General features: G+C 70.3%; 50 protein-coding genes. 15 read left to right on the forward strand and 35 right to left on the reverse strand.

Going from position 1 to position 56,131, the window contains the following annotated elements:
* The first annotated feature begins 590 nt into the window (after positions 1–590).
* From clpS to ACFOGJ_RS04895, 3 genes are all read left to right on the forward strand, one after another.
* The gene (gene clpS, locus ACFOGJ_RS04885) at positions 591–917 is read left to right on the forward strand and encodes an ATP-dependent Clp protease adapter ClpS (protein ID WP_379898585.1); all 327 of its coding nucleotides are present in this window, start codon (positions 591–593) and stop codon (positions 915–917) included.
* 10 nt (positions 918–927) lie between these two features.
* Complete coding sequence (gene clpA / locus ACFOGJ_RS04890; protein ID WP_379898586.1) at positions 928–3,288, forward strand: ATP-dependent Clp protease ATP-binding subunit ClpA; 2,361 nt, start codon at positions 928–930, stop codon at positions 3,286–3,288.
* Between the two features lie 107 nt (positions 3,289–3,395).
* Positions 3,396–4,205, forward strand: a complete 810-nt coding sequence (locus ACFOGJ_RS04895; RefSeq protein WP_379898587.1) for a 2-keto-4-pentenoate hydratase — start codon at positions 3,396–3,398, stop codon at positions 4,203–4,205.
* 34 nt (positions 4,206–4,239) lie between these two features.
* Here ACFOGJ_RS04895 and ACFOGJ_RS04900 read toward each other — a convergent pair whose 3' ends face one another.
* The gene (locus ACFOGJ_RS04900; protein WP_379898589.1) at positions 4,240–5,055 is read right to left on the reverse strand and encodes an alpha/beta hydrolase; all 816 of its coding nucleotides are present in this window, start codon (positions 5,053–5,055) and stop codon (positions 4,240–4,242) included.
* A gap of 26 nt (positions 5,056–5,081) precedes the next feature.
* A complete protein-coding gene (locus tag ACFOGJ_RS04905; RefSeq protein WP_379898590.1) occupies positions 5,082–6,332 on the reverse strand; it encodes a multidrug effflux MFS transporter in 1,251 nt (416 codons plus the stop codon).
* A gap of 133 nt (positions 6,333–6,465) precedes the next feature.
* Here ACFOGJ_RS04905 and ACFOGJ_RS04910 point away from each other — a divergent pair, with 133 nt between their 5' ends.
* Positions 6,466–7,065 (forward strand): TetR/AcrR family transcriptional regulator, encoded by a 600-nt coding sequence (locus ACFOGJ_RS04910; RefSeq protein WP_379898592.1) that lies wholly within the window; start codon positions 6,466–6,468, stop codon positions 7,063–7,065.
* A gap of 4 nt (positions 7,066–7,069) precedes the next feature.
* Here the strand turns inward: ACFOGJ_RS04910 and ACFOGJ_RS04915 are convergent, their stop codons facing one another.
* The 8 genes from ACFOGJ_RS04915 to ACFOGJ_RS04950 all read right to left on the reverse strand — a co-directional run bounded on the left by ACFOGJ_RS04915 (position 7,070) and on the right by ACFOGJ_RS04950 (position 13,984).
* Positions 7,070–7,960, reverse strand: a complete 891-nt coding sequence (locus ACFOGJ_RS04915) for a CopD family protein (RefSeq protein ID WP_379898593.1) — start codon at positions 7,958–7,960, stop codon at positions 7,070–7,072.
* Between the two features lie 38 nt (positions 7,961–7,998).
* Entirely contained in the window at positions 7,999–8,385 is a 387-nt protein-coding gene (locus tag ACFOGJ_RS04920; protein WP_379898594.1) for a copper resistance CopC family protein, read from the reverse strand.
* Between the two features lie 14 nt (positions 8,386–8,399).
* The gene (locus ACFOGJ_RS04925; RefSeq protein ID WP_379898595.1) at positions 8,400–9,107 is read right to left on the reverse strand and encodes a copper resistance protein B; all 708 of its coding nucleotides are present in this window, start codon (positions 9,105–9,107) and stop codon (positions 8,400–8,402) included.
* Positions 9,104–10,849: a copper resistance system multicopper oxidase gene (locus tag ACFOGJ_RS04930; protein ID WP_379898596.1), complete on the reverse strand. Its 1,746-nt coding sequence runs from the start codon at positions 10,847–10,849 to the stop codon at positions 9,104–9,106. The genes ACFOGJ_RS04925 and ACFOGJ_RS04930 overlap by 4 nt, the downstream gene beginning before the upstream one ends.
* 105 nt (positions 10,850–10,954) lie before the next feature.
* On the reverse strand, positions 10,955–11,392 hold the full coding sequence (locus tag ACFOGJ_RS04935) for a hypothetical protein (RefSeq protein WP_379898598.1): 438 nt from the start codon (positions 11,390–11,392) through the stop codon (positions 10,955–10,957).
* Between the two features lie 125 nt (positions 11,393–11,517).
* Complete coding sequence (locus tag ACFOGJ_RS04940; RefSeq protein WP_379898600.1) at positions 11,518–12,723, reverse strand: GNAT family N-acetyltransferase; 1,206 nt, start codon at positions 12,721–12,723, stop codon at positions 11,518–11,520.
* A 9-nt stretch (positions 12,724–12,732) separates the two neighbouring features.
* Positions 12,733–13,473, reverse strand: a complete 741-nt coding sequence (locus ACFOGJ_RS04945; RefSeq protein ID WP_379898601.1) for a glycerophosphodiester phosphodiesterase family protein — start codon at positions 13,471–13,473, stop codon at positions 12,733–12,735.
* 40 nt (positions 13,474–13,513) lie between these two features.
* A complete protein-coding gene (locus ACFOGJ_RS04950) occupies positions 13,514–13,984 on the reverse strand; it encodes a RidA family protein (RefSeq protein WP_379898603.1) in 471 nt (156 codons plus the stop codon).
* A 199-nt stretch (positions 13,985–14,183) separates the two neighbouring features.
* Between ACFOGJ_RS04950 and ACFOGJ_RS04955 the strand changes: the two genes are divergently transcribed.
* A complete protein-coding gene (locus ACFOGJ_RS04955) occupies positions 14,184–15,518 on the forward strand; it encodes an adenylate/guanylate cyclase domain-containing protein (protein ID WP_379898604.1) in 1,335 nt (444 codons plus the stop codon).
* Between the two features lie 43 nt (positions 15,519–15,561).
* On the opposite strand, the gene ACFOGJ_RS04960 is transcribed toward ACFOGJ_RS04955, so the two are convergent.
* Positions 15,562–16,530: a 2-hydroxyacid dehydrogenase gene (locus ACFOGJ_RS04960; RefSeq protein WP_379898605.1), complete on the reverse strand. Its 969-nt coding sequence runs from the start codon at positions 16,528–16,530 to the stop codon at positions 15,562–15,564.
* A 104-nt stretch (positions 16,531–16,634) separates the two neighbouring features.
* Between ACFOGJ_RS04960 and ACFOGJ_RS04965 the strand changes: the two genes are divergently transcribed.
* Positions 16,635–17,480 carry an EipB family protein gene (locus tag ACFOGJ_RS04965; protein ID WP_379898606.1) on the forward strand — a complete coding sequence of 282 codons (846 nt, stop codon included), beginning with the start codon at positions 16,635–16,637 and terminating at the stop codon, positions 17,478–17,480.
* A 95-nt stretch (positions 17,481–17,575) separates the two neighbouring features.
* Here ACFOGJ_RS04965 and ACFOGJ_RS04970 read toward each other — a convergent pair whose 3' ends face one another.
* The 4 genes from ACFOGJ_RS04970 to ACFOGJ_RS04985 are packed head-to-tail and all read right to left on the reverse strand — an operon-like array spanning position 17,576 to position 20,937.
* Complete coding sequence (locus ACFOGJ_RS04970; RefSeq protein WP_379898607.1) at positions 17,576–18,895, reverse strand: DNA polymerase IV; 1,320 nt, start codon at positions 18,893–18,895, stop codon at positions 17,576–17,578.
* A 32-nt stretch (positions 18,896–18,927) separates the two neighbouring features.
* Entirely contained in the window at positions 18,928–19,908 is a 981-nt protein-coding gene (locus ACFOGJ_RS04975) for an ROK family protein (protein WP_379898609.1), read from the reverse strand.
* Positions 19,889–20,602 carry a hypothetical protein gene (locus tag ACFOGJ_RS04980; protein ID WP_379898610.1) on the reverse strand — a complete coding sequence of 238 codons (714 nt, stop codon included), beginning with the start codon at positions 20,600–20,602 and terminating at the stop codon, positions 19,889–19,891. Before ACFOGJ_RS04980 ends, ACFOGJ_RS04975 begins: the two co-directional genes overlap by 20 nt.
* Entirely contained in the window at positions 20,599–20,937 is a 339-nt protein-coding gene (locus ACFOGJ_RS04985; protein ID WP_379898611.1) for a DUF3572 domain-containing protein, read from the reverse strand. The genes ACFOGJ_RS04980 and ACFOGJ_RS04985 overlap by 4 nt, the downstream gene beginning before the upstream one ends.
* 204 nt (positions 20,938–21,141) lie before the next feature.
* Between ACFOGJ_RS04985 and ACFOGJ_RS04990 the strand changes: the two genes are divergently transcribed.
* Positions 21,142–21,507: a response regulator gene (locus ACFOGJ_RS04990; protein WP_379898613.1), complete on the forward strand. Its 366-nt coding sequence runs from the start codon at positions 21,142–21,144 to the stop codon at positions 21,505–21,507.
* Positions 21,508–21,761: 254 nt separating this feature from the next.
* On the opposite strand, the gene rpmG is transcribed toward ACFOGJ_RS04990, so the two are convergent.
* The 17 genes from rpmG to ACFOGJ_RS05075 form a co-directional block, all read right to left on the reverse strand.
* Positions 21,762–21,929: a 50S ribosomal protein L33 gene (rpmG, locus tag ACFOGJ_RS04995; protein WP_379898614.1), complete on the reverse strand. Its 168-nt coding sequence runs from the start codon at positions 21,927–21,929 to the stop codon at positions 21,762–21,764.
* 146 nt (positions 21,930–22,075) lie between these two features.
* Positions 22,076–22,783, reverse strand: coding sequence for an NUDIX hydrolase (locus tag ACFOGJ_RS05000; RefSeq protein ID WP_379898615.1), 708 nt, complete (start codon positions 22,781–22,783; stop codon positions 22,076–22,078).
* Complete coding sequence (locus ACFOGJ_RS05005) at positions 22,780–23,538, reverse strand: NUDIX hydrolase (protein ID WP_379898616.1); 759 nt, start codon at positions 23,536–23,538, stop codon at positions 22,780–22,782. The genes ACFOGJ_RS05000 and ACFOGJ_RS05005 overlap by 4 nt, the downstream gene beginning before the upstream one ends.
* 66 nt (positions 23,539–23,604) lie before the next feature.
* Complete coding sequence (locus ACFOGJ_RS05010; protein WP_379898617.1) at positions 23,605–24,015, reverse strand: hypothetical protein; 411 nt, start codon at positions 24,013–24,015, stop codon at positions 23,605–23,607.
* Positions 24,016–24,101: 86 nt separating this feature from the next.
* Positions 24,102–24,566, reverse strand: a complete 465-nt coding sequence (locus ACFOGJ_RS05015; RefSeq protein ID WP_379898618.1) for a DUF983 domain-containing protein — start codon at positions 24,564–24,566, stop codon at positions 24,102–24,104.
* 2 nt (positions 24,567–24,568) lie between these two features.
* Positions 24,569–25,573 carry a magnesium transporter CorA family protein gene (locus ACFOGJ_RS05020; protein WP_379898619.1) on the reverse strand — a complete coding sequence of 335 codons (1,005 nt, stop codon included), beginning with the start codon at positions 25,571–25,573 and terminating at the stop codon, positions 24,569–24,571.
* A gap of 106 nt (positions 25,574–25,679) precedes the next feature.
* Positions 25,680–28,091 carry a ribonuclease R gene (gene rnr, locus ACFOGJ_RS05025; protein WP_379898620.1) on the reverse strand — a complete coding sequence of 804 codons (2,412 nt, stop codon included), beginning with the start codon at positions 28,089–28,091 and terminating at the stop codon, positions 25,680–25,682.
* A 12-nt stretch (positions 28,092–28,103) separates the two neighbouring features.
* Entirely contained in the window at positions 28,104–30,848 is a 2,745-nt protein-coding gene (gene topA / locus ACFOGJ_RS05030) for a type I DNA topoisomerase (protein WP_379898622.1), read from the reverse strand.
* Between the two features lie 293 nt (positions 30,849–31,141).
* Entirely contained in the window at positions 31,142–32,353 is a 1,212-nt protein-coding gene (gene dprA, locus ACFOGJ_RS05035; protein WP_379898624.1) for a DNA-processing protein DprA, read from the reverse strand.
* Positions 32,350–32,982 carry a glycerol-3-phosphate 1-O-acyltransferase PlsY gene (gene plsY / locus ACFOGJ_RS05040; RefSeq protein WP_379898625.1) on the reverse strand — a complete coding sequence of 211 codons (633 nt, stop codon included), beginning with the start codon at positions 32,980–32,982 and terminating at the stop codon, positions 32,350–32,352. The genes dprA and plsY overlap by 4 nt, the downstream gene beginning before the upstream one ends.
* A 30-nt stretch (positions 32,983–33,012) precedes the next feature.
* Entirely contained in the window at positions 33,013–34,362 is a 1,350-nt protein-coding gene (gene pyrC, locus ACFOGJ_RS05045) for a dihydroorotase (RefSeq protein ID WP_379898626.1), read from the reverse strand.
* Positions 34,363–34,657: 295 nt separating this feature from the next.
* Positions 34,658–35,578 (reverse strand): aspartate carbamoyltransferase catalytic subunit, encoded by a 921-nt coding sequence (locus ACFOGJ_RS05050; RefSeq protein ID WP_379898911.1) that lies wholly within the window; start codon positions 35,576–35,578, stop codon positions 34,658–34,660.
* Positions 35,579–35,773: 195 nt separating this feature from the next.
* A complete protein-coding gene (locus ACFOGJ_RS05055) occupies positions 35,774–36,898 on the reverse strand; it encodes an acyl-CoA dehydrogenase family protein (protein ID WP_379898627.1) in 1,125 nt (374 codons plus the stop codon).
* Positions 36,899–36,914: 16 nt separating this feature from the next.
* Positions 36,915–38,114: an acyl-CoA dehydrogenase family protein gene (locus ACFOGJ_RS05060; RefSeq protein ID WP_379898628.1), complete on the reverse strand. Its 1,200-nt coding sequence runs from the start codon at positions 38,112–38,114 to the stop codon at positions 36,915–36,917.
* Between the two features lie 240 nt (positions 38,115–38,354).
* Complete coding sequence (locus tag ACFOGJ_RS05065) at positions 38,355–39,296, reverse strand: AEC family transporter (protein WP_379898629.1); 942 nt, start codon at positions 39,294–39,296, stop codon at positions 38,355–38,357.
* 6 nt (positions 39,297–39,302) lie between these two features.
* Entirely contained in the window at positions 39,303–40,724 is a 1,422-nt protein-coding gene (locus tag ACFOGJ_RS05070) for a 2OG-Fe(II) oxygenase family protein (protein ID WP_379898631.1), read from the reverse strand.
* Between the two features lie 15 nt (positions 40,725–40,739).
* Complete coding sequence (locus ACFOGJ_RS05075; protein ID WP_379898632.1) at positions 40,740–41,438, reverse strand: tetratricopeptide repeat protein; 699 nt, start codon at positions 41,436–41,438, stop codon at positions 40,740–40,742.
* Positions 41,439–41,583: 145 nt separating this feature from the next.
* Here ACFOGJ_RS05075 and ACFOGJ_RS05080 point away from each other — a divergent pair, with 145 nt between their 5' ends.
* The 3 genes from ACFOGJ_RS05080 to parC are packed head-to-tail and all read left to right on the forward strand — an operon-like array spanning position 41,584 to position 45,510.
* The gene (locus tag ACFOGJ_RS05080; RefSeq protein ID WP_379898634.1) at positions 41,584–42,426 is read left to right on the forward strand and encodes an SDR family NAD(P)-dependent oxidoreductase; all 843 of its coding nucleotides are present in this window, start codon (positions 41,584–41,586) and stop codon (positions 42,424–42,426) included.
* Between the two features lie 33 nt (positions 42,427–42,459).
* Positions 42,460–43,263: a DNA repair protein RecO gene (gene recO, locus ACFOGJ_RS05085; protein WP_379898635.1), complete on the forward strand. Its 804-nt coding sequence runs from the start codon at positions 42,460–42,462 to the stop codon at positions 43,261–43,263.
* 6 nt (positions 43,264–43,269) lie between these two features.
* Entirely contained in the window at positions 43,270–45,510 is a 2,241-nt protein-coding gene (gene parC / locus ACFOGJ_RS05090) for a DNA topoisomerase IV subunit A (RefSeq protein WP_379898636.1), read from the forward strand.
* Between the two features lie 153 nt (positions 45,511–45,663).
* On the opposite strand, the gene ACFOGJ_RS05095 is transcribed toward parC, so the two are convergent.
* Positions 45,664–46,203 (reverse strand): hypothetical protein, encoded by a 540-nt coding sequence (locus ACFOGJ_RS05095; RefSeq protein WP_379898637.1) that lies wholly within the window; start codon positions 46,201–46,203, stop codon positions 45,664–45,666.
* Positions 46,204–46,610: 407 nt separating this feature from the next.
* On the opposite strand from ACFOGJ_RS05095, the gene ACFOGJ_RS05100 reads away from it, so the two are divergent.
* Both ACFOGJ_RS05100 and ACFOGJ_RS05105 read left to right on the forward strand, forming a co-directional pair.
* Complete coding sequence (locus ACFOGJ_RS05100) at positions 46,611–47,228, forward strand: TRAP transporter small permease subunit (RefSeq protein ID WP_379898639.1); 618 nt, start codon at positions 46,611–46,613, stop codon at positions 47,226–47,228.
* Positions 47,229–47,243: 15 nt separating this feature from the next.
* Entirely contained in the window at positions 47,244–48,962 is a 1,719-nt protein-coding gene (locus ACFOGJ_RS05105) for a TRAP transporter large permease (protein WP_379898640.1), read from the forward strand.
* Positions 48,963–49,202: 240 nt separating this feature from the next.
* Here the strand turns inward: ACFOGJ_RS05105 and ACFOGJ_RS05110 are convergent, their stop codons facing one another.
* On the reverse strand, positions 49,203–50,309 hold the full coding sequence (locus ACFOGJ_RS05110) for a TRAP transporter substrate-binding protein (RefSeq protein ID WP_379898641.1): 1,107 nt from the start codon (positions 50,307–50,309) through the stop codon (positions 49,203–49,205).
* A gap of 274 nt (positions 50,310–50,583) precedes the next feature.
* Between ACFOGJ_RS05110 and ACFOGJ_RS05115 the strand changes: the two genes are divergently transcribed.
* Complete coding sequence (locus tag ACFOGJ_RS05115) at positions 50,584–51,729, forward strand: acyl-CoA dehydrogenase family protein (RefSeq protein WP_379898642.1); 1,146 nt, start codon at positions 50,584–50,586, stop codon at positions 51,727–51,729.
* A gap of 30 nt (positions 51,730–51,759) precedes the next feature.
* On the opposite strand, the gene ACFOGJ_RS05120 is transcribed toward ACFOGJ_RS05115, so the two are convergent.
* Positions 51,760–52,479, reverse strand: coding sequence for a FadR/GntR family transcriptional regulator (locus ACFOGJ_RS05120; protein ID WP_379898643.1), 720 nt, complete (start codon positions 52,477–52,479; stop codon positions 51,760–51,762).
* Positions 52,480–52,655: 176 nt separating this feature from the next.
* On the opposite strand from ACFOGJ_RS05120, the gene ACFOGJ_RS05125 reads away from it, so the two are divergent.
* Positions 52,656–54,935, forward strand: coding sequence for an acyl-CoA dehydrogenase family protein (locus ACFOGJ_RS05125; RefSeq protein ID WP_379898644.1), 2,280 nt, complete (start codon positions 52,656–52,658; stop codon positions 54,933–54,935).
* The gene (locus ACFOGJ_RS05130) at positions 54,932–56,131 is read left to right on the forward strand and encodes a CaiB/BaiF CoA transferase family protein (RefSeq protein WP_379898645.1); all 1,200 of its coding nucleotides are present in this window, start codon (positions 54,932–54,934) and stop codon (positions 56,129–56,131) included. Before ACFOGJ_RS05125 ends, ACFOGJ_RS05130 begins: the two co-directional genes overlap by 4 nt.

Genomic DNA, 56,131 nt, shown 5'->3' on the forward strand with positions numbered 1-56,131 from the left:
AGATGGGAATGCCCAGACTCGCATGACCTCAATCCCTCGAACCGCCCGGTGCGGACCCGCATGCCGGGTGGTGTGGCAGGGGCGCGATCCGCAAGGATCGCCCCCTATGCCGATTTTGGGGCCGCCGGCCCGGCCGGAGAGGGCGGGCGCAGGGCGGCGGATATCCGCCGATTGCCGCGGCGGGCGCCGTCGGGTGATGGCCGTTCCGGCCGGTCCGCGGGACTGCGGAAAGCGAAGCGGCGGTTGCAGACGGAGATCCGTTATCCGGGGGGAGGGGATGGACAAGCCCCCCCGCTGCGACGACATTAGGGAGGCAGGGCTGTCGAGGGGTCGCTTTCCCCGATGCGTCATAGGCGCCGCTGTCCTTCGCAGGTGCGGTTCGCGGCTGCACATGCCGGTCCGGTGCGGCCGGCGGCAGCCCGGCGGACGGCATCCGGCGAAGGTGGCAGCCGGCGAAGGTGGCAGCCGGCAGGCGACTGGCGCAGCCGGACGCGGAAGCGGCTTCCGGCCGGCGGCCCGACGGATGCAGATGGTCTGCCAGCCGGCGGCGGCAGGTGAGGGCAGGGACGAGAAGAGCAGCACGGTAGGGAATGAGCGACGAACGCAAGCCTGGCGACGGTGCGCCGAACACCGGTGTGGTCACACGGACCAAGCCGAAGACGCAGAAGCCACCGATGTACAAGGTCTTGATGTTGAATGACGATTACACGCCGATGGAGTTCGTGGTCTACGTGCTCGAGCGCTTCTTCCAGAAAAGCAAGGAAGAGGCGACCCGCATCATGCTTCATGTCCACCAGAAAGGCGTCGGCGTCTGCGGCGTCTACACCTACGAAATCGCCGAGACGAAGGTCACCCAGGTGATGGACTTCGCCCGGCAGAACCAGCATCCGCTGCAATGCACCATGGAAAAGGCGTGAGGGACCCGAGTTGCCCACATTCTCCCGCGATCTCGAAGAAACACTGCACCGCGCGCTGAACCTGGCGACCCAGCGTCGCCAGGAATTCGCCACCCTGGAGCATCTGCTGCTCTCGCTGACCGAGGACAGCGACGCCGTGGCGGTGCTGCGGGCGTGCAATGTCGAGATCGAGAAGCTGAAGACGCGCCTGATCGCGTTCCTGGATGACGAACTGAGCGTGCTCGTCGCCCAGGATGCCGAGGACGCCAAGCCCACCCTGTCGTTCCAGCGCGCCGTGCAGCGGGCGCTGTTCAACGTCCAGTCCTCCGGCCGGGAGGAGGTCTCGGGCGCCAACGTCCTTGTCGCGATCTTCTCCGAACGCGAGAGCAATGCCGTCTATTTCCTGCAGGAGCAGGACATGACCCGGCTGGACGCTGTCAGCTATATCAGCCACGGCATCGCCAAGGCCCCGGGGCGCAGCGAGCGCCGGGCCGTTCGCGGCGCCGCCGGCCAGGAGCAGGACCGACCCGGCAATGGCAGTTCGCCGGAGGAGGGCGAGGGCGGCCAGGAGAAGTCGCAGGAGGCGCTGGACGCCTATTGCATCAACCTCAACGAGAAGGCCAAGGCCGGCAAGATCGACCCGCTGATCGGCCGCCAGGCGGAGATCGAGCGCACGATCCAGATCCTCTGCCGCCGCACCAAGAACAACCCGCTCTATGTCGGCGATCCCGGCGTCGGCAAGACCGCCATCGCCGAGGGGCTGGCCCGCCGGATCATCAATTCCGAGGTGCCGGACGTCCTGCTGAACGCCGTGATCTATGCGCTGGACATGGGCGCGCTGCTGGCCGGCACCCGCTATCGCGGCGATTTCGAGGAACGGCTGAAGCAGGTGATGGCGGAACTGGAGGCGATCCCCGACGCGGTGCTGTTCATCGACGAGATGCACACCGTGATCGGCGCCGGCGCCACCTCCGGCGGCGCGATGGATGCCTCCAACCTGCTGAAGCCGGCACTGGCCAGCGGCACCCTGCGCTGCATCGGCTCCACCACTTACAAGGAATACCGCTCCTACATCGAGAAGGACCGCGCGCTGCTGCGCCGGTTCCAGAAGATCGACGTGAAGGAGCCGACGGTCGAGGACGCGGTGAAGATCCTCAAGGGCCTGAAGCCCTATTACGAGAAGCATCACCACATCCGCTATACCGACGATGCGATCCGCACCGCGGTGGAGCTGTCCTCGCGCTACATCAACGACCGGAAGCTGCCGGACAAGGCGATCGACGTGATCGACGAGGTCGGTGCGGCCGAGCTGCTGAAGCCGCCGAGCCGCCGCCGCAAGACCATCGGCGTCCGCGAGGTCGAGGATATCGTGGCGAAGATCGCCCGGATCCCACCCAAGAGCGTCAGCCGCGACGACAAGAAGTCGCTGAAGGACCTGGAAGGCAACCTGATGCGGGTGGTCTATGGCCAGGACGAGGCGATCAAGGCGCTGGCTTCGGCGATCAAGCTGGCACGTGCCGGCCTGCGGGAGCCGGAGAAGCCGATCGGCTGCTACCTGTTCTCCGGTCCGACCGGCGTCGGCAAGACCGAGGTGGCGCGCCAGCTGGCCGACATCATGGGCCTGCAGCTGACCCGCTTCGACATGTCGGAATACATGGAACGCCACACGGTCAGCCGCCTGATCGGCGCGCCGCCCGGCTATGTCGGTTTCGACCAGGGCGGCCTGCTGACCGACGCGGTCGACCAGAACCCGCATTGCGTGGTGCTGCTGGACGAGATCGAGAAGGCGCATCCCGACCTGTTCAACATCCTGCTGCAGGTGATGGACCACGGGAAGCTGACCGACAACAACGGCAAGAGCGTCGACTTCCGCAACGTCGTGCTGATCATGACGACCAATGCCGGTGCGTCGGAAATGTCGAAGCAGGCGATCGGCTTCGGCCGCGGCCAGAAGGAAGGCGAGGACGAGGAGGCGATCCGCCGCCTGTTCACGCCGGAATTCCGCAACCGGCTGGACGCCACCATCGCCTTCCGGCCGCTGGACCAGAAGGTCGTGCGCCGGGTCGTCGACAAGTTCGTCGCCCAGCTGGAGGCGCAGCTGTCGGACCGCAACGTCACCTTCTCGCTGACCGACGGGGCGACCGAATGGCTGGCGCGGGAAGGCTATGACGAACTGTTCGGCGCCCGCCCGCTGGCCCGCGTGGTGCAGGAGCATATCAAGAAGCCGCTGGCCGACGAGCTGCTGTTCGGGCGCCTGTCGAATGGCGGCCATGTGAAGGTCTTCATCCGCGGCAAGAAGCTCGACTTCGAGATCACCTCGGATGCCGGCGGCAAGAAGCGCACCCCGCCCAAGGATGGCGGTGCGAAGAAGACCGAGAAGGTCGACAGCTGAAGCCATCCTGCCGCCCGAACGGGGCGGCAGGCACAACGACGAAGGGGCGGACGAGGGCGCTTGTCCGCCCCTTTTCCGATTCTGCGGGAGCCAGGGGAGGAACGCCGATGGATCCGGTGGCGGAGGAAGTGCTGGGGCTGCTCGGCAGCGGGCGTCAGACGGAGCCGTTCAGCACGCGCGACCCGGCCTTTGACCTGACGCGTGCCTACCGTGCCGCGGCGGCGCTGCGTCAGGCGAGGATGGCTGCAGGGGAGCGGCCGGTAGGGCGCAAGATCGGCTTCACCAATTGCACCATCTGGGACGAGTACGGCGTGCACGCACCGATCTGGGGCGATGTGCTCGCCGGCACCCTGCGCGACCTGGCAGACCTGCCGGGCGAGATCCCGACCTTCGACCTGACCGGCCTGGCGGAGCCCCGCATCGAGCCGGAGATCGCCTTCGGGCTGGCAACACCGCCGGCGCCGGGGGTGGACGATGCCGCCCTGCTGGATTGCATCGACTGGATCGCCCACGGGGTGGAGATCGTACAGTCGATCTTTCCCGGCTGGCGCTTCGCCGCCGCCGACACGGTCGCGGCCGGCGGGCTGCATGGCGCGCTGCTGCTGGGGCCGCGCCATCCCGTGGGGCCGCGCCGCGACGCCTGGCTGCGGGAGCTGCCCGTCTTCGACATCGCGCTGTCCTGCGACGGCGCCGTCGCGGATCGCGGCACCGCCCGCAACGTGCTGGAAGGGCCGCTCTCCGCCCTGCGCCACCTGGCCGGGCTGCTGGCCGCAGATCCCGGCCAGCCGCCCCTGGCGGCGGGCGAGGTGGTGACCACCGGCACTCTGACCCGCGCGCTGCCTGTGGCGCGGGGCCAGACCTGGCGAACGGAACTGTCGGGCATCGACCTGCCGGGGCTGGCACTGCGCTTCCGCTGACCGCCAGACCGAGAAAGGAGGGCCGGGGGCGGTTTCAGGCCGCTTCGGCCATGCCTGGCAGGAAGCCGGCGATGGCGGTCAGCAGGCGCGGATCCTCCAGGATCGACATATGGCCGCTGCCGGGCAGCGGCAGCAATGCGGCCTGCGGCCATGCCGCGGCGAGGGCGGCGCTGTCGGCAAAGGGCACCACCGGGTCCGCCGGGTCGTGCAGCAGCAGTGCCGGATGGCGCAGCCCGGCCCGGACCGCATGCAGTTCCATGATGTCGGTGTGCGGCCCGGTGATCCGCTGAAGCAGCTCCGGGAAGCGTGCCGCCTCTGCCTCCGACAGGCCGACCGCGCCGACGAAGCGCTCCGCTGCCCGCAGCAGGGAGACCGGCCCGGCGACATGGATGCTGCGCGCGACCGTGAAGCCGCCGGCGAAGGCATGGATGCCGCCGGCCGAACCGACGGAATGGCCGATGAAGCTATCGACCGACTGGGGAGCCAGGTCCGGCAGGCCGGCCGCCAGTGCGCTGCCGATCGCCGCCACGGCCCGGCCGAAGGCGACGGGGTCGGCCCGCCGGCCCGCCGAGGCGCCATGTGCCGGCATGTCCGCGGCGATCACCTGGTAGCCGGCCGCCGTCAATGCCGGCACCAGGGCGTGGAACTGTGCCGCGGCCCCCTCCCAGCCATGCACCAGCAGGATGCGGGGACCCTGTCCCCAGGCCCAGAGCGCCAGCGCCTGGCCCTCATGCGCGAGGGTGTGGCGCTGCGCGGTTGCCATCAGGCCGGCCGCGGCGGGCAGGTCCGGCAGGCGCCGCGGCGTGGTGAACCAGGCGAAGGCGGTCTCCGCATCGATCGTCTTGCTCATCGTCGCACTCCCTGTCGTCGGTTGGTTCAGCTGCCGGCCGCGACCGGCGCCGGCGCCGCCAGGGCCCGGCACAGCAGCAGGGCGGCAAGGCCGGCGAGCGCCAGGATCCCCATCGTCAGCGGCAGGGTCAGGGGAAAGGCACCGGGCAGGGCGGTCAGCAGCAGGGTGCCCAGGGTGCCGCCCGCCATCTGCAGGAAGCCAAGCATGGCCGACGCGGCGCCGGCGACCTGCGGGAAGGGCTGCAGGGCGGTGGCGGTGCCGACCGGGTTCACGATGCCGAGCCCGGCGAGGAACAGGATCTGCGGCGCCAGGAAGCCTGCCAGGGTGATTTCGCCGGCCTGGAACAACAGGGCCATCGCGGCGGCGCCGGCTGCCATCATCGCCATGCCGAGCGACAGGGTGCCGGTGGCGCCCAGGCGCCGGGCGATCCGCGGTCCCGCTGCGCCGCCGGCGAAAACGGCGAACACCGTGCCGGCCGTCAGCAGGCCGAAACCCAGCGGCGTGAAGCCCAGCACATCGATGATCAGCTGCGGCGAGGCGGAGAAATAGGCGAACAAGGCAGCCAGCGCGAAGCCGGTGGCCAGCGCCGGCCCGAGGAACAGCGGATTGGCCAGCAGCGACATATAGGTGCGTCCGACCCGGCCGACCGCAATGCTGGCGGTTGGGGTGCGGTTGGTCTCGCCGATCCAGCGCAGGGTCAGCAGCAGGCAGACGGTGCCGAAGGCGGCGACGAACCAGAAATTGCCGCGCCAGCCCCAGACCGTCTCGATCAGCCCGCCCACCAGGGGCGAAAAGCCGGGCGCGCTGGCCATCAGGGTGGCGATCACCGCCATCGCCCGGGTCAGTGCCGCGCCCTCGAACAGGTCACGTGCGACGGCCCGCACCAGCACCACGCCCGTACAGGCACCGATCGCCTGCAGCACCCGCCACAGCAGCAGCATCTCGACGCTTGCCGCCAGCGCGCAGGCGATGCTTGTCGCGACATAGAGCGCCAGCCCGGCGAGCAGCACCGGCCGCCGCCCGTAGCGGTCGGAGAGCGGCCCGACGACAAGCTGGCTGATGGCCAGCCCGGCCAGGAAGACGGTCAGGGTGAGCCGGATGTCGGCGGCACCGACCTGCAGGTCCGCGGCCAGTCCGGGAAGCGAGGGCAGATAGAGGTTGGTCGCCAGCAGGCCCAGGGTCGACAGAGCGGTGAGCAGCGCCAGCAGGCGGCTGCGCCGGGTGCGGATGTTGGGCAGGAGCAGGCCTGCAGCGGATCCCATGCGGCTTTCGGACATCGCTCGATCTCTCCCGGGTGCCGGTTGTTTGGATGATGTTCGACATCTATATAGATTATGGGTATCATCCAAATCAAGGGTGGCGCCGAACTTTTCCGAACCGGCGGCCGCCATTCCCGAAGGTGGAGGACGGATGCGGCAGTCGAAGGAAGAGGCGGCGCGGACCCGTGCGCGGATCGTGAAGACCGCGTCGCGCGCCTATCGGCGGCGGGGACTGGACGGTGTCGGCCTGGCGGAGGTTATGGCGGAGGCCGGGCTGACCCATGGCGGCTTCTACAAGCATTTCCCGTCGAAGGACGCCCTGGCGGCGGAGGCGGTGGCCTTTGCGCTGGAGGAGACCCGCGGCACCCTGCAGGCGGCGATCGCCGCGGCGCCGCCCGGCGGCGGCCTGACCGCGCTGGTGGAGACCTACCTGACCCCGGCCCATCGCGACCGGCCGGAGCGCGGCTGTGCGCTGGCCGCGCTGGGCACCGCGGCGGCGCATGGCGCGCCTGCGGTCAGGGCGGAACTGGCGAAGGGCTATCGCCGGCTGGCGGACCTGGCGGCGGTGCAGATGGCCGGCGGCGATGCAGAGGCGAGACAGGCGCGGGGACGGGCCCTGGCCTCTGCCATGGTGGGCGCGTTGATGCTGGCGCGGGCGGAGCCGGATCCGGCACGGGCCGATGCGGTGCTGGCGGAGAACCGCGCCGCCCTGATCGCGGCGTTCGGCGGCGGGACGCCCGCCATCGACTGACCGGTCAATGGCCGAGGGTCGCCGGCGCGGCCTCCAGGGTCACGAGCGCTGCGGTCGCCAGGAGGATCAGGGCGACGAGCCCGATCTCCGCCAGGATCGAGAGGCGCAGGCGCCGGGCGGCGCCGGGAGCCTCCGCGCGCAGCGCCGGCACATGGCGCCAGCGATTGCCGGCAGCCAGGCCAAGCAGGGCCGCCACCAGTGCGAGCTTGGCCAGAAGGATGCGGCCATAGCCGGTGGCGAACAGCGCCTGCACGCTGCCGACAAGCTCGATTGCCATGGCGAGGCCCGCCATCAGCAGCAGTCCCACCGCCATCGTGGCGACCTGTCCGAAACGCTGCATCACGGCCGCGGCGTTGCGCGGCGGCAGGCTGCCGGCCAGCCGAAAGAGAGGCCAGAGCGCACCGATCCAGAACGCGGCGGCGGCGAGATGCAGGCCCAGCAGCGGCGCCAGGAGCGACATGCCCGGCGTCGTCGCGTGCCCGCTGACCGTGAACGACAGGATGATCGCCGCCAGGCCGCAGACCGCGGCGAGTCCGGCGGTTGGCCGCCATCGCGGCCGGCGCAGGAGCGCGGGTGCGCAGGTCAGGCCCAGGCCCAGGATCCGCAGTCCCGCGCTCTCCCCCACCGGCCCGGCCAGGACGAACCGCCACATCGCCCATTCGCCCAGGGTGGCGGGATCGCCACCGCCCAGGAACAGGACCCGCGCGGCAAGGGCCAGCAGCACCAGCGCCAGGCCGGCCGCTGCGAGCCGCGGGCCGTCGGCGACCTCCAGCGACCATTCCCGCCGCGGCAGGCCGTGCATGGCCAGGCGGAAGAGGACCGTTCCCGCCGCGGCCAGGCAGGTGCCGTAGACCCCGGCGGTGAGCAGGATCAGGATCCATGTCCAGATATCCAATGCGGTCCCCCCTGCTGCGGCCCTGCGGTGCCCTGGGGCTACTTCACCGTAAAGCCGATGCTGCCGGACATGGGATGTCCGTCAGCCGACTGCGCCCGCCATTGCAGCCGGTAGTCGCCGGGCGGCAGGGCGTCGAAGGTGACTTCGGACTGCGCTGCCGGGCGCATCGCGCTTTCCCGGTGCGTCTCGACCTCCCGGCCGGCAGCGCCTGCGAGGCTGACATCCGTCACCAGGACGGTCTCCGAAAAGCTGAGGCGCGCCGATGTCGGCGCGGCAGAAAGCTTTGCGCCATCCGCCGGGTCGGAGGATGTCAGCCGGGCATGGGCAAATGCCGGCGCGGTGGCAAAGAGGCCGATTGCTGCTGCAAGCATCGTCGCAAGGAGCGGCCGCGACCGGCGCCGCATTGCGTGTACGCGTTTGGTCATGATTGTCCCTTTTCCTAGAACCAGAAGCGGATGCCGACCAGGGCATAGGCCGAGCCTGGATCCTCGCCTTCTGCCTCGGCCAGTTCCGACGTGCGGCCGAGCTTGCGTTCCCAGCCGATGCCCAGATAGGGCGCCACTTCGCGGCTGAGGTGGTAGCGCAGCCGAAGCCCGGTCTCCAGCTGGGTCAGGCCACTGCCCAGATGCAATGCAGGTACGTCCTGGACGGCCGCATCCAGCTCCAGCTTGGGTTGCAGCACCAGGTCCAGGGTGATCGGCAGGTCGTATTCCAGCTCCAGCCGGGCGGAGAGGTCGCCCCGATCGCTGGCAAAGCCCGCCAGGTCGATCTCCAGCCCATAGGGCAGTTCGCCGGCCAGGCCGAGGACGGCGAGGCTGCGGCCCGGCTCCGGCCGGAAGTCCTGGCGAAGCCCGGCCTGGATATCCAGGAACGGCGTCAGCAGCCGCGAATAGAGGAGCTGCACCTCCGCCTTCTCGAAGGCGCCGTCGCTGCCGCGCTCGCCCTCGGTCTTGACGAGCGCCTTGTCGAAGTCGCCGCCGTACCAGGCAAAGGCTTCCCAGGCGACGGCATTGCCGCCGCCCTGTCGGAATTCCAGCTGCTCGACCTGCAGGTGGAACAGGGGCGGCAGTCCTTCCGCGGCCTGTGCCATACCGGCCGCACCGGCCTGGACGGCCGCGAGGACCGCGATCGCGGCAAGATATCTCATCCGCGGCGCTCCCCCTGCAGGGCCGCTGCCCTGCGTTCCACGATGAAGCGGGTCATCATGCCCGACGCCATGTGGTAGAGCAGGTGGCAGTGCAGCGGCCATTCGCCCGGCTCGTCGGCGGTGAGCAGCGCGGAGGCGCTGCGCCCAGGTGGCACGATGATCACGTGCTTCAGCGGCCGGTCCGCATCGCGGCCGTTCTCCAGCTCCATGAACATGCCGTGCAGGTGCATGGGATGCGCCATCATCGTCTCGTTGACGAAGCGCAGCCGCACGCGCTCGCCATAGGCGACACGCACCGGCATGCCATGGTCGAACTTCTCGCCGTTCAGGGTCCAGATGTAGCGGTCCATCATGCCGGTAAGGCGAAGCGTGATCTCCTGCTTCGGTTTGGGCGCGGCCGGCCGCGGTGCCAGGGCGGCGAGGTCGGCATAGTCCAGGATGCGGCTGCCCGGCGGCGCGCCCCTGTGGTCCCAGCCGACCGGTTCGGCGTCACCGGCACTGGCCGCGGCGGGACCGTGGCCCATCGCCGCATGATCCATCTTCGAATGGTCCATCTTCGAATGATCCACCGCCGGCGGCGTGGTCTTCGTGCCATGGTCCATCCCGGCATGGTTCATCGCGCCGTGATCCATCCCGCCATGGCCCATGGCACCGTGGCCCATGTCGCTCATCGACAGCAGGGCTCGTGGCCGCGGCGGTGGCACGGCGGCCGACAGGCCGGGTGCGACGGCCAGTGTGGCGCGGGCCTGCCCGGACCGGTCCAGCGGTTCCGCCAGCAGGGTATAGGCCTCCCGCTCGCCGGGCCGGACGATGACGTCGTAGGTCTCGCCGACGCCGAAGCGGAACTCGTCCACCTCGACCGGCCGCACGTTCTGGCCGTCCGCTGCGACCACCGTCATCGGCAGTCCCGGGATCCGCACGTCGAAGAAGCTCATCGCCGAGGCGTTGATGAGGCGCAGCCGGACCCGCTCGCCCGGTGCGAACAGGCCGGTCCAGTTGTCGGCCGGTCCGTGGCCGTTCACCAGGAAGGTATAGCCGGTGACGTCGGCCAGGTCGGTCGGGTCCATCTGCATCTGGCCCCAGTCGAGCCGGTCCGACAGGGCCGCGCCGAAGCCCTTGCGGTCGGCCTCCTCCAGAAAGCCCAGCAGGGTGCGCTTGCCCCTGTTGTAGTAGCCGGGTTCCTTCTTGAGGTTGGCGAGCACCGTCATCGGGTCCTCCGCCGTGTGGTCGGACAGCAGGACCACATGGTCGCGGTCCGCCAGGACCGGGTCGGCGCCGCGGGGCGCGATCACGATCGCCCCGTACATGCCGCTCTGCTCCTGCATGGCGGAATGCGAATGGTACCAGTAGGTGCCGGCCTGCCGCAGACGGAAGCGATAGGTCCAGGTCTCGCCCGGGGGGATCGCGACGAAGCCGTTGAAGCCCGGCGCGCCGTCCATCAGCGGCTCGATCAGCAGGCCATGCCAGTGGATCGAGGTCGGTTCGGCCAGGCGGTTGGTGGCGTGGACGACGATCTCCTCGCCCTCGCGCCAGTGCAGGGTGGGGGCGGGCAGGCTGCCGCCGATCAGGGTCGCGCGGCTGGCGCGGCCGTCGATGGTGACGCGGCTTTCGGTGATGGCGAGATCGAGGGTCGTGGCGGCGGCGAACGTGCGGCGTCCCGGCATGATCGAGACGATGCCGGCGGCACCGGCAAGGGAAAGGAACTGCCGCCGGTCGGGCCGGCAGGCTGGAAAGGAGGGCATGGATCGACTCCCGGGTCGAGAGGCCCGGCAACGCCGGGCGGAAGGACTCACCTGCGACCGGTTCTTGCCGCGCGGGGGCGGCATGACCGGCCGATGGATCGGGAGTCAGGTTCTGGGGGGGCGGTCCGGTGGCGGCAGCGAAGACCCGCTCAGGCCGAACAGGGTCACGGTTCCCGGACGGGAGCGATGGATCCGCGTATCGGCCATCGCTGACGGCAGAGTGCCGGCGTGACAGGCCGTGCCGCAGCAATCTCCCCCGCTCTCTTGGCTGCCATGGCCGTGGTTGTCATGGCCACCGAGGGCGTCACAGGCCATGGCATGACCGGTCCCGGCCGCAGCGGAACCGATGGCCGTTGCCCCGGGATGTCCTGCCGCATGCGGCGCGGCAGCGTGGCCGTGCGAGCCGTGGCCATGGACGGCGGCCGTGTGTGGCGACGGGACGGGGGCGGCGTCCGCAGGCGCGGCGGCGGCGGCGAGCAGAAGCAGGCCGGCGATCGCCGCCAGCAGCCCCCAGCCCAGTCGTCCCGTCGCCAGCGTGATCATGCCGATCTCGAATGCCTTGTCCCGGATGGTTGCGTCCCGTCAGCGGGGAGAACAAGGATGGGCAACAGCCGGGGGATACGCAAGCTGCCGCCGGGCCTTGCCGGAAAAGTGATCCGCCGCCCGCCCTATTCCGGCTCTTCCTCCGGCGGCGGCGCGGCGTCGGGGTCGATGCGGAACGGCGAATGCTGCGACAGCCAGGCGATCTCCTGGTCGACATGGCGGCGCTCCTGGTTCAGGAACTCCGCCACTGCCTGCCGGAAGCCCGGATCGGCGATCCAGTGGGTGGAATAGGTGGTCTTCGGCAGGTAGCCGCGCGCCAGCTTGTGCTCGCCCTGGGCGCCGGCCTCGACCCGCGCCAGGCCGCGCTCGATCGCGAAGTCGATCGCCTGGTAGTAGCAGCATTCGAAATGCAGGAAGCGGTGATGCTCGATGCAGCCCCAGTTGCGGCCATAGAGCGCGGTGCCGCCGATCAGGTTCAGCGCGCCGGCGATCCAGCGCCCCTCGCGCCGGGCCATCACCAGCATTACCCGGTCCGCCATCGTCTCGTGCAGCTGCTGGAAGAAGGCGCGGTTCAGGTAGGGGCGGCCCCATTTGCGGCCGCCGGTATCCATGTAGAAGGCGTAGAAGGCGTCCCAGTGTTCGGGTTCCAGGTCGCCGCCGGTCAGCCGCAGCACCTCGATCCCGTCGGCCAGCGCCTCCCGCCGCTCCTTGCGGATCGCCTTGCGCTTGCGTGACGAGAGGTCGGCCAGGAAGGCGTCGAAATCCGCATAGCCGCGATTCTCCCAGTGGAACTGCTCGCCGGTGCGCTGCAGGAAGCCGGCCTCGGCCATCAGCTCCCATTCCCGCCGCTCCGGGAAGGTGACATGGACCGACGAGACCTCCAGCTGCCGCCCTGCCTCCATCAGGCCCAGGGACAGCAGATTGACGGTCTCCGCATAGGGCTGGTCGGGCCGCACCAGCAGCCGCGGCCCCGTCGCCGGGGTGAACGGCACGCAGACCTGCAGCTTCGGATAATAGTCGCCGCCGGCGCGCTCATAGGCATGGGCCCAGCTGTGGTCGAAGACATACTCGCCGAAGCTGTTGCCCTTCAGATAGGCCGGCACGACGGCCAGCAGGCTGCCGTCGGCGTCCTGCAGCAGCAGGTGGTGCGGCGCCCAGCCGGCGCGCGGCGCGGTGCAGCCGGACACCTCGAGCGCGGCCAGGAAGGCATGGCTCAGGAACGGGTTGTCGCTGCCGGCGCAGGCATCCCAGTCCGCCGCCGCGATCTCGCGGATGTCGGTGCACAGGCGGATCGTCTTCGCCGGTGCGTCCCTGTCCCGCTCCTGCGCCATGCCGCCGCCTCAGGCCGTCTCTTCGAAGATGATGGTGTCGGCCGCCTCCGCCGCGCGGGCGCGCTCCGCATCGCTGCGGACGGTCCAGGTCAGCACCGGCAGACCGACATGTCGGTAGCCGGTGCTGAGGTCCGACGGCAGGTCGCGGATGTCGTAGGCCAGGAAGTGCGGCCGGCCGACCCGCATCCGCAGCATCTCCATCAGCGCGTCCAGCCGGTTGCCGCTGAAACCTTCCGGATAGCGCGCGCGGTCCATCGCCACCTGGCCGCGGATCCGCTCCGGCCAGGCCTCCGCGAACCAGGTCACGACCCCGGGATGGAAGCTCATCACCGCGGCTTTCGGGGAGCTGTCCCCGAGCACCGCGCCGACCGCTTCCGCGGTGGCCCTGTATTCCGGCCCTTCCGCCTTGACCTCCACCAACAGCGGCGCGTCCGGGCCGATCGCCGCCAGCACCGCCGCCAGGGTCGGGATCCGTTCCGCGCCGTCGGCCAGGGTGACCTCCGACAGGGCATCGGCCGGCAGCTCCGTCACCTTTTCCGGACGTCCGGCAAGCCGCTTCAGGTCCGCATCGTGGAACACCATCGGCACACCATCCGCGGACAGCTGCACGTCCAGTTCGATGCCGAAGCCGGACTGGCGGGCGGCGGCGAAGGCGGCCAGCGAATTTTCCGGCCGTTCCGGGCCGGGCCTGTGCAGGCCGCGATGCGCGAAGGGCTGCGCGGTGAGCCAGTCCGGCGGGTTCAGTATCATTGTCCTTTGTCCCGCCGCCGGGGGCGCCGAAGGGGGCGCATCAGTCGCGCAGCGCGAAAATGGCCTCGACCTCCACCGCGCAGCCCAGCGGCAGCGATCCCGCGCCGACGGCGAAGCGGGCATGCCGGCCGGCATCGCCGAACACCTCGACCATCAGGTCGGAGGCGCCGTTGATCACCTTCGGATGGTCGGTGAAGTCGGGCAGGGCGTTGACGAATCCGCCGAGCTTCAGGACCTGCTTCACGCGGTCCAGGTCGCCGCCGCAGGCGGCGCGGGCCTGGGCGATGATGTTGATGGCACAGGTGCGTGCGGCGGCCTGGCCCTCCTCCAGCGGCAGGTCCTGGCCGACCTTGCCGGTATAGGCGACACGGCCGTCGCGCAGCGGCACCTGGCCGGAGATGTAGAGGATGTTGCCGCACAGGGTGTAGGGGACATAGTTCGCGGCCGGCGCCGGAGCGTCGGGAAGCTCGATACCGAGGTCCTTCAGGCGTGCGTCGATCTTTCCGGCCATCTTCGTCTCCTGCTGTGTTGGGTGCATCGGCCGGCAGGCCCGCGGCACGGGGCCGCCCGCCGCGGGGGAGCCTTGCAGAACCGTGCCTCCGGCGCAATTTGAACTGTAGCCGCGCCCGGCGCAGGTCAACCGCAGGCGGTCCCGTCCGCGCGGCCTCCGGCGCCGGCCTGGCCGAAACCGACAGGTCCGTGACAGCGACATGCCAGAGAACACAGCCCGTTCCCCGACAGCTGCCGCATCCGCAGAACGGCAGGCCGCGCCCGCTGCACCCCGGCGCGCGGACCTGGCGGTCGACCCGCTGCCGCTCCTGGCCCGGCTGCATGCGGCGGGGCTGGAGGGCGCGCGCTTCGGCGACCTGCTGCGCGACCTGGGCGCGCGGCTGCGACAGGCCGGCATCCCCGTCGGTCGCGGCCATCTGTCGGTCTCGACCCTGCATCCCCTGTTCCAGGCGGTCGGCAGCACCTGGTACCGGGAAACGGGCACCGCCGACGAGGAGGTCTATGCCGGCGGCGCGGACAGCGCCCGGCTGTGGCGGGAAAGCCCCTTCAGCCACATGATCGAGAACGACCAGCCGGCGCTGCGGCGACGTCTGGCCGGCGACGGTGCGGTGACCGACTTCGAGATGCTGCGCTGGCTGGCGGGCAAGGGGTTCACCGACTGGTACGGCCGGGTCTACGGCTTCGGCTGGGTCGCCGACAGGGACCTGCTCGACGTGCCGGAGATGGGCGTCATCTTCTCCTGGTCCGCCGACGACCCGGCCGGCTTCAGCGATGCCGACATCGCCCTGCTGGAGACCGTCGGCCATGGCCTGGCCGTCAGCGTCAAGGCGCTGGCGGTGACCGAGATGGGGCAGGGACTGCTGGGCACCTATCTGGGGCGGGATGCCGCCGCCCATGTGATGCAGGGCGCGGTGCGGCGCGGCTCCACGGAACGGGTCGACGCGGTGATCATGTACGCGGACCTGCGCGGTTTCACCGAGCTGTCGGAGCGGCTGCCGGCGGAACAGGTCGTCGAACTGCTGAACCTCTATTTCGACGCCATGGGCGAACCGGTGGAATGGCATGGCGGCCAGATCCTGAAGTTCCTCGGCGACGGCTTCATTGCCACCTTCGCCCTGGAGGGAGAGGAGGCCCCGGACGGCCGGCATGAAGCTGCGGTGGGGCAGAAGGCGCTCGATGCGGCCGCGGCGGCGCTGCGCCGGGTGGCGCGGCTGAACCGCGACCGGCAGGCGACCGGCCTGCCGGTCATGGCGCTGGACGTCGTCCTGCATGCCGGGCGGGTGCAGTACGGCAATGTCGGCACGCAGCAGCGGCTCGACTTCACGGTGATCGGGCCGGCAGTGAACCAGGCGTCGCGGCTGGAGCAGGTCTGCAAGGACATGGACCGAAACCTGGTCGCCAGCCGTGCCTTCCGCGACCTGGCGGGGGCGGAGAAATTCGACTCGCTGGGCACCGTGACCCTGCGCGGCATCGCAGCGCCCCAGGAGGTCTTCGCGCCCCGGATTCCGGAGCGGGGGACGGCCCCGCCCGCCTGATGCCTCAGCGCTGGGTTACCGGGGCAGGGTCACCGGGGCAGGGTCACCGGGGCGGGGTCACCGGGTTGGGCACCGGCCGGCCCGCGAAGAAGGCCTCCAGATTGTCCAGCGCGGTCATGCCCATCGCTTCCCGGGTCTCCGTCGTCGCGCTGCCCAGATGCGGCAGCAGGAAGACGTTTTCCAGTTCGCGATAGCCGGGATGGATGTTCGGTTCGCCGGCGAACACGTCCAGGCCGGCGGCGAACAGCTTCCCGCTGCGCAGGGCGGCCAGCAGCGCCTCGTCGTCGACCAGGTCGCCGCGGGCGGTGTTCACCACCACCGCGCCCGGCGGCAGCAGCGCGATGCGTTCGGCATTCAGCAGGCCGCGGGTTTCCGGCGTGGCGGGCGCGTGCAGCGACAGGAAGTCGCTGACCTTCAGCAGGCTCTCGACATCGGCGTGAAAGGTCGCGCCCTGCGCCAGGTCCGGCGGCAGTTCAGAGCGGTTGTGGTAGTGGATGGTCATGCCGAAGGCGCGGGCGCGGGCCGCCGTCGCGCGGCCGATCCGGCCCATGCCCAGGATGCCCAGGCGCTTCCCCGACAGCTGCACGCCGCACAGCATGTCCAGGGCCCAGGCGCGCCAGCGGTCCTGCCGCACCATGTCGCTGCCCTCCGTCGCGCGGCGGGCGGCAGCCAGCATCAGCAGCATGGCGATTTCCGCCGTCGCGTCGGTCAGGACGTCCGGTGTGTTGGTCACCACGATGCCGCGCGCGGCCGCTGCGGCGATGTCGATATGCTCGAAGCCCACCGAATAGGTGGCGACGATCTTCACCTCGTCCGGCAGCCGGGCGATCGCATCCGCCGGCAGCCGCTCCGTCGGGCAGATCAGCAGCCCGTGGCGGCCGCCGGCGCGTTCCAGCACGCCGTCGGTGCCGAACAGGCGGTCCTCCGGGTTCAGCGCCGCGTCGAACAGGCTCTCGGTGCGGCGGGTCACCGCCGGCGGCATCCGGCGGGTGACCAGGATTCTGGGCTTCATTTGCCTTTTCCCCCGGGAAGTCGTGTAGGTTAACGCCAGCCGGCGCCCGCGACCGGGCCCGGTGGCAGGCGATACTGCCGGTTCGGACCTCTGGATGCCATCCCATGCGCGTACCTGTTTCCGTATTTCCGCCCCGTGCCCCGACCGCCGCAGGCGCGGCCCTTGTTCTGGGCCTGGCCGTCGCGGCCGGTCCCGCCGTCGCGGCCTCGCCGGGCATGGCCTCTATCGGCGAGCTTCAGCCGCACCGGGCGGTCTACGACATGGAGCTGGCGCAGACTGCGGATTCCAGCTTCAGCCAGGGCTTCGGCCGCATCGTCATCGAGATGTCGGACGCCTGCGACGGCTTCATCGTCAGCCAGCGCCAGCGCATCGAGCTGATCACCCGGGACGGCACCAGCTTCCCCAGCGACGTGAACGGCTCCACCTGGGAGGCAAAGGATGGCGGCCTCTACCGCTTCAGCGTGGAGCGGCTGGAGGGCATGAACGGCCCTGGGCGGCAGGTCGGCCGCGCCACCCTGGAGGATGGGGGAACCGGCATCGCCAGCTACCGCATGCCGGAGGATATGGAGGAGGTGGAACTGCCGAGGGGCACCATGTTCCCGACCACCCATCTGGCAGCCACCCTGGACGCGGCAAAGGCCGGCAAGCCGGTCTTCTCCGCGCCCCTGTTCGACGGCTATGAGCCGAAGGTCTACGAGGTCAGCGCGGCCATCAGCCCGGCCAGGGCGGAACCGGCCGATGCGGACTATCCCTTCGCCGACCAGAAGGCCTGGACCGTGCGCTTCGCCTTCTACGACCATGGCAGCACCGAATCGGTGCCGAGCTATGAGATCGACCTGCACCTCTACGCCAATGGCGTGGCGAGCGAGGTCCGCTTCGACTATGGCGATTTCCGGCTGGAGGGGCGGCTGTCGAACTACGAGCCGCTGCCGCGCGCCCAGTGTGACTGAGACGACCGCCAGTGTGACTGAGACGACCGCCAGTGTGACTGAGACGACCGACTGAGACGGACCGGGCGGAGCGTCGACGGGACCGGCAGCGGCTGTCAGCGCCAACCTCCGCCTCCGCCGTCCTTCGGACGGGGCGGCCTGCGCGGATCGCCCAGCGCCAGGCCGCGATCCACCGCATCGCGGCCGAACCGCTCGCGCAGGCTGGACATCGCATCCTCCAGCCGGGCCCGTCCCGCCGTCGCCGCGCTGTCGAGCGGGGAGAGCAGGTCGACCTCCGGCGGCGTGTCGCCGTCCTGCAGGTTGGCGACGCCGATGCCGATCAGGCGGTAGCTGCGGCCGTCGCAGAGCGGCGTCAGCATGGCCCGCCCCGCCTCGTGGATCGCATGGGCCAGGCCGGTTGCCGCGGGCAGGGTGTGGCTGCGGGTCAGGTTCTGGAAATCCGCCGTCTTCAGCTTCAGGACGACGGTGCGGCCGCTGACCCGCTTGCGCCGGCAGGCCTCCGCCACCCGCTCCGACAACCGCCACAGGCGGGCGTCCAGCACCTCGAAGGCCGCGATGTCGGTGTCGAAGGTGGTCTCCGCGGAGATCGACTTGCGCTCGCGGTCCGGCTGCACGGTGCGGTCGTCCTGGCCGCGGGCGAAGCGCACCAGCCGCTGCGCGATGCTGCCATAGCGCTTCACCATGCGGGCCTCGTCGCGATGGGCCAGCTGGCCGATCCGGGTGATGCCGTCGGCCCGCAGCCGCGCCTGCAGCTTCGCGCCGACGCCCCAGATGTCGCCGACCGGGCGGTCCGCCAGGAAGGCCTGGGCCTCCGCCCGGCCGATCACGGCGAAACCGCGCGGCTTGTCGATCTCCGAGGCCAGCTTGGCCAGGAACTTGTTGTAGCTGAGGCCGACGGAGACGGTGATGCCGATCTCGTTCTCGATCGACAGGCAGAGATCGGCGAGCTGTCGCGCCGGCGGCGCGCCGTGCAGGCGCCCGGTGCCGTTCAGGTCCAGGAACGCCTCGTCCAGCGACAGCGGCTCCACCATCGGCGTCAGCGCTTCGAAACGGTCGCGCACCAGGCGGGAGACGGCGCTGTACTTCTCCATGTCGGGGCGCAGCACGACCGCGTCGGGGCAGAGGGCCAGCGCCTTGAACATCGGCATCGCCGAACGCACCCCCTGCAGGCGGGCGACATAGCAGGCGGTGGAGACGACGCCGCGCCGGCCGCCGCCGATGATCACCGGCCGGTCGCGCAGTTCCGGGCGGTCGCGCTTCTCCACCGCGGCATAGAAGGCGTCGCAGTCGATATGGGCGATGCCCAGGCGGTAGAGTTCCGGATGGGCCAGCAGCCGCGGCGAGCCGCAATGGCCGCAGCGGCCCTGGCCGGTCGCGGGCAGCTCGCTCAGGCAGTCGCGGCAGAAACCCGGCATGGGCCCCTCCCTGCGGTGGGCGGCCGCGCCGGTCAGGCGCCGGCGGACGGCGCCAGGCCGTCCGGCGCCCAGAGCCAGGCGGCACCGCGCACGCCGGAACTGTCGCCATGCAGGGCCGGCTTCAGGCGGGTGACGATGGTGTCGGAGAAGATATGGGGCGCCCAGAGCCGCGGGACATGGTCGTACAGCCGGCCGATCCGCGACAGGCCGCCGCCCAGCACGATCACCTCCGGGTCCAGGATGTTGACCACGCCGGCCAGCGCCTTGGCCAGGCGGCGCTCGTAGCGCGCCATGCTGGCCTCCGCCGCCGCATCGCCGGCCGCCGCCATGTCGGCGATCGCGGCGGCGTCGGGGCCCATGGCCGCCAGCCCGGCCGCCCGGGCATGGTCCGCCGCCAGGCCGGGGCCGGACAGGAAGGTCTCCACGCAGCCGCTGCGGCCGCAATAGCAGGCCGGTCCCGGCCGCTCCGCGTCGTCGGGCGCCGGCAGCGGGTTGTGGCCCCATTCGCCGGCGATGCCGTTCGGGCCGGCGATCACCCGCCGGTCGATGCAGATGCCGCCGCCGACCCCGGTGCCCAGGATCACCGCGAAGACGGTGCGGCAGCCGGCGCCTGCGCCGTCGACCGCCTCCGACTGGGCCAGGCAGTTGGCGTCGTTGGCCATGCGGACCGGACGGGCCAGGGCGGCGACCAGGTCGCGGTCCAGAGGCTGGCCGTTGAGGCAGGTGGAATTGGCGTTCTTCATACGGCCGGTGGCCGCCGACAGGGTGCCCGGCGTGCCGATCCCGACGCTGCCGCGGGCGCCCAGCTCGGCCTCCGCCGCGGCGACAATGGCGGCGACTGTCCGTACCGTCGCAGGATAGTCCCCCTGCGGGGTGGCCGTGCGGTGCCGCAGGCATTCCCGGCCGGCGGCATCCAGGGCGATCACCTCGATCTTGGTGCCGCCGAGGTCGACGCCGATGCGGAAGGGGCGGGCGGCCTCGGCGGCCTCGGCCTCAATATCCCCGGTCGGCAAAGTGGCGCTCGATGGCCTGGCGCAACTCGGACCAGCTGTCGCAGGCCAGGTCGCAATGCTCCGCCGGGCCCAGCAGCTCCGCCAGCCGGCGGTCGGCGACGAAATGCAGGCAGTGCACGCCTTCGCCTGTGGCCCGGACCGATTTGTGGTTCAGCGGAATATCGTCGATGAACACCGCCGGCGCATCGACCCGCGCCGCGATGTGATGCACCGCCGCGCCCTTCGGGCCGCGATTGGCGACCAGCGGATAATCCATGCCGGTGCGCTGCAGGGCCTCCTGCCGGGCGGCGCGCTGCGGCAGGGGGATGTTGCTCAGCACCACGATCTGCGCCCGCTCCGACAGGCCGGCCAGGGCCTCGGCCGCCCCTTCGACTGCCTCCAGCTCCGCCGCATGGGCGGCGAAGAACGCCTGCAGCAGCTCGGCCAGGTCGGGATGGTCGAGCACGCTGTCGTCGGCGCGGCGGCGGATATTGCCGAACAGGGCGAAGGAGGACCAGTCGAAGTACAGCTCCCGGCCGGCCAGATAGCCCTCCAGCCCCTTCATGAACTGGAACAACACCTCGTCTGCATCGGTGATCACCAGCGGCCGCTCCGGATCCAGCTGCAGCGCGTCGAGCTGCGACAGCACCTCCGGGTCGAAGTCCTGCCCGCTGCCGCCGCCCGGACCGGTGGCAGCGTCCGCGCTGGATGTCATGACCTGTCTCCCTGTTCCCGTCCCGTCGCCGGCCTGCCCGGTGCGCCACCGCCATGCAGCGCCCGGCTGGCGCGCGCCGGGTCCTCCGGCGCGATTCCGGCCTCCGCGCAGAAGCGCAGCAGGGTGGGTTCGTGCGCCAGCAGCCAGTCCAGAAGGCCCGCCAGGAAGGCCGGGCTGCCCAGATGGTCGCGCAGTTCGCTGCCCTGCAGGCCGGTCATGGCGAGGAAGCGGTCCCGCAGATCCGCCTCGCCCAGCACCCAGGTCAGGGCGGTGAGGGCCAGCGTTTCCGCCGCATCGACCGGCATGGTGGCGCCGTGCTGCATGGCCTGGGTCATCCTCCTGTCCGGCGGCTTTCCGCCCCGGTTCCGGACGGCTGCCGCCCGGCGGTCTTGCGGCAGATCGCACCGGTCCGACAAGGCGCCTTCCCTGAGGGGGCACGATCCGGTAAACGATTCTTGCCGATATGTACTATAGTGAAGCGCTACCGGCTGCGCCCGCCGTATCCGGGCTGCGGCACAATAATTTCAGGGCAGGACGCGATGACAAAGACCATCCTGATCGTCGAGGACAACGAGCTCAACATGAAGCTCTTCCATGACATCCTCGACGCGCAGGGCTACGCGACCTTGCAGACGAAGGACGGCATGGAGGCGCTGGACCTTGCCCGGGAACATCGCCCGGACCTGATCCTGATGGACATCCAGCTGCCGGAGGTTTCCGGGCTGGAGGTCACCAAGTGGCTGAAGGAAGACGACGACCTGCGGAAAATCCCGGTGATCGCCGTGACGGCCTTCGCCATGAAGGGGGACGAGGAGAAGATGCGCGAGGGCGGCTGCGAGGCTTATATCGCCAAGCCGATCTCGGTCAGCAACTTCATCGCCACCGTTCGCAGCTTCCTGGAATAGGGGGCAGTTTCAAGGTTCAGGACGGGTGGTCGGCAAACGCCGCTTCCCGTCGTTCCAGGGCTTGACCCTGGAACCCATTCCGCCAACGTCGAGGCACCGCACGGCACGCGGAATGGATCCTCGCCTCAAGGGCGAGGATGACGACTTGGCAGTGGCACAGTCCAGGCAAGAACTGTCCGGGCCAAGTACAGATGTACGGGCGGCAAGCCGCCCGTGGCCGCAGTTCCCCTGCGGCGGAAGGCCGATCAGCCGTCCTACTTGATCTTGTCTTCGCGGAACTCGACGTGCCGGCGCAGCTTGGGGTCGTACTTGCGCATCTTCAGCTTCTCGGTCTGCGTGCGCGGGTTCTTCTTGGTGACGTAGTAGCTGCCCGTGCCCTCGGTGCTCACGAGCTTGATCTTCAGGGTCGTCGGCTTGGCCATCGCAGGTGCTCCGGAACGGATGCGCACATCGCCTGGCCCGGAGTCCGGGCGGCGCGGGCGGGGAATGACGGAGCGCGCAAGATAGTGACGGCGCGCCGTCTGTCAACTGGTTCGGTTCGGGCCGGGTCACCGGCCCTGCGTGGCGGTCACCTGTCCTCGCGGATGAGGGGCGCGCCGCGGACATAGCCGAACAGCGGCACCCTCTCCTGCTGGTGCCATACCGCAGCCGGATCGTCGGCCAGCTGGTGTGCCAGGCGGTGCAGCATGAACTCGGTGACGTCGACCAGCGGCCGGCGCAGCGCCTCTTCCACCGCAATCCAGTCCAGGTCCTCCAGCTCGCCGGAGCCGCCCAGCTTGCCGGTTGCCGCATCGGCCGGCGCCAGGAAGAAGCGGGCGTGGAAGCGGATCGGGCTCTCCGGCGGGGTGATCGCCCGGTAGTAATAGGTGAGGGGATCGAGGTCGGGACGGTAGGCATCGCCGTCGCCCTGGCCCAGGACCAGGCCCGTCTCTTCCATCGTCTCGCGCGCGGCGGCGACCGCCAGGGCGGAGGCCCGCTTCGGACCCCGGGTGTGGCGGCCGACCGCGCTGGCCACGTCGGGGCGCAGCGGATTGAGCATCGGACGCGCGGCATCGGCGCGATCCACCCGGCCGCCGGGAAAGACGTAATAGTCGGGCACGAAACGGTGGCCGCGGGCACGGCGACCCATCAGTACCTGCCATTCGCCGCGATGCTGGCGCAGCAGGATCAGGCTGGCCGCGTCGCGCGGCCGCGCCGGCTTCGGCACGCCGCCCTCGGGACGTTCCCACAGCGGCCGCCCCTTCCGGGGCGCCTTCGGTTCGCCGCGCGCGCTCATTCCCAGCCGAACCAGTGGCAGCCGCGCACCGTCTTGAACAGCGGCACCTTGGCGTCGCGGCCGGACGGCATCCGCTCCGGCGGGGTCTCGTGCATGGCGTTCAGGACGATCTCCGTGATCCGGGGGATCTTCAACTCATGGGCGCGGGCGACCGGCATCCACCGCAGGGAACCCAGCTCGCTCGATTCCTTCAGCTCGCCCGCGGCATGTTCCGCCGCCAGCGCCAGGAAGCGGGCGTTGAATCGGCGCGGCCGGCCGGGCGGCGTCACCGCGCGGCACAGATAGCCGATGCGGTCCATGGCGGGCGCATAGCCGGCGTCGAAGAACGGCTGCCAGTCTTTCGGCAACTTGGGCTTCGCCAGTTTCGCCGTCGGCAGCGTGTCCAGCCGGCGGCCGATGATCAGGCCCGTCTCCTCGAAGGTCTCGCGGATCGCGGCCAGGGCCAGGGCCCGGGCACGGGCCGGCGTTGCAGCCCGCTCCAGCCGGGCGGCGACATCGGGGTGCAGGTCGGATGCCACCGGCACCCGCCAGTCCTCGCGGTCGACCCGTCCGCCCGGAAAGACGTAGCGGTTGGGCATGAAGGCGTGCTTGGCGGAGCGTTCCCCCAGCAGCACCTCCAGCCCGTCTTCGCCGTGCCGGTAGATGATCAGGGTGGCCGCGTCCTTCGGCCGGACGGTCGGGAAACCGTCCTGTTCGGGATCGTAGCCCGGTCCTTCGGCAACCGGGCGGCCCATATGGGGAAGCTCTCTGAACATGGCAGCGACACTGCCGCCGGGCGCGGGAGATGTCCAGCAGTGAGATCGCACGCGTCAATGAACGACCTAAGAGCGGCGCGGGCCTTCAGGCTCTGTGAACGCCCCCGTTTCATTGTCACCTGGATAGTGGCTGTCTTCACCGAACGAGAGACGGTGGTAGGCGAAATGCACCTCGTCGGTAACGGTATTTGTTATTCCCAAGGCACCAAGTCTTTCGTAGAGGTGAGAAATTTTTGATGGCTTAACTGATCCAAAATTATCATGCAGTGGAGAGAAGACAGGTAGTCGTTGGGGAATTAATGGTTCGGATGGAGTCTTTTTGACTGAAATTTCAATCTCAGCGCCAAACTTATTGCCGAGGTTTGTTGCAAAAATTTTCGTATCTAAGCTATCAACTATCGAATTGTGCGCGACGGCAGCGATAAATGCAGAACTGACCACTAGGTTCGAAAAATAGAAGCTTCGTCGTTCAAGCATGTCGGTCCCCGAAGCAACGGCACACTACATGTGGGGCCTCCAATCGCCGTTGGCAATAACTCCAGTATGTCGGACCACTCTATCCGTCAGCGCGGCGCCGGATCCCAGATGTCGAGCTGCTGCGGCGCTGCGGGATCGGCGCGGCCGTCATGGGCGAATCCGTGCATCCGGCGCGACCAGAGGAAGCCGATCAGCGCGCCTTTCACCGGGCGCAGCAGGGCCAGGGTCAGCGCCAGGGTCAGCGGCAGCCAGAAGGCGAACTGCAGCCACATCGCCGGCGCCCAGTCCTGCTCCACCCACAGCAGCAGCGGCACGATGATATGGCCGACGATCACGATCGTGACGTAGGGCGGCGCGTCGTCGGCACGATGGTCGCGCAGGTCCAGCCCGCAATGGCCGCATTCGTCCGCCACCGTAAGATAGCCGCGGAACAGCCGGCCCTGGCCGCATTCCGGGCAGCGCCCGCGCGCGCCGCGCAGCAGGGCCGGCAGCAGCGCCCGGGGCGCCGGCTCGTCGCTGCCGAAGGTCCGTGTCGTACCGGAAGCGTCCATCGTCACAACCATCCGCGATGCTTGAAATACCAGAACGGGATGATGGCGGAGAGCACCATCAGCCCCAGCGAGAAGGGATAGCCATAGGCCCAGTCCAGCTCCGGCATGAACTGATAGTTCATGCCGTAGATCGACGCGATCAGGGTCGGCGGCAGGAACACCGTCGCCGCAACCGAGAAGATCTTGATGATGTTGGTCTGCTGGATGTTGATCAGCCCCAAGGTCGCATCAAGCAGGAAATTGGACTTGTGGGCCAGAGAGTCAGCATGTTCGGTCAGCGACACGACGTCGCGGTGCAGCGACTTCGACCGCAGACGCAGGTCCTTGTTGGCTTTTTCCTCCATCAGGACCTGGTTGTAGTAGGTCAGCAGGCGGCCGAAGGACATCAGGCATTCGCGCACCAGCGCGGTCTGGTCGGTGAGGCGGCCCAGGGTCTTCAGCGCATCCTCCAGGTCGACATCCTCGTCCTCTTCCTTCTTGCGGCGCTTGCCCGCCTGCACCTTGGTGCGGGCGATGAACACCCGCTTGGACAGTTCGTCCAGCCGCAGGCCGACCCGTTCCAGCACGTCGGCGGAGCGGTTCACCACCGCCTCGATGATCGACACCATGGTCATGTCGACCCCGGCGCAGAGCCCCGGCTGGCGCATCGCCCGGATCGAGAAGGAGCGGAAGGACAGCGGGTCGGCGTAGCGCAGGGTGACCAGGGCCTTGCTGGTGCGGATGAAGGTGACGGCCGTCGTCTCCGCATCGTCGGTGTCGGAGGCGTTGATGACATTGGCCGTCAGATAGATCGCCGCGCCTTCCCGGTAGAGCCGGTTGGACAGTTCGATCTCCTGCATTTCCTCGCGGGTAGGGGCGTCGATCTCCAGCGCATGCTCCACCCGGCGTTCCTCTTCCGGGCTGGGCTCCAGCATGTCGATCCAGACGGTGCGCGGCGGCAGCACGCCGTCCTCGGGGAAGGGGAGCGGCTCCAGGACCTGGTTGGTGCGCTGATAGACTCTGATCATTCCTGCTCGCCCTGCCAGGGGATACGGGTCTGGCGTCGGATCGGGGGGTTGTAGACCTGCCGCGGGTCGATGAAAAGCCGCGCCGGCGGCGCCGTCAGCGCCTCCGTCAGCGGCCCCCGGGCCTGCCGCCCTTGCCGCCGGCGCGCTTCGGCTTCGACCCCTTGGCGGCTTTCGTGCCGGCCTTGCGGGCGGCCTTGCGAGCCGCCTTCGCGGCCTTCAGCTTGGATTTCGGGGCCTTCGATTTCAGACCCGGGGCCTTCCTGTCGTCGCCCTTGCCCGGCCGGGCGGGCCTGCCGGCGCCGCCGGCGCGGTTCTGCACCAGGCGCAGTTCGACGCTGTTGGTGACCTGGTCGACGCCCCGGATCTCCACGATCACCGGGTCGCCCAGGGTGTGGACGGTGCCGGTATCGCTGCCCACCACCTGGTGGCGCACCTCGTCGAAGCGGAAATATTCGCGACCGATGCCCGACATCGGCACCAGGCCGTCGGCGCCGCTCTCGTCCAGCTGGACGAACAGGCCGGCGCGGGTGACGCCGGAGATCCGCCCCGACACCTCGCGGCCGACCTGGCGGGCGACGAAGGCGGTGGCGAAGCGGTCCATCGCCTCGCGCTCCGCCAGCATGGCGCGGCGCTCGGTCATCGAGATATGGGCGCAGGCCTGCGCCATTCCCTCCGCGTCGACCTTCGGATAGCCACCGCGGCCCAGCCCCAGCCCGCCGATCAGCAGCCGGTGCGCCATCAGGTCGGCATAGCGCCGGATCGGCGAGGTGAAGTGGCTGTACTGCGGCAGTGCCAGGCCGAAATGGCCCGGATTCTCGATCGCGTAATAGGCCTGGGTCTGGGACCGCAGGATCAGTTCGTTCACCAGCCGCTCGGACGGGTGGCCCTTCGCCTGCTCCAGCACCCGGTTCAGCACCTTCGGCCGGATCGCCTGGCCGCGCGCCAGGTTCAGGCCCAGCCCCTGCAGGGCCTCGCGCAGGCCCTCGATCTTCATCGGATCGGGTTCTTCGTGCGCCCGGTAGACGCCGACCGGGCCATGCGCCGCCAGCGATCGCGCCGCCGCGACGTTGGCGAGGATCATGAACTCCTCGATCATCCGGTGCGCGTCGAAGCGGGCGCGCGGCTGCACCGCCTGCAGATGGCCGTCCGGGCCGATGATCACCTGCCGCTCCGGCAGTTCGATATCCAGGGCGCCGCGATCCTCCCGTGCCTGGCGCAGGGCGCGATAGGCGTCAAAGAGGTGGCGCAGCGCCGCGTCGTGCAGCGGCTGCAGGGCCGGGTCGCCGGTCCCGTCCTCCGCCGCCTGCGCCTGGGCGTAGGTGAGGGAGGCGGCGGATTTCATCAGGGCGCGGGTGATCCTGTGGCGCTGCAGGCGGCCGGCGGTGTCGATCCACAGATGCACCGCCAGGCAGGCCCGCACCTTGCCCGGCACCAGGGAGCAGAGGCCGGCGCTCAGCCGCTCCGGCAGCATCGGCACCACCCGGTCGGGGAAATAAACGGAATTGCCGCGGTTGCGTGCCTCCGCATCCAGGGCGGAGCCCGGCCGCACGAACTGCGCCACGTCGGCGATCGCGGCGATCAGGTGCCAGCCGGCCGGCGCATCCTTCGCATCCGCCGCCAGCGGCTCGCCCTTGCCGTCCAGCGGCTGCGCCCAGACCGCATCGTCATGGTCGCGGGCATCCTCCGGGTCGATGGTGACCAGCGGCAGGCCGCGCAGGTCCTCGCGCTGGCCGAGCGGCGGGGTGCGCGCCTTCTCCGCCTCGGCGATCGCCGCCTGCGGGAATTCCGTCGGGATCTCGTGCCGGGCGATGGCGACCAGGGAAAAGGCCTTCGGGTCGTGCATCTGGCCGACCCGTTCCGCGATGCTGACCGACGGCCGGCCGCGCACCGGCCGCGGGGCCGCGTCGGCAACCACCACGTCGCCATCGGCCAGGCCTTCGGGCAGGTCGCCGGCAACCGGATAGTCGCGGCGGTTCTTGCGGTCCATGGCGGTGACCTGGGGGCCGTTCGGGCCGTTGCGGAACACCGCGACGATGCGGGAGGGACCGCGCCCGATCACCTCGATCACCCGTCCGCGATAGCCGTCCTCGGGATCGAACTCGACCCGCGCCAGCACCCGGTCGCCGACCGACAGCCTGTCCTGCGCCCGCTGCGGTCGCCGGCCGCCGCGTCCGCGCGGCCGTGCCTCCGCTTCCAGCACCACGCCGGGGGCGGGGCCTTCGCTGTCCCAGCGCAGCGGCTCCGCCACCAGGTCGCCCTGCGCGTCGATGCGGGCCACCTGAAGCGGGGTGACAGCGGGCAGCCGCTCCGCGGCGTGGATCTGCCGGCGATGGCCGCGGCCGATCGCGCCCTCGGCCTCCATCTCCCGCAGCAACTCCTTCAGCGCCGCCCGGTCGTCGCCCTTCACCTTGAAATGGCGCGCGATCTCCCGCTTGCCGACCCGCGACTGTGCGCCGGCGACGAAGTCCAGGATCTGCTGCCGGCTCGGTACGCCGCCGTCGCGGCTGCGGTCAGCCATGGCGGCCCTGCATTATCCGGCCGAGCCGTCGCTGTCGGAGGCCCCGGCCGCTGCGGTCTTGCGGGCCGGCCGCTTTGCATCGGCCGCCGCTGCCTTGGCCGTCGTCTTCTTGGCTGTCGTCTTCCTTGCGGCGGTCTTCTTCGGCGCGGCCTTCTTCTTGGCCGTGCCGCCCTTCTTCCCAGCCCCGCCTTTGGCAGCCTTCGCTGCGATCAGCTCGATCGCCTGCTCCATCGTCAGGGTCTCGGGCGCGCTGTCCTTCGGCAGGGTGGCGTTGACCTTCCCATGCTTGACGTAGGGGCCGTAGCGGCCGGCCATCACCGCGATCTCGCCGCCGCCGTCGGGATGCTCGCCCAGCACCTTCAGCGGCTCGCCGCCGGCCCGGGCCGCGCCGCGCTTGCGCTTCTCCTCGATCAGGGTGATCGCCCGGTTGTCGCCGATGGTCAGCACGTCGTCGTCCTTGCCCAGGCTGGCGAAGGTCTTGCCGTGCTTCACATAGGGGCCGAACCGCCCGATCCCGGCCTGGATCATCTCGCCCTCGTACAGGCAGACGTCGCGCGGCAGGGCCAGAAGCGACAGCGCCTGTTCCAGGGTCAGGCTGTCCGGGTCGCGCCCCTTCGGCAGGGAGGCGCGCTTCGGCTTCTCGCCGTTCTCCGCCTCGCCCAGCTGGACGTACATGCCGAACGGGCCGCGCCGCAGGGTGACGGGCAGGCCGGTGACCGGATCCTCGCCCAGCAGCTTCGGGCCGTCGGCGACCGCCTCGCCCTCCTCGCCGGCGACCGACAGCGGCCGGGTGTAGCGGCAGTCCGGATAGTTGGTGCAGCCGATGAAGGCGCCCATCTTGCCGACCTTGATCCCCAGCCGGCCCTCGGCGCAGGCGGGGCAGGCCCGAGGATCCTTCCCGTCGCCACGGTCCTTGAAGAAATGCGGGCCCAGCACCCGGTCGATCGTCTCGATGATCTCGCCGCGCTTGCCCAGCAGGTTGTCGATATGGCCGACCGCGCCCTGCACCGACTGCAGCTCGCCCGCGGCCTTGCCTTCCGGCGGCGCCGCCTCGTGCAGGCTGAAATCGCGCCAGAACTCCCGCAGCACCGCCTTCCAGTCGACCCGGTCGCCGGACACATCGTCCAGCTTCTCCTCCAGCGCGGCGGTGAAGTCGTAGGCGAAATAGCGCTCGAAGAAGCTGGTCAGGAAGGCCACCACGATGCGGCCCTTGTCCTCCGGCAGGAAGCGGTTGCGGTCCATGCGCACATAGTTGCGCTCCCGCAGCACCTGCAGGATTGCCGCATAGGTCGAGGGCCGGCCGATCCCCAGTTCCTCAAGCCGCTTCACCAGGCTCGCCTCCGAGAAGCGGGGCGGCGGTTCGGTGAAATGCTGGTCGGCGCCGATCTCCTCCTCCTTCATCGGCCAGCCGGCCTCCAGCGGCGGCAGGCGCGCATCGTCGGAATCGTCGGCGGTATCGTCGCGGCCCTCCTCGTACAGCTTCAGGAAGCCGGGGAAGGTGACGATGCTGCCGGTAGCGCGGAAGACATGGGCGCGGGCGGCATCCTCGATGTTCGCGGTGGTGCGCTCCAGCTCCGCCGCCGCCATCTGGCTGGCCATCGCCCGGCGCCAGATCAGGGCGTAGAGCTTCAGCTGGTCGGCATCCAGGTAGCGGCCCATCTTGTCCGGGTGGCGGCCGAAGTCGGTGGGGCGGATCGCCTCGTGCGCCTCCTGCGCATTCTTCTGCTTCGCCTTGTAGATGCGCGGGCTGTCGGGCAGGTAGCGCTGGCCGAAGTCGCGGCCGATCACGTGCCGGGCCTGCGCCAGCGCCTCGTTCGCCATCGAGACGCCGTCGGTCCGCATGTAGGTGATCAGGCCGACGGTCTCGCCGCCCAGGTCGATGCCCTCGTACAGCCGCTGCGCCAGCCGCATCGTGCGGTCGGCGCTGAAGCCCAGCTTGCGGGAGGCTTCCTGCTGCAGGGTGGAGGTGGTGAAGGGCGCGGCCGGGTTGCGGCGCGCCGGCTTCTTGGTGACGTCGGACAGGCTGTAGGTCTGGCCGCGCAGCTTCGCCAGCGCGGCCTGGGCGGCCGCCTCGTCGGCGATGTCGAACTTGTCGAGTTTGGCGCCGTCCAGCTGTACCAGGCGCGCCGTCAGCCTCTCGCCCTCCGGCGTCGCGAAGCGGCCGTCGACGGTCCAGTATTCCTGGGCCGTGAAGGCCTCGATCTCCATTTCCCGCTCGCAGATCAGGCGCAGCGCCACTGACTGCACCCGCCCGGCGGAGCGGGCGCCGGGCAGCTTCCGCCACAGCACGGGGGACAGGGTGAAGCCCACCAGATAGTCCAGCGCCCGGCGCGCCTGCTGGGCGTTGACCAGGTTCATGTCCAGGTCGCGGGGATGGGCGATCGCGTTCAGGACGGCGTTCTTGGTGATTTCGGAAAAGGCCACCCGGCGCACCGGCAGGTCCTTCAGCACCCGCCTGTTCTCCAGCGCCTTCATCACGTGCCAGGAGATCGCCTCGCCCTCGCGATCCGGGTCGGTGGCGAGATAGAGCGTACGCGCGCCCTTCACCGCATCGGCGATTTCCTTGATCCGCTTGGCGGATTTCGCATCGACCTCGTAGTCCATGGCGAAATCCTCCTCCGGCCGGACGGAGCCGTCCTTGGCCGGGAGGTCGCGCACATGGCCGTAGGAGGCCAGGACCCGGAAATCCGGGCCCAGATACTTCTCGATGGTCTTGGCCTTTGCGGGGCTTTCGACGATGACCACGTCACGTGTCATGCAACGCCTCGTTGACGAATTCCGCGCCGGATCCCGGGGGCGGTCCCGACCGGCTTGCGGCCGCCGGCTGCGGCCGCCACGGCCGGCCCGGCGCGACAGCGACCGTTCGGCAGCGGTCCGCCGGGGATGCATTCACCACGGTACGATTCGGGTGTCGGGGGTCCGGTGTGCCTGCGGGCCGCAGACCATGGTGAATTCGCCTCCGGCTGTCAAACGGCCGGCCGGGCGGGTTTCCGGCGCACCCCATCCGACGCGGCTGCGCAGGTGTTTGCAGCAGGCGGTCTGCCTGCCGGTCACGACAGCGATACCTGGTTTCCCGGATGCCGCCGCAGCCGGCCGGACATTTCCAGATCCAGCAGCAGGCTGGCCAGCCGGCCGCTGTCGATGCCCAGTTCGCGCACCAGCAGGTCGATATGGACGGGCTGCGGCCCCAGAAGGCCGGCCAGGCGTCCCGCAAGGTCGCCCTCCGCCAGGGGGGCTGGCGGTGGGATCCTGCTGTCCGTTCCGGCCGGTTTCTGCACGGGCGCAGGCGCCGCCGCTGCGAGACGGCGTTCCGGCAGCTCGGGCGGCAGGGCAGGCGGCAGCCGGGCGAGCAGGGCGGCGCGGTCCGGCAGGCCGGTGAGCACATCGCCCGCGTCTTCCACCAGGGCCGCGCCCTGCTTCAGCAGGGCGTTGCAGCCGCGCGCCCGCGGGTCCAGCGGCGAGCCGGGCACCGCGAACAGGTCGCGGTTCTGCTCCAGTGCCATGCGCGCGGTGATCAGCGAGCCGGAGCGCAGCGCCGCCTCGACCACCACCACGCCCTGGCTGAGGCCGGAGATCAGCCGGTTGCGGCGCGGAAAGTGTCGTGCCTGCGGCTGCGTGCCCGGTGGCATCTCGCTCAGCAGCAGGCCGCCCGCCGCCCGGATGCGGTCGTAGAGGGCAGCATTCTCGCGCGGATAGGGGATGTCGACCCCGCCGGCCAGCACCGCGACGGTGCCGGTCCCCAGGGCGGCCTCGTGCGCGGCGGTGTCGATGCCACGCGCCAGGCCGGAGACGATGGTCCAGCCGGCATCGCCCAGGTCGCGGGCAAGGCCGGCAGCCATCCGCCGGCCCAGGGCGGAGGCGTTGCGCGCGCCCACCAGGGCGATTGCGGGGTCCGCCAGGCGGTTCGGTACGCCGGCCAGGTAGAGGATCGGCGGCGGGTCGGCGATCTGCCGCAGGAGGGGCGGATAGGCCGGGTCGCAACCGGGAAGGAGGCGGATCCCCGCACCCTCCGCCCGGGCGATCGCGTCCGCCGCCTGGCCGGGGGTGGGCAGGGGAACGCCGCCGGTGCCGCCCCGGCCGCGCCATTCCGGATAGGCGGCGAGCGCCGCCGCTGCGCTGCCGTAGCGATGCAGCAGCCGGCGGAAGGTCAGCGGGCCGACATCGGGCGTCAACGCCAGCCGCAGCCAGTCGACAAGCTGTCCTGCTGTGCCGGCGCCTGCCCGTGCGGCATCGTTCCGCGCGCGGGGCAGGGCCCGGCTCACCTGGAATCGTCCGCCTTTTTGCCGCCGCCGATCTTCGACTCGGCGCCCGACAGCAGGCGGCGGATATTGCCGGCATGGCGCAGATAGACGATCACGCCGATCACCACTCCCAGTTCCGCGAATTGCTGCGACGACCATAACCACAGGTAGACCGGAGCAAGCAAGGCCGCAACCAGGGCGGCCAGGGAGGAATAGCGCGACAGCGCCGCGACCGCGATCCAGGTGGCGCCGGCGGCCAGCCCCGCCGGCCAGGCCAGGCCGAAGAGGATGCCGAAATAGGTCGCCACCCCCTTGCCGCCGCGGAACTTCAGCCAGACCGGGAAGCAATGGCCCAGCAGGGCGCCCAGGGCGGCGAAGACGGTGGGGTCGGGGCCATAGGCCTTCGCGATCAGCACCGCCGCCAGGCCCTTGCCGGCGTCAAGCACCAGGGTGGCGGCGGCCAGGTCCTTGCGCCCGGTGCGCAGCACGTTGGTGGCGCCGATATTGCCGGAGCCGATCTTGCGCAGATCGCCGGCACGGAACAGGCGGGTCAGGATGATGCCGAACGGCACCGAGCCCAGCAGGTAGCCGCCGGCCAGGGCGGCAAGATAGATGTGCCAGACGAAGGACCAGCTGATCGGATCGGGCATCGCGCCGTCGCTCCTTCCGGTCCGGCCGCCTCAGCCGCCGCCGCGCACTTCGCGGCGGCGCTGGAAGACGGTCCGCCCGCCGACCACGGTGCGCACCGCATGGCCCTGCAGCGGCCGGCGGTCGAACGGCGAGTTCTTCGATTTCGAGCGCAGCTTCGCCTCGTCCACGATCCAGGGCAGGTCGGGGTCGAAGATCAGGATGTCCGCCGGCGCGCCGGGCAGCAGCCGGCCCTGCGGCAGGCGCAGGATCTCCGCCGGCCGCACGGTCATGCAGCGCAGCAGGGTCAAGAGGTCGGCATGGCCGTTGTGGTGGATCTCCAGCGCCAGCGGCAGCATCGTCTCGAAGCCGATGATGCCGAACTCGGCGGAGGCGAAGGGCCGGCGCTTGCTCTCCTGGTCCTGCGGGCAATGGGCCGACGAGATCACGTCGATGATGCCGTCGGCGATCGCCTGCACCATGGCGGCGCGGTCATCCTCCTCCCGCAGCGGCGGGCGGGTCTTGGCGAAGGTGCGGTATTCGCCGACCGCGGTCTCGTTCAGGGCGAAGTTGTGCGGTGCCACCCCGGCGGTGATCTGCAGGCCGCGCTTCTTCGCCTGGCGCAGCACCTCCACCGATGCGGCGCAGGACAGGTGGGCGGCATGCAGACGGCCGCCGGTCAGCTCCAGCAGCCGCAGGTCGCGCTCCAGCTGCATCACCTCGGCCAGGGCGGGGATGCCGGCCAGGCCGAGCCGGGTGGCGATCTCGCCCTCGTTCATCACGCCGTTATGGGCGAGCCGCGGCTCCTCGCAATGCTGCACCAGCAGCGCCTCGCAGGCGCGGGCATAGGACAGGGCGCGGCGCATCACCAGCGCGTCGGAGATCGGGCTGGAACCGTCGGTGAAGGCGACCGCGCCGGCCTCCTTCAGCAGCGCGAACTCCGTCATCTCGCGGCCCGACAGGCCCTTCGTCGCCGCGGCGGCGGGCAGGATGCGGACATGGGCGCTGTCGCGGCCGCGGCGGGCGACATATTCCACCAGCGCCACGTCGTCGATCACCGGCTCGGTGTCCGGCATCGCCACCACCGTGGTGATGCCGCCGGCGGCGGCGGCATCGGAGGCGGTGGCCATCGTCTCCTTATGCTCCTCGCCGGGTTCGCCCAGCCAGGCATGCATGTCGATCAGGCCGGGGCAGAGACAGTTGCCGCCGCAATCCACGACGGCGATCCCTTCCGGCACGCCATGCGCGAACAGGTCGGGGCCGCGGTCGGCGATGATCGCCCCGTCGGTCAGCAGCGCGCCGGCGGTGTCCAGGCCGGAGGCCGGGTCGAGCAGCCGCGCATTCAGGTAGGCGACCTTCTCCCCCTGCGCGGGGCGGGCTGGCGATTTGCGGGCCTGGTTCATTGCACCCACCCGCAATCCCGTCGTTCCCGGGCTTGACCCGTCCACGGGCTTCGCCCGCGAACCCCATTCCGCCGGCCGTGCGGCGCCGCATCGCTGTCGGAATGGATCCTCGGGTCGGTCCCGAGGATGACGGAGCAGCGGTGCGACCGCTTCCTCAGCGGCGCTGTCGTCCTCGGGCTCGACCCGAGGATCGTGGCAGGGCGTCGACGCTGCGGGCCGGTAGGGCGGCCCCGCCGGCGCTGGGGTCCTCGGGTCAGGCCCGAGGACGACGGCAGCATCGAAGCGGCCGCCCCAATCACGACCGCCTCCACTGCGCGCGGTGCTGGCTGAGCAGCTCCAGGCAGGCCATGCGGACGGCGACCCCCATCTCGACCTGTTCGCGGATCACGCTGCGGTCGATATCGTCGGCGACCAGGGTGTCGATCTCCACGCCGCGGTTCATCGGGCCGGGATGCATCACCAGGGCGTCGGGCTTGGCGCAGGCCAGCTTCTCCGAGTCCAGGCCGTAGAGGTGGAAATATTCCCGGATCGACGGGGTATAGCTGCCCTGCATCCGCTCCAGCTGCAGGCGCAGCATCATCACGATGTCGACATCCGCCAGGCCTGCCTTCATGTCGGTGAAGCATTCCACCCCCATCCGGTCGACCCGGGCGGGCAGCAGGGTGGGCGGCGCGATCAGGCGCACCCGCGCGCCCATCGCCGACAGGAGGTGGATGTTCGACCGCGCCACCCGCGAATGCAGGATGTCGCCGCAGATCGCCACCAGCAGGCCCTGCAGCCGGCCGCGGCGGCGGCGCACGGTCAGCGCGTCCAGCAGCGCCTGGGTGGGATGCTCGTGGCTGCCATCGCCGGCATTGATCACGCTGCAGCCGACCTTCTGTGCCAGCAGCTCCACCGCGCCCGACTCGGCATGGCGCACGGCCAGCAGGTCGGGATGCATGGCGTTCAGGGTCATCGCGGTGTCGATCAGGGTCTCGCCCTTCTTCACCGCGGAGCTTTCCACCGACATGTTGATCACGTCGGCGCCCAGCCGCTTGCCCGCCAGCTCGAAGGATGTGCGGGTGCGGGTGGAGCTTTCGAAGAACAGGTTGATCAGGGTGCGGCCGCGTAAGGAATCGGCCTTCATCTGCCCGGCGCGGGTGCGCTCCACATGCGTGTTGGCGAGGTCGAGGATGGTGCCGATCTCGTCCGGGGTCAGACCCTCGATGCCCAGCAGGTGGCGATGCCTGAACGGGGGCGGGGCCGGCCGTTCCGCCGTTCCGGACGCCTGCGCGCCACCTGTCGCACTGCCTGCCACGCCGTCCGCCACCGTCGGGGACCCTCCATCACTGCCGCTCCCTATACCCAAGCGCCCCCACAGCAGCAATAGGGGCCGGCAAAAGGGGCGGGCGCGGAGGGGCCCGGACCGGTTTCAGGCGGCAGCGCGGTCCTTGTGAACGCCGGCCTCCAGGATGCGGAGCACCTCCTCCCGCTGCTGCGCGGGATCGCCCAGCAGGGCGGCGTTGCAGCGGGCGCGCTTGTAGAACAGGTGGTTCTTCATCTCCCAGGTGAAGCCGATCGCGCCGAACACCTGGATGTGCCGGTAGGTGGCGTCGCGATAGGCCTCGCTGGCATAGCTCTGCGCCATCGCGGCGGCCAGGGACGCGCGCGCCGGTTCCTCGTCCAGGGTCCAGGCGGCGTAGTGCACCGCCGCGGTGGCGCATTCGGACTGGCCGGCGATCTCCGCCAGCTGGTGCTTGATCGCCTGGAAGGTGCCCAGCGGCCGGCCGAAGGCGATCCGTTCCTGCGCATAGGCGACCGCATCGTCCAGCACCGCCTTCGTGCCGGCCGCGCTCTCCGCCGCCAGCAGCAGGTAGAGCCGGTCGCGCAGCCAGGGCCAGGTCGCCCCGTCGCCGGCGGGCAGCAGCTCCGCCGCCGCAGCCTCCAGGTCCAGCCGGCCGACCTGGCGGGTGATGTCGCGCCAGGCCAGCGCCGTCCGGGTGGCGCCGGCGGCTTCCGGGTCGACCAGGAACCAGCGGATCTCGCCGTCGGCCTGCGCGGCCACGACCACCCGGTCGGCGGCGTCCAGGTCGACGACATACCAGGCGCTGCCGTCCAGCCGGTGCCCGTCCGCCGTCGCGGTGGCGGTCACGCCGGCGCCGATCCGGTTGTCCCGGTCGGCGGCGGCCAGCGCCAGCTTCAGCTCTCCGGCGACCACCTTGCCGAGCAGGGCCTCCTGCTGCGCGGCGCTGCCGGTCTTCAGCAGGGCCCAGGTCCCCGCCAGGGTGCCGAACAGCGGCGCCGGTGCCAGGGTGCGGCCCATCTCTCCCACGATCATCGCCAGGTCCAGGCAGGACATGCCTAGTCCGCCCTGTGCCTCCGGCACGATCAGGGAGGGCCAGCCGAGATCGGCGATCTTCCGCCACAGGCCGTCATAGCCGGCCGCCGCGACGGTTGCGCCCGGCTTCAGAAGCGGGGACAGGTCGACCTCCCGGTCCAGGAAGACGGCGGCGCTGTCGCGCAGCGCCAGATGGTCGTCGCTGAGAGTGAAATCCATGATTCTGTTCTCCGGCTCAGGCGACCTTCGGCCGCTGGCGGCCGGCCTCGTTGAAGGGCAGGGCGGCGGTCGGGTCGGTGTCCCGCGGCAGGCCCAGGATCCGCTCCGCCACCGCGTTCTTCAGGATCTCCTGCGTGCCGACACCCAGGGTCGCGGCCGGCGCGAACCAGTAGGCATAGTCCCAGCTGTCGAACAGGCCGTAATCCTTCTCCGCCAGCGGCAGGTCGTCGGCGCCGTCGATCATGCCGGCCGGCCCGGCACTGCGCTTGGCCAGGTCGCTGAGGCGCTGGCCGTGCGGCGCGGCCATCATCTTTCCCAGATTGCCCTCGAAGCCGGCGGGCTTGCCGTTGATCTTGTTGCTCATGTGCCGGTAGGTCAGCAGCCGCAGCAGCTCGCCCTCGACATAGAGCCGCGCCGCCTGGTCGCGGATCGCCGGATCCCTGATGCGGCCGCTGGCGATCAGTCCGTCGACCAGTTCGCGGGCGGTCGGGCCGCTGCCCCAGACTGCACCCGGCATGGTCATGCCCTGGCGCTCGGTCTGCAGCTGCTCCATCACGATGCGCCAGCCGTCGCCCTCGCTGCCGAGCAGCCGGTCCGCCGGCACCCGGACATCGTCCAGGAAAACCTCGTTATATTCGGGCTCAGCGCCGGTCATATCGGTGATCGGCCGCACCGTGATGCCGGGGCTCTTCATGTCGATCAGGAAGACCGACAGGCCCCTGTGCTTGGGCTTGCCGGCATCGGTGCGGGCGATCAGCACGCCGACCGTGGCCTTGTGCGCCAGCGAGTTCCAGATCTTCTGGCCGCTGATCACGTAATGGTCGCCCTCGCGCCGGGCGGCGGTGCGCAGCGCACCGAGGTCGGAGCCGCCGGACGGCTCGCTGAACAGCATGCACCAGATCTCCTCGCAGGCCAGCGCCGGCGGCAGGAAGCGCTGGCGCTGCGCCTCGGTGCCCCAGGTCAGCAGCGACTGGCCGCACTGGTTCACGCCGATCGGATTGACCAGGTGGGGATGGGTGATGCCGGCCCGGTGCAGCTCCTCGTCGATGATCAGCACCTCTTCCGGCCCGGCGGACAGGCCCCAGGGGGCCGGCCAGTTCGGGGCGGTCAGGCCGCGCCCGGCGAGCTGCGCATAGCTGGCCTTCGGATGCGCCGCTAGCCAGGCGCGGATCTCGATGCGGCGGGGATCGTCCTCGCCGGGCAGGGTGAAGTCCATGCCGTCCTCCCGTGGATCGGCCCGCGGCCAATGGCGGGCCTTTTGGTCGGACCATTGCACCATGAACCGGCAGGTCCGCCAAGAGGGCCGTTGCCGGTTCACCGCCATCGGGAGAAGCGCCGCCGCCGCGCATCGCGCCATGGCCTCGCCCGCATTCCGAATCGATCTACCTGCCGCTGTCCGACGACGGGGCGGTCGTGAACATGCTGCTGGGCCTGACCATTTTCTACTGATGCAGCCCTACAGCAGCAGGTCCAGCATCACCGGCATGGTGGCGAAGGCGGCCACCGTGGTGGCGGTGACCGCGGCGGCCATCGCCTCGGCATCCCCGCCCAGCTGGCGGGCCAGCACATAGGCGGCCGGCGAGGTGGGCAGCACGCCCCACAGGATCGCCGCGGTCAGCGACGGGCCGCTGACCCCGAACAGGATCGCGGTGCCGGCGATCAGCAGCGGGAACAGCACCAGCTTGCCCGCGCAGGCGACGGCCACCGGGCGCAGGCGCTCCAGCAGGCCGTTCGCGGTCAGCGCCGCGCCGACCGCCAGCAGGCCCAGCGGCAGGGCGGCGCGGGCCAGGATGAACAGCACCTCGTCCACCAGCCGCGGCAGCGGCAGCTGCGCCACCTGCATCGCGCCGCCGGCCAGGCAGGCCAGGATCAGCGGGTTGCGCACCACGTCCCAGGCGGTGCGCCGCAGCAGGCCCAGGCGGGAGCCGGCGCTGCCGGCGCGGGCGCCGTAGAGCGACAGGATGGCGACGCAGGCCAGGTTCAGGGTCGGCACCATCACCGCGATGCACAGCGCGAAGGCGGTCACCACCTCGGCGTCGAACAGCGCCGCGGCGGCGGCCAGGCCGACATAGGTGTTGAAGCGGGTGGCGGCCTGGAAGACCGAGGTGAAGGCCGGCCCGTTGCGGGCGACGACCGGGCGCGCCAGCAGCAGGATGACGATCAGGATCGCCAGCGCCGACAGCAGTGCCGCGGCCATCGGCCCGACCTGCACGTCGGTCAGGTTGGCGGTCGAGATGGTGCGGAACAGCAGCGCCGGGAACAGCACGTAGTAGACCAGCCGTTCCGCCGCCGGCCAGAAGCTCTCCCCCGGGAAGCGCAGCCGGCGCATGCCCGCGCCGGCGACGATCACGGCGAAGACGGGGACCAGTGCGACGGCGACGGCGGCCAGGCCGGACAAGGCCGCTCAGCCTCCGCCGCCGGGGGAGAGGTCGTCCACCGGCACCAGGTCGAAGGCGATGCTGATCCGCGGCTGGGTGCCGGCGAAGGGCACGGTCATGTGCCAGGCGAAGGAGGGGAACAGCACCAGCAGGCCGGGCTCCGGGCAGACATAGTCCAGCGCCGGCAGGTGCTGCGCCCGGAAGCGGCTGTGCGGCCGGCCGAGCTCCAGCCAGCCGGTCTTGCCGTTGTCGTCGCGGCGGATTCCCGGCGCGGCGGCATAGTAGACGCCGCTCAGCCATCCCGACGGGTGGTTGTGGCTGTCCTGATGGCCCTGGTCGCGCAGCACGGTGATCCAGGGCACGATCTGCCAGCGCCGCGGGGGATGCGTCAGGAAGGGATGGGCCTGCCCCTGCGCCGTACAGCGGCGCGCGCGATAGTCGGCGCCTGCGGCCTCCATCGCCTGCAGCAAGGCGTCCAGCGCCGGGTCCTCGCCGTAATGCAGCTGCGCGCTCTGCTGGCCCATCATCGTGGTCTTGCCGCTGCGCGCCTCCAGCAGGGTGGGGTGCGACAGGGCGAAGGCGGTCAGCGCCGCATTGTCGATCTGCGGCAGGCGGTGCTGCTCCACCAGCCCCGGATCGGCCAGGGCATGGGCCGCGTCGTGCCGGCCGAGCTCGTCCAGCACGATCACTTTCGTCGCCAGGGCGCGGGTGTGGGCGGGCTTGCGCGCCAGCGCCTCGTCCAGGTCGCCCAGTGCCGCCTCCAGGTCGCCGCAGTCATAGGCGGCCACGGCCAGGTTGCACCAGGCATCGCCGCCGGCGCCCGGCTGCCGCGCGGCCTCTTCCAGCAGCGGCCGTGCCGCATCCGGCTTTTCGGCGTCGATCAGCAGGTTGCCCAGGTTCATCAGCGCCTGCGGATGGCCGGGCGCCAGGCGCAGCGCCTCGCGGAAGGCGCGCTCCGCCTCCTCCAGCCGGTGCTGCTGCTGCAGGGCGAGGCCCAGGCCCAGATGCGCCTCCACCATGCCGGGTGCGCCGTTCAGGGCGGCGCGGAAGGTCACCGCCGCCTGCTTCGGGTCGTCCGCCTTCAGGAACAGATGCGCCAGGTTCATCCGCGCCGGCAGGTTGCCGGGATCCAGCCGCAGCGCCGCCTCGAAGCTCTGCCGCGCGGCGGCATCATGGCCGGCGATGCTCTGCGCATGGCCCAGGTTGAACAGCAGCTGCGGGTCGCGCGGGCGGGCGGCCAGCGCCGCCTCCAGGTCGGCCAGGCCGGCCTCCGCCTCGCCGGCCTGGACGCGGGCGATGCCCAGGATCGCGCGGGCGTCGACCGCCGCCGGGTCGGCCTTCAGCGCCAGCCGCGCCTCCCGGATCGCCGGCTGGAAGGCGCCCTGCTGCAACTGGTCGGCGGCCCGCTTCAGGTGCTTCAGGGCGGTGCGGCCGGCGGGGCGCGCCATCGGCGGGTCCGCCGCTCAGCCGGCCAGCCGCGCCAGGGCGGTCTGCACGCGGTCGTCGTCGGGCGCCAGCTCGCGGGCGGCGAGGTACCAGTTGCGCGCGCCCTCGGTATTGCCCATCGCCGCGGCGATATCGCCCAGGCCCAGCAGCACGCTGACATCCTCGGGCGCCAGGTGGTTCGCCGTCTGCAGTGCGGCATAGGCGGCATGGGCGTCGCCCAGGCGGAAATGGGCGAAGGCCATGGCGCTGTGCAGCGGCGCGATGTCGGGCCGGACCTCGATCGCCTGCTGCAGCACATTCAGCGCTTCTGCCGCGCGGCCCTGGCCCAGCAGCATGTCGGCCAGATTGCCCATCGCCTCGAAATGCGCCGGGTTGGCGGCAATCGCCAGGCGCCAGGCCGCCTCGGCGCCGGGCAGGTCGCCGCGCATCGCCAGCACGTTGGCATGGTTGAACTGCACCTGCGCATCGTCCGGCAGCTGCGCGGCGGCAAAGGACAGCCGCTCATGCGCCGCTTCCATGTCGCCGGTCATCGCCGCCAGGGTGCCGTACAGGCCGACCCCCTGCGGGTGGTAGGGCGCCAGGTCGAAGACCCGCAGGATCGCCGCCTCCGCCGCGCCCAGATCGCCGCTGCCCAGATGGCTGCGGGCCTGGTTCAGCAGGTCGGCGACTTCGCCGCCGTCCGGGTTGCCGCCGGATGCGTCCGTTTCCTCGCTCACAGATACACTCCCTGCCGTCCCGCTGTCCGGGCCCGGCCGCTTGTCAGTCCCTCAGGTTCCCGTCATAGGGGGCCGGGGCGCAATGCGCCAGCCTGCCGCATCCGGACGGACCGGTGGCGGGCAACCATCCGGGAGGAGGAAGCATATGGGACGTCTGCAGGACAAGGTGGCGCTGGTCACCGGCGGGACCAGCGGCATCGGCCAGCGCACGGTGGCGCTGTTCGCGGCCGAGGGTGCGAAGGTCGTGTTCACCGGCCGCCGCGCGAAGCTGGGCGAGGAGGTGGCGGCGGCGATCCGCGCCGAAACCGGCGGCGAGGTCCGCTTCGTCCCCGGCGACATGACCGTCGAGGCGGAGGTGAAGGGCGCCGTCGAGGCCGCGACCGGCCACTACGGCCGGCTGGACGTTCTGTTCAACAATGCCGGCGCCCCGGCGCCGGGCGGCGGCATCGAGGACATTCCCTGGGACGGTTTCCAGCGGGCGATGGACAATCTGGTGGGCAGCGTGATGCTGGGCATGAAGCATGCCGCGCCGGTGATGCGGAAGCAGGGTGCCGGCAGCATCATCAACAATGGCAGCGTGGCCGCCAGCCGCGCCGGCTATTCCTCCTCCATCATCTACGGCGCGGCGAAGGCGGCGGTGGTCCACCTGACGAAATGCGTGGCGATGGAGCTGGGCGAGGAAGGGGTGCGGGTGAACGCCGTCTCCCCCGGCGGCATCGCCACCGGCATCTTCGGCAAGGCCGCCGGCATGGCGTCGGAGCAGGCGGAGGGCACGGCGGAGCCGGTGCGCAAGGCGCTGGCCGGCATGCAGCCGATCCGCCGCGCCGGCATCACCGACGACATCGCCTATGCCGCGCTGTTCCTGGCCAGCGACGAATCGACCTTCGTCAATGCGCATGAGCTGGTCGTCGATGGCGGCCTGATCGCCGGCCGGCAATGGACGCCGATGCAGGAAGGCATGAAGGCGATGCGGTCGCTGTTCGGCTGACTGCCCGCAGCACCGTTTGAGGGGGCCGGGGCGATGGAGTGGCATGACCGCGGTCTCGTCCTGTCCCGGCGCCCCTATGGCGACAGCGGCGCGGTCGTCAGCCTGCTGACGGCGGAACATGGCCGCCATGCCGGCCTGCTGCGCGGCGCGCGCAGCGCCCGCGGCATCGATGTTGGCGCCCGGGTCGACGCGGTCTGGCGGGCCCGGCTGGCGGAGCATCTGGGCAACTGGCGGCTGGAACCGGTCGGCGCGCCGGCGGGGCCGCTGCTGCGCGACCGGCTGGCGCTGGCCGCCCTGGTTTCCGCCTGCGCCGTGGCGGATGCCGCCCTGCCGGAGCGGGAACCGCATCCGGACCTGTTCGCCGCCACCGAGGCTTTGTTCGACGTGATCGCGGAGCGCCCGCCCGGCTGGCCCGCCGTGCTGGTGCGCTGGGAACTGGGCCTGCTGCAGAGCCTGGGCTACGGCCTGGCGCTCGACCGCTGCGCCGTCACGGGGGAGGGCGGTGCGGGCCCGTCCGGCGGCCTGACCCATGTTTCACCGCGGACCGGCCGGGCGGTCAGCGCGGCCGCCGCCGCACCCTACCGGGAGCGCCTGCTGGCGCTGCCGCGATTCCTGAGGCTCGGCCAGGGGCCGCTCGATTCGGCACCGCAGCCGGCGGAGGTCGTGCAGGGCCTGGACCTGACAGGGCATTTCCTGGAGCGCCGGTTGTTCGGGGCCGGCGGCCGGGGAATCCCGGCCGCGCGGGCACAATTCGTCACCCGCTGCCGCCGGCTGGCGGCGGGCGGCGAGGACAGCCTGTCGCGGCCCCCTGCGGACGGGCCGGAAGGTGATATATAGCGGGCCATGAACAAGCCCATCGGACCGGGCGACTTCCCGGAGAACATCCGTCCCGCCCCGCTCGCCGACGCGCTGAGCGAGCGCTATCTGGCCTATGCCCTGTCGACGATCATGTCGCGGTCGCTGCCGGACGTGCGCGACGGGCTGAAGCCGGTGCAGCGGCGGATCCTCTTTGCCATGCGGCAGCTGCGGCTGAGCCCGCAGACCGGCTTCAAGAAATGTGCCCGCGTGGTCGGCGACGTGGTCGGCAAGTACCACCCGCATGGCGACCAGGCGGTTTACGACACCCTGGTGCGGCTGGCGCAGCTGTTCGCGCAGCGATACCCGCTGGTCGACGGGCAGGGCAATTTCGGCAATGTCGACGGCGATAACGCCGCCGCCATGCGGTACACCGAGGCGCGGCTGACCGCCATCGCCGAGCTGCTGCTGGAAGGCATCGACGCCGACACGGTCGACTTCCAGCCCAATTATGACGGCGAGGAGGAGGAGCCGGTCGTCCTGCCGGCCGCCTTCCCGAACCTGCTGGCGAACGGCTCCACCGGCATCGCCGTCGGCATGGCCACCTCGATCCCGCCGCACAACGCCCTGGAGCTGGTCGACGGGCTGCTGCACCTGGTGAAGCATCCGGGCGCGTCGGTGGAGAAGCTGCAGGAGCTGATCCCGGGCCCGGACTTCCCGACCGGCGGCGTGCTGGTGGAGCCGGCCGCCGGCATCCGCGAGGCCTATGAGAGCGGCCGCGGCTCGTTCCGCCTGCGCGCCCGCTGGGAGAAGGAGGAGATTGGCCGCGGCCAGTTCCGCGTGATCGTGACCGAGGTGCCCTACCAGGTCGCCAAGGGCCGGCTGATCGAGCGCATCGCCGAGCTGCTGGCGGAGCGCAAACTGCCGCTGCTGGGCGATATCCGCGACGAGTCGGCGGAGGATGTCCGCATCGTCCTGGAGCCGCGCAGCCGCACCGTCGATCCCGACGTGATGATGGAAAGCCTGTTCCGCGCCACCGACCTGGAGACGCGGATCTCGCTTAACCTGAACGTGCTGGTCGGCGGCCGGGTGCCGAAGGTGCTGGGCCTGCGGGAGGCGCTGCAGGAATTCCTGAACCACCGGCTGGAGGTGCTGGAACGCCGCAGCCGGCACCGGCTGGCGAAGATCGAGGAACGGCTGCACATCCTCGACGGCCTGCTGATCGCCTACCTGAACATCGACGAACTGCTGCGCATCATCCGCTTCGAGGACGAGCCGAAGGCGGAGATGATGCGCCGCTTCGAGCTGACCGAGACGCAGGCCGACGCGATCCTGAACATGCGGCTGCGCGCCCTCCACAAGCTGGAGGAGCTGGAGATCAAGCGCGAGCATGAGGGCCTGTCGGAAGAGGCGTCCGGCCTGCGCGCCCTGCTCGACGACGAGGACCTGCGCTGGAAGCGGATCTCCGAGGAACTGCGCGAACTGAAGAAGAAGATCGCCGCCGATCCGGTGCTGGGACCGCGGCGCACCTCGGTCGCCGAGGCGCCGAGGGTGTCGGAAGTGCCGCTGGAGGCGATGATCGAGCGCGAGCCGATCACCGTGATCTGTTCCGAGAAGGGCTGGATCCGCGCCGTGAAGGGCCATGTCGCCGCCGACACGGTCACCTCCTTCAAGGAGGGCGACCGGCTGCGCTTCCTGCTGCATGCGGAGACGACCGACAAGCTGATCGTGTTCGGCGAGCAGGGGCGGGCCTATACCATCCCCTGCGACCGGCTGCCGCGCGGCCGCGGCCATGGCGAGCCGCTGCGCCTGATCGTGGAGATGGCGAAGGAGGACGAGGCGCTGACCATCTTCGTCCACCGCGAAGGCGAGAAGCGGCTGGTGGTGGCGACCGACGGCCGCGGCTTCGTCGCGCCGGCCGAGGCGATGGTCGGTCAGACCCGCAACGGCAAGGTCGTGCTGACCCCGGGGCAGGGGGCGAAGACCGCGCTCTGCATCCCGGCCGCCGGCGACACGGTCGCGGTGATCGGCGACAACCGCAAGCTGCTGGTCTTCCCGCTGTCGGAAGTGCCGGAGATGGCGCGCGGCCGCGGCGTGATCCTGCAGCGCTACAAGGATGGCGGCATCGCCGACGCCAAGGTCTTCGACCGCGAGAACGGCCTGACCTGGTCGGATTCCTCAGGCCGCACCCGCACCGAGCCCGACCTGCTGCCCTGGGAAGGCGCCCGCGCTTCCGCCGGCCGCATGGCGCCCCGCGGCTTCAACCGCAGCGGGCGGTTCGACGGGTAGGCCCACTCGACCAGCCTCCCTGCCGCCGTCGTTCCATGGCTTGACCATGGAACCCATTCCGCCGGCCTTGCAGTACCGCACCGCTTGCGGAATGGGTCCCCGCCTCAAGGGCGGGGACGAGGGCATAGTGCAGCGCCGATCCGCCGGCGCCCCTCAGTGCGCCCTGTACAGGGTCAGCGCCGCCTGCTGGCAGAGCTTCAGCACCAGGTTCGGATTCGTCCAGAGCGAGGCGGACGGCGCCGGATCGAAGCTGAGCGGCGCATAGCGGCGGCCGCTCTTGCCGTCGCGGCTCGCCGTGCAGTCGATCCCGCCCCGATAGCCGCCGCCCAGCGGTTGCGGCGTGCCGGTCATGAAGTGCTGCATGCCGACGGAAACCGTGCAGTCGACCTGCAGCACGCCGCTGTGGGACCGCCCCCGCGCGGACACGGACGCCTGGCGCGGGGCGAGTGAATAGGTCGTCTCCCTGGCGTCGACCGAGCGGCCGGGCGCGGAGAGCTGGAAGGTCATGGCCGGCGTGACGTTGACCGGCCGCTGCAGGTCGGCCGGACAGGTCACCTGCTGCGCTTCCGCCGTGCCGGCGGTCCCGGCGACCGCCAGCAGGACGGGCACCGCCAGAACCCTGGCCAGCGCGCCGGCGCGGTCGCCCGCCTTGCCGGTGGCCTGTGCGACGGTGTTCTCTGCGGTGATCGGCATCTCGGTCCCTCCTGTCGTTCCGTTCTCCTCGACGCCATCGATCCTGGCGGCCGATTGGTGGCCGAATGTGAACGGATTCGGGCATCTTTGCGGCATTTGGGGCGGCATTCGGTCCCGGCGGGCCGAGCGCCGCAGCAGGAGCGCGCCGCGGCGACGGCGGCTGCGACCCCTTGGAAAACATGCTAGAACCCCCGGCAAGCAATCAATCAAGAGGCCCGGGAGGCTTTCAAACATGACAGGACCCAGCAGGGGCAGTGCGTCTTGTGCGCGTCCGGCCGACCGGCCATTGGACCGCGCCTTTTCTGTCCGGGCCCTTCCCGCGATATCCCGTTCCTGATCCCGCGGCGGCGGCGTGCCCGGCGGCGCGCCATCCGTCCCGCCGCGGCGATCCATCTGGTGCGTTTCCGATGTTCGACACGATCTATCAATGGCTTGTGCCGCTGGTCCTGCTGGCGGTCGCGGTGCTGGCCGTCCTGTTCGCCGCCTTCACCGGCTTCGCAGAGGGCCTGATCCGGGTCGTCGATGCCATCAACGAAGGGATCGGCCGTGCGGTGAGCTGGCTGACCCTGGGCACGGTGGTGGTCTGCTTCGTGGTGGTCGCGCTGCGCTACGGCTTCAGCACCGGCTGGGTCTGGATGCAGGACATCTATGTCTGGTTCCACGCCGCGGTCTTCATGCTGGGCGCCGGCTATACCCTGAAAGCCGGCGGCCATGTGCGGGTCGACCTGATCTATGCCCGGCTCAGCGACCGGCGCCGGGCCTGGGTCGACATCTTCGGCAGCTTCGTCCTGATGACCCCCTACCTGGTGGTGATGGGGGCTTCCAGCCTGCCGTTCACCCTGTCGTCCTGGTCGATCCTGGAGCATTCGCTGCAGCCGGATGGCCTGCCGGGCTTCTTCATCATCAAATCCGTCCTCGTGCTCTACGTCCTGCTCCTGGCGATCCAGGCGCTGGCGCTGCTGGCACGGTCCGTCCTGGTGCTGCGCGGGCTGACCAGCTACGCGCCGACGGCGATGACCCACTAGGCGGCGGAGGCGTTCATGGATCCCGTGGTCCTTGGCGAGACTCTCGCCGTCCTGATGTTCCTGGGCACCATCGGCATGGTGCTCGTCGGCTTCCCCGTCGCCTTCACCCTGGCCGGTACGGCGATCATCTTCGCCGCCATCGGCAGCGGCCTCGGCGTCTTCGACTTCAGCTATTTCCACGCCCTGCCCAACCGCGTCTTCGGCATCATGATCAACGAGGTGCTGGTCGCGGTGCCGCTGTTCATCTTCATGGGCATGATGCTGGAGCGGTCGCGGATCGCGGAATCGCTGCTGACCACCATGGGCGAGCTGTTCGGCCCGCTGCGTGGCGGGCTCGGCATCTCGGTGATCCTGGTGGGCACCCTGCTGGCCGCCTCCACCGGCATCGTCGGCGCCACGGTCGTCACAATGGGCCTGCTCTCGCTGCCGGCGATGATGCGTGCCGGCTACGACCCGAAGCTGGCCGCCGGCGTGATCTGCGCCTCCGGCACCCTGGGCCAGATCATCCCGCCGTCGACCGTGCTGATCTTCATGGGCGACATGCTGCAGGCCTCCAACCAGGCGGCCCACAATTCGGTCGGCGACCTGACGCCGGAGCCGGTCTCCATCGGCGACCTGTTCGCCGGCGCGGTCTTCCCCGGCCTGGTGCTGGTCGGGCTCTATATCCTGTGGGTGGTCTACAAGGCGATCACCGAGCCTTCCAGCTGCCCGCCGGTGGACGCGCCGAAGGACGACCAGCGGCATCTGGCCTGGCGGGTGCTGGTGGCGCTGCTGCCGCCGCTGATCCTGATCGTGCTGGTGCTCGGCTCGATCCTGTCGGGCACCGCCTCGGCGACGGAAAGCGCCAGTGTCGGCGCCATCGGCGCCATGATCCTGGCGGCGCTGCGCCGGCAGTTCACCCTGCGCATCCTGCTGGATGTGATGCGCAGCACGATGACCATCACCTCCATGGTGTTCATCATCCTGGCCGGTGCCTCGGTCTTCAGCCTGGTGTTCCGCGGCCTGGGCGGCGAGCATCTGGTGGCGGAGGTGCTGGCCGACTTGCCGGGCGGCATGATCGGCGCGGTGATCGCCGTGATGGCGGTGATGTTCGTCCTCGGCTTCTTCCTGGACACGTTCGAGATCATTTTCGTCGTCGTGCCGATCACGGCGGCGGCGCTGATCGTGCTGGGGGTCAATCCGATCTGGCTCGGCGTCATGATCGGTATGAACCTGCAGACGTCGTTCCTGACGCCGCCCTTCGGTTTCGCGCTGTTCTACCTGCGCGGCGTGGCATCGAAGACAGTCTCGACGATCCAGATCTATCGCGGCGCGGTGCCGTTCGTGGGCCTGCAGATCGTTGGCATGGTGATCCTCTGGTTCCTGCCGGGCCTGGCGACCTGGCTGCCCGACCAGATCTACAACAACGGCGTGCCGCGGACCTACCTGGCCGACCGCGATACCAGCGGCACCGGCGATGGCGCGGGCCAGTACGAGCGGTCCGACGAACCGTTCGAACTGCCGATCGACAATAACAGCGTGTTCGAGCTGGGCGACGAGGGGGGCGGCGGCATGTTCGGCGAGCCCGATGGCGGCAATGCCTTCGACGATCCGACGAACATGTTCAACGATGCCCCGGCCGGCGAAGCTGACGGCGAGAGCGGCGGCGGCGGCAGCGCCTTCGACGATCCGACCAACATGTTCAACGATCCGCCGGCCGACAGTGATGGCGGCGGAGACGGGCAGCAGCAGTAGGACAGTAGGACCGCGCCCGCGGGCCGGCATGCGTTGCCGCCGGCCGCTGGGGGCGAATGCGCTGCCGGCCCAAGGATGCGGTGGATCTGCGCGGCGCGGTGACCTGATCCCGTTCGCTATGGGCCTCCGGGCGGACGACCCCGAACAGAAAGCGGCCGCAGGCTTGATGCCTGCGGCCGCCATTCCATCCGCCGTGATGGCGGATCGGCTCCGTCCGTGCCGGGGCGCGGACGGTGCCGGTCAGCCCCGCGGGAACTTGAACGGCAGGAGCCGTGCGTTCGCGAAGCCCTGGGAGGATATGCGCGTCCACTGCGCCAGCTCCCAGCGGGCCTTCAGGAACGAGCTGGTGATCTTCGACACCATCGGGTCGGAGCTGGCCAGCATCTCTTCCATCAGTTCGCCGGCCGCGGCGCCCTGGGCCTCCAGCACGTCGCGCGGCATCCGCTCCAGCTTCACTTCGTGCTTCTGGATCAGCTCCTGCAGGGCCGGGCCGGAACGGGCGTCGAACTCCGCCAGCATGTTGACGTTTTCCTGCGCGGCGGCGGCCTGGATGGCGGCCTGCAGGAACGGCGTCAGCCCGTCCCACTTCTCCTTGTTGATCATCAGCTCCAGGGTCGGGCCCGGCTCATGGAAGCCCGGCCAGTAGTAGTACTTGGCGACCTGGTAGAAGCCCATGGAGAGGTCGTTGTAGGGGCCGACCCATTCGGTGGCGTCGATATTGCCGGACTGCAGGTTGGTGAAGATCTCGCCGCCGGGCAGCAGCACGTTGGTGACGCCGAGCTTGCCCATCACGATGCCGCCCTGGCCGGGGATGCGCATCTTCAGGCCCTTCAGGTCCGCCACCGACTTGATCGGCTTGCGGAACCAGCCGGCCATCTGGGTGCCGGTATTGCCGGCCGGCATCGCCTTCAGGTTGAAGCCGGCATAGAGCTCGTCCCACAGGGCCTGGCCGTCACCCCAGTACATCCAGGCATTCATCTCGTGCGGCAGCATGCCGAACGGCACCGTGCAGAAGAAGGCGCAGCCCGGGCTCTTGCCCAGATGGTAGTAGGATGCGTCATGGCCCAGTTCGGCCGTGCCGTCGGACACCGCGTCGAAGCAGCCCAGTGCCGGCACCAGTTCGCCGCCGGCATAGACCTTCACCTTGATCTTGCCCTCGGTCAGCTTCTCGATGCTTTCGGCGCAGCGCTGCGCACCGGTGCCGAGCCCCGGCAGGCCCTTCGGCCAGCTCGTGACCATGCGCCATTCCATGACGCCCTGGCTGATCGCCGGTGCCGGAAAGGCGGCGGCGGCAGCCGCTGCGGCGCCGGCGGCGGCCGAGCCGGTCAGAAAGTTACGCCGTTTCATTGGAAACCTCCCATAGGTATTCGCTGGTCTTTCCCTGTGATCTGCCTGACCGCGGCGGACGGTTGTTTTGACGCCTGTCCCCCAGCGGCGGCCGGCCGCCCGCCGAAGCGGTGGCCTTGGGCGAAATCTACAGGAGATTTCGGTCGATGCACACCATCGCAAGGGCCGCGGCGGCAGGGCGGGGGCGACTTCCCATGGCCGGGCCGGCGGGCCGAATTGACTGCCCAGAGTCATGACCGTAAAAAGGTCAGACCATTTGGAGAGGGCCGGTCCGATGTCCGATGTCGATAGCGAGGAGATGCAGCTGTTCCGCGAGTCCGTGCGGCGGATGGTGGCGCGCGAAGTGGCGCCGATCGCCGCCCGGATCGACGAGGAGGACGAGTTCCCGCGCGAAATCCTCGACATCTTCGGCGATATGGGATTGCTGCAAATCCTGGTGCCGGAATCCTATGGCGGTCCGGGCGGCACGATCACCATGTCCTGCGTCGCCAAGGAAGAGGTCGCGAAGCATTCCCTGGCCCTGTCCGGCCTGGTCGGCGGCACCTCGATCGGCTGTGTGCTGCCGCTGCTGCACTACGGGACCGAGGCGCAGCGCCAGCGCTACCTGCCGGAGATCGCGAAGGGCCGCACGATGACCGCGGTGGCGATCACCGAGCCCCATACCGGCTCCGACGTGTCCGGCATCCGCACCACGGCGCGGCGCGACGGCGACGACTACGTGATCAACGGCCAGAAGGTGTTCATCACCGGCGGCGACCTGGCGACCTATGTCATGGTCTTCGCCCGCACTTCGGAGGGAAAGGGGCATGACGGGATCTCCTCGATCCTGGTGCCGACCGCCTCGAAGGGCTTCAGCGTCGGCCGGGCGCCGAAGAAGATGGGCTATAACGGCGTGCACAGCGTGGAGCTGTTCTTCGACGACCTGCGCGTGCCGGCAGAGAACCTGGTGGGCGAGGAGGGCCGCGGCTTCCGCCACGCGATGGGGATCCTGAACCTGAACCGGCCGACCGTCGCCGCCGCCTCCGTGGGGCTGGCGCAGGGCGCGCTCGACGCCGCCCTGGCCTATGCCAAGGAGCGGGTGCAGTTCGGCCAGCCGATCGCCTCCTTCCAGGCGGTGCAGCTGATGCTGGCGGAGATGGAGATCCAGATCCAGGCGGGGCGGGCGCTGACCTACAAGGTGACGCAGATCGCCGACAGCGGCGACATGGAGCGGCTGCCGATGATGGCCTCGATCGCCAAGACCTTCTGCTCCGACATGGCGATGAAGGTGACCACCGATGCCGTCCAGGTGCTGGGTGGCCACGGCTATCTGCGCGACCATCCGGTGGAACGCCACATGCGCGACGCTAAGCTGCTGCAGATCTACGAGGGCACCAACCAGATCCAGCGCCTGACCATCGCCCGGGCCCTGACCAGGTGACATCGCGACCGGCTGCGCCGGCGCAGCCGGCTATCTGCCCTCCCACAGTGCGCGGTGGGTGCGGCGCAGGTGCCGGCGCAGTTCCTCCATCGCCTTCTGGGCGTTCCGGGCCTGCAGATGCTTCAGGAAGCGCCGGCGGGAGGCGAGCAGGTCGCTGGCGGGCACCCTCTGCTGCGGCGAAAGCAGCAGCGTGTATTCCAGCAGGATGCGGGCCAGGGAATCGTTCAGGTAGATAATCGCCGTGTTGTGGCTGCATTCGCCCAGCAGGTGATAGAAGCCGTAGGCGAGGTGGGGCCGCTGCGCGGTCTCGCCGGCGCGGATCGCCGCTTCCAGGGTCGCGACGTTCGCGGCCAGCGCGGCCAGGTCCGCATCGGTCGCCCGCTCGCAGACCATCGGCAGCATGCCCTCGTACAGCGCGATCCGCGCCTCCGTCAGGTCCGACAGCGAGATCGCGCCCAGATGGATCAGGTCCTGGATCACCTCCGACATCCGGTCGGGCGTTCCCTCCCGGATGAAGGCGCCGCCCTTGATGCCCTTCACCATGTGGACCACGCCGGCGACTTCCAGGCTGCGCAGCGCCTCCCGGATCGCGCTGCGGCTGACATTCAGCTGGCTGGCCAGCAGCCGCTCCGCCGGCAGCTTGTCGCCGGGACGCAGCTCGCCGCTGGCCAGCTTCGCGCGGATCTGCTGGCACACCATCTCGAAGGTGCGGTGGGTCTGGACCGGATCGAAGCGGACTTCCTGCTGCATCGGCTCCATCGCGTGAATCGGTCCGCCGGCCGGCGGCCTGCCGAAGATGCCATTCGCGAACCGCGCTGCCCAGGACCATGTTGCCGTGCGGTGCTTGTGACGGCACATCGCCTTTGCTAAAAGGTCAGACCATTAAGGCATTAGATCGCACGGATCCGCAAGGCCGGGAGGAAGCGATGCAGGCAGAGGCTGCTGCCGGAAACCGCGACGCGACGGACGACGCCGCGCCGGGCGCAGATGAGCGCGCGATGCTGCGCGAGGCCCTGCGCGGCTTCCTGGCGCGGGCCTGGGTCCGGCCGGAAAATGCCGACAGGGTCGGCGATCCCGCCGCAATTGCGGAAATCTGGCGCGGCCTGTGCGGCCAGGGCCTGGCTGGGTTGGGCCGCGACCGGGCCGAGGGCGGACTTGCGGAGATCCTGGTCGCGATGGAGGAACTGGGCCGCGCCGCCTGTCGTGCGCCGCTGCCTGCCGCGGTCGTCGCCAATCTCGCGGCCGCCGGGGGGCAGGAGAGCGGCGCGGCTTTCTCCGCCTTCCTGGACGCGATGCAGAGCGGGCGGGCTCTGCCGGCTCTGGCCTTCGGTCCGCAGGATCTGGATCGCGATCGCGGCCGGCTGGCGGTTGCGGAGGGTACCGCGACCGGCGAGCTGCGACATGTCGAGGCGGGCGAATGCGCGACGCATCTGCTGTTCGCGGACGGGCAGGGCGATGCGCTGCTGCTGGCGGATGCCGCCGCCCCGGGGGTCGAGCGGCTGCCGGCCCGCGCGATGGGGGTCGGCGGACAGGCGCATCTGCGGCTGCAGCAGGTGCCGGTGCAGCGTCTGGCGCTGCCGCCGGGCCGCCTGGCCGAACTGCAGGAGGTGCACCGGCTCTGCCTCGCCGCCCGCGCCCTGGGTGCCGTGGATGCCGGCTTCGGCATGGCGGTCGACTGGGCGAAGGAGCGCCGCCAGTTCGGCAGACCGATCGGCAGCTTCCAGGCGGTGCAGCACAAGCTGGCCGACAATCTGATGATCCTGGAGGCGGCGCGCCTGTCGCTGGCGAATGCCGCCGCCTGCCACGATCGCGGCGATGCGGCCTGGCGCAGCTTCGGCGCCGCTTCCTTCGCCTTTGCCGCCGACCGCCTGCGCAAGGCGGCGCTGGAGAACCACCATGCCATGGGCGCGGTCGGCTATGCCGAGGCCCATGCCCTGCCCAGCCTGACCAAGTTCGCCCATCTGGACCTGGTGGCCCATGGCGGCCTGCGCCGGGCGCGCGAGGAACTGGCGGCGCGCTACCTGGCGCCGGATGCCGCCGGGCTGCCGGAACACGATCTGGGCGCGGACGGCAATGCCTTCCGGCAGGAGGTGCGTGCCTGGCTGCAGGACCATTGGGTTGGCGCCCGCAAGGCGGCATTCGATGCGCGCCCGTTCCACGAGCGCGAATACGATCCCGGTTTCGCTCGCGACCTGGGCCGCACCGGCTGGATCGCACTGGGCTGGCCGAAGGCGTTCGGCGGGCAGGCACGCAGCCCGCTGGAACAGCTGGCCTTCGTCGAGGAGATGGAGCGGGTGGAGGCACCGCGCACCGGGGCGGCGGTGCAGGCGGCGATGCTGATGGTCTCCGGCACGCCGGAACAGCAGGCCGAACTGCTGCCGGCCATCGCCCGCGGCGAAGCGGTCTACGGCATGGGCTATAGCGAGCCGGAGGCGGGCTCCGACCTGGCCTCCCTGCGCACCCGGGCGGAACGCGACGGCGATGATTGGGTGATCAACGGCCAGAAGATCTGGACCACCACCTATTGGGGCGACTTCATGCTGCTGGCGACCCGCACCGACCCCGATGCGGAGCCGCGCCATGCCGGCATCACCATGTTCCTGGTGCCGATGGACAGTCCCGGCATCACCGTCAAGCCGATGAAGACGATGTACGACGGCACCTTCGCCAATATCTTCTACGACGATGTCCGGGTGCCGGACAGCGCCCGGGTGGGAGAGGTGAATGGCGGCTGGAGGGTGCTGACCGGCGCGCTGTCGTCGGAGCGCAGCATCGTCAGCGCCGGCATCATCGCCAAGGTGGCGCATGACTTCGACATCTTCTGCGCCTGGCTGCGGGCGGAGGATGGGGCTGCGCTGGCCGGCGATCCCTGGGTCCGCGACCGGATCGGCGACCTGGCCGCGCAGATCGAGGCCTGCCGCCTGCTGAGCCTGCGCTGCGTCGAACTGACGGATGCCCAGGTCACGCCGCCGCATTATGCGGCCATGGTGAAGGTGCAGGCCGGCGAGCTGATGGAGCGTTTCGGCGAGACCGCGCTGGACATCGCCGGCCGCGCGGCCACCCTATCGGAGGATTGCCCCGGCGCCATGCTGCGGGGCCGCATCGAGCAGAAGCTGAGGCATTCCCTGATGTGGGTGATTTCCATCGGCACCAACGAGATCCAGCGCACCCTGATCGCCACCCGCGGCCTGGGGCTGCCGCGGTGAGCGCCGCGTCGCAGGCGGAGACCGAGAAGCCGCTGGCCGGCATCCGGGTGGCCGACTTCACCGCGATGCTGGCCGGCCCGCACTGCACCCGCCTGCTGGCCGATTGCGGCGCGGAGGTGATCAAGGTGGAGGCGCCGAAGGGCGGCGACCATATCCGCCACACCGCGCCGCTGCGCGATGGCACCAGCGCCTATTTCGGCCATCTGAACTGCGGCAAGCGCAGCCTGGCGGTGGACCTGAAGGCGCCGCGCGGCCTGGCCGTGGCGCGCGACCTGATCGCCACCTGCGACGTGCTGGTGGAAAATACCCGCCCCGGCGTGATGAAGCGGCTGGGGCTGGACCATGCCAGCCTGGCGCCGGCGATGCCGGGCCTCGTCTACTGCTCGATCTCCGGCTTCGGCCAGGCCGGGCCGCGGGCGGAGGAACCCGCCTATGCCATGGCGATCCATGCGCTCAGCGGCTTCGACATGACCAACCTGCACTACCAGGCCGACCAGGACCGGCCGGCGAACAGCGGCACCTTCGTCGCCGACTTCCTGGCCGGCGCCTATGCCTTCGGCGCGATCCAGACCGCCTTGCTGGCCCGCAGCCGGACCGGGCGCGGACAGAATGTCGACCTGGCGCTGATGGACGCGATGCTGGGCATGCTGGCCTATGAATGCCAGGAGGCGCAGTTTCCGCAGGCGGTGAAGCGGCCGGTCTACGGCCCGCTGCGCACCCGCGACGGCTTCGTCATCGTCGCCATCGTCAGCCAGAAGAATTTCGAGCAACTGGCCGATGCGCTGGACCATCCGGAATGGAAGACCGACCCGCGCTTCCGCGACGTCGCCGGCCGGCGCGACAACTGGCATGCCTTCATGGCGGGCGTGGAAGCGTGGACCCTTGCCCATGCCGCGGCGGACTGCGAGACGCGTCTGATGGCGGCCGGCATTCCCTGCGCCCGCTACCAGAGCGTGGCGGAGGCGATGCGCGACCCGCAGGTGGCGGCGCGCGGCCTGTTCGTCGAGGCGCGGGATGCCGGCGGCAGCTTCCTGGCGCCGCAGCCGCCGTTCCGATTTGCCGACGGCACTGTCGGGCTGTCGCCGCAGGTGCCCGCACTGGGCGCCGACGGCGGCCATGTGCTGCGGGAAATCCTCGGCTATGCCGAGGACGAGATCGCGGCGCTGCGCGACGCTGGCATCGTCGCCGGCCTCTGA

The sequence above is a fragment of the Marinibaculum pumilum genome (assembly GCF_042646425.1).
GTDB classification, from domain to species: Bacteria; Pseudomonadota; Alphaproteobacteria; order Ferrovibrionales; family Ferrovibrionaceae; genus Marinibaculum; species Marinibaculum pumilum.

Coding starts and splice junctions, on each gene's coding strand:
- clpS (WP_379898585.1), top strand. CDS start 591: ATGAGCGACGAACGCAAGCCTGGCGACGGTGCGCCGAACACCGGTGTG.
- ACFOGJ_RS04895 (WP_379898587.1), top strand. CDS start 3,396: ATGGATCCGGTGGCGGAGGAAGTGCTGGGGCTGCTCGGCAGCGGGCGT.
- ACFOGJ_RS04900 (WP_379898589.1), bottom strand. CDS start 5,055: ATGAGCAAGACGATCGATGCGGAGACCGCCTTCGCCTGGTTCACCACG.
- ACFOGJ_RS04905 (WP_379898590.1), bottom strand. CDS start 6,332: ATGTCCGAAAGCCGCATGGGATCCGCTGCAGGCCTGCTCCTGCCCAAC.
- ACFOGJ_RS04910 (WP_379898592.1), top strand. CDS start 6,466: ATGCGGCAGTCGAAGGAAGAGGCGGCGCGGACCCGTGCGCGGATCGTG.
- ACFOGJ_RS04920 (WP_379898594.1), bottom strand. CDS start 8,385: ATGACCAAACGCGTACACGCAATGCGGCGCCGGTCGCGGCCGCTCCTT.
- ACFOGJ_RS04925 (WP_379898595.1), bottom strand. CDS start 9,107: ATGAGATATCTTGCCGCGATCGCGGTCCTCGCGGCCGTCCAGGCCGGT.
- ACFOGJ_RS04930 (WP_379898596.1), bottom strand. CDS start 10,849: ATGCCCTCCTTTCCAGCCTGCCGGCCCGACCGGCGGCAGTTCCTTTCC.
- ACFOGJ_RS04935 (WP_379898598.1), bottom strand. CDS start 11,392: ATGATCACGCTGGCGACGGGACGACTGGGCTGGGGGCTGCTGGCGGCG.
- ACFOGJ_RS04940 (WP_379898600.1), bottom strand. CDS start 12,723: ATGGCGCAGGAGCGGGACAGGGACGCACCGGCGAAGACGATCCGCCTG.
- ACFOGJ_RS04945 (WP_379898601.1), bottom strand. CDS start 13,473: ATGATACTGAACCCGCCGGACTGGCTCACCGCGCAGCCCTTCGCGCAT.
- ACFOGJ_RS04950 (WP_379898603.1), bottom strand. CDS start 13,984: ATGGCCGGAAAGATCGACGCACGCCTGAAGGACCTCGGTATCGAGCTT.
- ACFOGJ_RS04955 (WP_379898604.1), top strand. CDS start 14,184: ATGCCAGAGAACACAGCCCGTTCCCCGACAGCTGCCGCATCCGCAGAA.
- ACFOGJ_RS04960 (WP_379898605.1), bottom strand. CDS start 16,530: ATGAAGCCCAGAATCCTGGTCACCCGCCGGATGCCGCCGGCGGTGACC.
- ACFOGJ_RS04965 (WP_379898606.1), top strand. CDS start 16,635: ATGCGCGTACCTGTTTCCGTATTTCCGCCCCGTGCCCCGACCGCCGCA.
- ACFOGJ_RS04970 (WP_379898607.1), bottom strand. CDS start 18,895: ATGCCGGGTTTCTGCCGCGACTGCCTGAGCGAGCTGCCCGCGACCGGC.
- ACFOGJ_RS04980 (WP_379898610.1), bottom strand. CDS start 20,602: ATGACATCCAGCGCGGACGCTGCCACCGGTCCGGGCGGCGGCAGCGGG.
- ACFOGJ_RS04985 (WP_379898611.1), bottom strand. CDS start 20,937: ATGACCCAGGCCATGCAGCACGGCGCCACCATGCCGGTCGATGCGGCG.
- ACFOGJ_RS04990 (WP_379898613.1), top strand. CDS start 21,142: ATGACAAAGACCATCCTGATCGTCGAGGACAACGAGCTCAACATGAAG.
- rpmG (WP_379898614.1), bottom strand. CDS start 21,929: ATGGCCAAGCCGACGACCCTGAAGATCAAGCTCGTGAGCACCGAGGGC.
- ACFOGJ_RS05000 (WP_379898615.1), bottom strand. CDS start 22,783: ATGAGCGCGCGCGGCGAACCGAAGGCGCCCCGGAAGGGGCGGCCGCTG.
- ACFOGJ_RS05005 (WP_379898616.1), bottom strand. CDS start 23,538: ATGTTCAGAGAGCTTCCCCATATGGGCCGCCCGGTTGCCGAAGGACCG.
- ACFOGJ_RS05010 (WP_379898617.1), bottom strand. CDS start 24,015: ATGCTTGAACGACGAAGCTTCTATTTTTCGAACCTAGTGGTCAGTTCT.
- ACFOGJ_RS05015 (WP_379898618.1), bottom strand. CDS start 24,566: ATGGACGCTTCCGGTACGACACGGACCTTCGGCAGCGACGAGCCGGCG.
- ACFOGJ_RS05020 (WP_379898619.1), bottom strand. CDS start 25,573: ATGATCAGAGTCTATCAGCGCACCAACCAGGTCCTGGAGCCGCTCCCC.
- rnr (WP_379898620.1), bottom strand. CDS start 28,091: ATGGCTGACCGCAGCCGCGACGGCGGCGTACCGAGCCGGCAGCAGATC.
- topA (WP_379898622.1), bottom strand. CDS start 30,848: ATGACACGTGACGTGGTCATCGTCGAAAGCCCCGCAAAGGCCAAGACC.
- plsY (WP_379898625.1), bottom strand. CDS start 32,982: ATGCCCGATCCGATCAGCTGGTCCTTCGTCTGGCACATCTATCTTGCC.
- pyrC (WP_379898626.1), bottom strand. CDS start 34,362: ATGAACCAGGCCCGCAAATCGCCAGCCCGCCCCGCGCAGGGGGAGAAG.
- ACFOGJ_RS05055 (WP_379898627.1), bottom strand. CDS start 36,898: ATGGATTTCACTCTCAGCGACGACCATCTGGCGCTGCGCGACAGCGCC.
- ACFOGJ_RS05060 (WP_379898628.1), bottom strand. CDS start 38,114: ATGGACTTCACCCTGCCCGGCGAGGACGATCCCCGCCGCATCGAGATC.
- ACFOGJ_RS05070 (WP_379898631.1), bottom strand. CDS start 40,724: ATGGCGCGCCCCGCCGGCCGCACCGCCCTGAAGCACCTGAAGCGGGCC.
- ACFOGJ_RS05080 (WP_379898634.1), top strand. CDS start 41,584: ATGGGACGTCTGCAGGACAAGGTGGCGCTGGTCACCGGCGGGACCAGC.
- recO (WP_379898635.1), top strand. CDS start 42,460: ATGGAGTGGCATGACCGCGGTCTCGTCCTGTCCCGGCGCCCCTATGGC.
- parC (WP_379898636.1), top strand. CDS start 43,270: ATGAACAAGCCCATCGGACCGGGCGACTTCCCGGAGAACATCCGTCCC.
- ACFOGJ_RS05095 (WP_379898637.1), bottom strand. CDS start 46,203: ATGCCGATCACCGCAGAGAACACCGTCGCACAGGCCACCGGCAAGGCG.
- ACFOGJ_RS05100 (WP_379898639.1), top strand. CDS start 46,611: ATGTTCGACACGATCTATCAATGGCTTGTGCCGCTGGTCCTGCTGGCG.
- ACFOGJ_RS05105 (WP_379898640.1), top strand. CDS start 47,244: ATGGATCCCGTGGTCCTTGGCGAGACTCTCGCCGTCCTGATGTTCCTG.
- ACFOGJ_RS05110 (WP_379898641.1), bottom strand. CDS start 50,309: ATGAAACGGCGTAACTTTCTGACCGGCTCGGCCGCCGCCGGCGCCGCA.
- ACFOGJ_RS05115 (WP_379898642.1), top strand. CDS start 50,584: ATGTCCGATGTCGATAGCGAGGAGATGCAGCTGTTCCGCGAGTCCGTG.
- ACFOGJ_RS05120 (WP_379898643.1), bottom strand. CDS start 52,479: ATGCAGCAGGAAGTCCGCTTCGATCCGGTCCAGACCCACCGCACCTTC.
- ACFOGJ_RS05125 (WP_379898644.1), top strand. CDS start 52,656: ATGCAGGCAGAGGCTGCTGCCGGAAACCGCGACGCGACGGACGACGCC.